Raw genomic sequence first — 57,671 nt, forward strand, 5'->3', positions numbered from 1 at the left:
GCGATAGCTCAATGGTGGAGCACTCGGCTGTTAACCGATAGGTTGGAGGTTCGAGTCCTCTTCGCGGAGCCATATTTATAATAAAAGAATTTTTAGTCGAGAAATCGGCTTTTTTTTATTGTATAAAATAGAGTAAAAACTTATACTATATATGGATGTGAAAGTTATTAATAACTAAATTAGATACTACGGAATAATTAATAATAAAATCTATTGAAATATAAGAGGTATTATAATATGAGCGATGACATTAATAATAGTATGAATTATAGTAATGAAACCAGTAAGGTTACTGAAGCAAAAGAAGCTGGTGAGGCTGATGAATCTGTTGAAAATAGTGAGATAGATGATAATTCTGAAACTAATGATATTAGTGATAATATAAGGCCATTTGAGATCGATGAAGTTGGTGAAGAAGATTTCAAAGGTATAAAAAAAAGAAAATTTGCTATTTTACTTACGATAATAGCTGTAGCTATAATTGTAGGAATCGCTATTACGGTACAAAAATCTGTTATTAATAAGCAAACGGCAGAAGCTCTTAATGCAAATGGAAATCCATATTCTGAAGGAGATAAAAATCAAACAGATAGTAACGTATATAATTCAGTGAGAAGTTCAGAAGTAGAGGATGTTGCTTTTATAGAAAAATATTTAAATCAGCAGATGAAGGGTCAAAGGCCTGATGGAGCTGATGGAAAGAAAGTTGTTTATTTAACATTTGATGATGGTCCGTCAGAAACTGTGACTCCAAAAGTTTTAGATACTCTTAAGGCAGAAAATGTTCATGCTACTTTTTTTCTTGTGGGAAAAGCAATAGATGAAAGTGAAGCTAATAGAAATATAGTTAAAAGAGAACTTGTAGAAGGAAATGCAATAGGTAATCATACTTATTCACATAATTATGGATATTTATATCCAAATGGAAAAATAAATTTGGAAAATTGTATGTCTGATTTTGAAAAAACTAATCAATCTTTAAAAAACATTTTAGGACAGGATTTTTCTACGCGAGCTGTTAGATTCCCAGGAGGTCAAATGACATGGGATAAGAAGGACCCATCGGGGGCTGATGCAATGGATAAGGCTCTTCATGAAAAAGGCTACCATCAAATAGATTGGAATTCATTGTCTCAAGATGCGGAAGGGGCACATAAAAATGCAGAGCAGTTGAAACAGGAAGTTATAAAAACTGTATCAGGAAGAGAAAAAGCAATCATATTAATGCATGATACTTATGGAAAAGAGGAAACTGCAAAAGCGTTGCCAGAAATAATCAAATATCTAAAACAACAAGGATATGAATTTAAAATTATGAAATAGCCTAATATGACTATGTTGATTTTCATTTATCTTAATTTATGTAGCTAAACTGTGGTTACATAAATTGAAATAAATGAAAATGACATAGTTTTTTTATATAATTGGTACAAATATTATTTTTATCAATTAATTGAAATAGAAATAATTAATGATAAACTATTAATATATAATTAGATTTGCATACATGGAAGCACTAAGGTTATAATTTATAACAATAATCTTAATAATAGAATGTATATAATTATAATATTACTGAAAATTATCTTTATATTAGAAATAAGGAGGAATAAGATGTTATCAAAAAATATTGTAGCAGAGGTATTAGCAAAGTGCTTAGTAACTGGTGGCGATTTTGCTGAGATATTTGAAGAAAATTCAATTAATAATTCTATAGCATTAATTGACGGCAAAGTAGATGATGCCATAGGTGGAAGAAGTTATGGTATAGGAATAAGAATATTCAAGGGATTGAACAGTGTATATGCCTATACAAATAATAATAGCTTAAGTGGTCTTTTAGACACTGCCTATAGAGCAGCTTTAGCTTTAGGTGATGTAAATAAAAATGAAATAAATTCAATAGTATTAACTGAGAAGAGTATATCTACAATACATCCAATATTGTATTATCCTAAGGATGTTGCATACGATAGAAAAATAGCAATTTTAAAAAGTGCGTATAATGCAGCAAAGAATTATAACAGTGATATTTCTCAAGTTATTACAAGTTATGCAGATAAAGAGCAAAATATTTTAATTGCAAACACTGAAGGTTTATATGTTCAAGATACAAGAATAAGAACAAGGTTAGGCATAAGTGCAATAGCATCAAAAGGGAGCGAAAACCAAACTGGATTTGAAGGACCTGGAAGACATATGGGAATTGAAATGTTTGATAGTGTTGATCCAGAATATCACGGAAAGGAAGCAGCGAGAATAGCTCATACGATGCTTTATGCAAAGAACTGTCCAGCAGGTAATATGACTGTTGCTATAGATAATGGGTTTGGGGGTGTTATATTCCACGAAGCTTGTGGACACTCTTTAGAAGCTAGTGCTGTAGCTAAAGGAAATTCAGTCTTTGCCAATAAATTAGGTGAGAAAATTGCATCAACAAAGGTAACAGCTATAGATGATGGAACTGTACCTAATGCTTGGGGATCGCTAAATATAGATGATGAGGGTAATAAGACACAAAAAAATATTTTAATTGAAAATGGTGTTCTAAAAGGTTATATGATTGATAAGTTAAATGGAAGACGTATGAATATGGAGGCTACAGGAAGTTCAAGAAGACAAAGTTACAAGTTCCAACCAACTTCAAGAATGACTAATACCTATATAGCAGCTGGAAATGATAATCCGGATGATATAATTAAATCTATAGAAGAAGGATTATATGCAAAGAAGCTAGGAGGCGGATCGGTTAACCCTGTAACTGGTGAGTTTAATTTTGCAGTTCAAGAAGGGTACTTAGTTAAAAATGGTGTGATTCAGGAGCCAGTAAGAGGAGCAAGTCTTATTGGTAAAGGTAGTGAAGTACTTATGGATATAGATATGGTCGGAAATAATTTAGATGTAGCTCAAGGTATGTGTGGCTCATCATCAGGAAGTATTCCTACCAACGTAGGTCAGCCTATGATTAGAGTAAAGAAAATGACTGTTGGAGGTAGATAAATATGGATTTTGAATTATTTAAAGAAGAATTATTTAAAGAAGCTAAGAATTCAGGCTTTGAAGAGTTTGAAATATATTATTCTGATGCTGAAAGTTTAAGTTTAAGTATTTATGAAGGTGAAGTTGAAAAATATAAACTAAATAATGCCTTTGGTCTTTCGTTCAGAGGAAAAATCAATAACAAAATGGGATATTCATATACTGAAATATTAGATGAAGAAGCAATAAAAACTCTTATAAGAAATGCAAAGGAAGCGGCATTTGCTATAGAAAATGATGATGAACAGTTTATATATGAAGGGGATAATGAATATAAAGAATTAGACTGTTACAAAAAAGATTTGGATAATATTAAGCCCGATGAGCTTATAGCTCTTTCTTTAGAAATGGAGAAGGAATGTAAAAAACAATGTGATAAAGTTGTAAGTTTCCAAGGTTGTGGAATTGGATATGGTAAAGCTACCTATGGAATAATAAATTCAAAGGGACTTAATTTGAAAAATGAAAGAAATAATCTAAGTGCATATGTCGTTCCAATAATACAAGATAATAATGAAAAGTATGATGGAACAGGATATGTTATGGCTAAAAAGATAGATGATATAGATCCAAAAAGTTTAGCTAAGCAAGGTCTTGAAGAAGCGCTTTCAAGAATTGGTGGAAAAAGCATTCCATCAGGTAAATATAAGATAATTATAAATAACGAGGCCATGGTATCACTGCTTGGAACTTTTTCAGGAATTTTTAATGCAGAGCAAGCACAAAAGGGGTTATCTTTGCTGAAAGGAAAAGAAGGTGAAATTATAGCATCAGATGTAGTGTCTATAATTGATGATCCTCACTTAAAGGATGGGCTTGGAACAACTTCATTTGATGATGAAGGAGTAGCAACTATCAAAAAAGAGATAATATCTAAAGGAAAATTGAATACATTATTATATAATCTAAAAACTGCGCATAAGGCAGGAATTAAATCCACAGGAAATGGATTCAAAGCTTCGTATGCATCAATAGTAGGTGTTAGTGCTACAAATTTTTATATAAATCCAGGTGATAAATCTTTTGAAGAACTTTGCAATGAAGTTAAAGAAGGTGTGATAATTACAGATTTTGCAGGCCTTCACTCTGGAGCTAGTGCTGTAACTGGAGATTTTTCTTTAGCAGCTAAAGGATTTATGATTGAAAATGGAAAGAAGAGCTTTCCGGTAGAACAAATTACAGTTGCAGGAAATTTCTTTACATTACTGAAAGATATAGAGGAAGTAGGAAGTGACTTAAAGTTCCCGATGAGTAGCATAGGATGTCCGTCAGTTGTTGTGAAAGAACTTTCAATAGCTGGAAAATAATTTTGTTATTAATTTAATAGATATGCTAAGGTAGGTTAAATAGTTATGAATATAATCTATATGTATCTTTTTTCTTTTATAATTTATAGCTTTCTCGGATGGATATGTGAAACTATATATTGCTCTATAATCGATAGGGAGTATGTAAATAGAGGTTTTTTAAAAGGACCATTTTGCCCTATCTATGGATCAGGTGCACTTATAGTAATTATATTGCTAGCTCCATTTTCAGATAATATTGTAATTTTATTCTTGAGTGCAATGATTTTTACAAGCATATTAGAGTATTTAACAGGTTTTTTGCTAGAAACAATATTTAATCTTAAATGGTGGGATTATTCAGGCTATAAATTTAATATAAAGGGCAGAGTATGTCTATTAAATTCAGTGTTATTTGGTCTTTTATCTCTAATCACAATAAAAGTTATTAATCCAATTATAATAGACTTAGTTAGTCACATATCACTAAAGGTTTCTATGTGGATTTGTGATATTTCACTCTTATATTTATTAACAGATGGGATAACTACAACAGTTAAAGTTTTGAAATTAGGTGGAAAACTCAAAGAAATGAGCGCTTTATTTGATGAGATAAGAGAAAAAACTGAAAGTTATAAAGTGGTTCTACAACAAAATTTAAGCAGATTTGATGGCTTGATAGAACAGGAAAGTGAAAAAGTTATTCATGCGAAAGAACAAATTAGCAAGCTAAAATTTAAATTAGAAAATTTGGTTTTAAACAATAAGGCCGTGAATAAACGAATAATTAAAGCATTTCCAAATATAAAGTCTTTGAAGTATCAACATTCACTAGATAGATTAAAAGAAGAGATAAAAAAGATTAAGAAAAAATAAAAGAGATGGTCAAATTTTATTTGACCATCTCTTTACTATAGTTAAAATATCATTATCTAATTAGAATTATGAGCATAATTTGCACGTATCATTTTATCCGAAAGATCTAATGATTTTTTATAAATATCTTTTTCTTTATCTGTTAAGTTTTCCCCGCCTTTAAGTGTTCCATTAGTTATTACGGCAAAAGATTTATTTGTATTTAATAAGTTTCTACCTAAAGTAGTGTTCTCGTACTTATCCTTATCAACTCCAAGTAAATATAAGAGTGTTGGCATTACATCAATCTCGCCATTGTACATTTTATCAAATGTTTTTCCTTCATTTGTAGATGGATTATAGATAATAAATGGAACAGTCGGATTTCCTGTATTTAGATACCAATCTTCTTTATGAGATAGCTGTCCAATGCTATCATCATAATATTTATGAATTCCTGTATGATCACCCATTATTGCTATAATGCTATTTTTAAGTAATCCCTCTTTATCTAATTCATCAATAAAATAACCTATTTGTTTATCTGTATAGTGAAGACTTTCAAAATATCCACCAAGTTTACTTTCATTTAATTCAGGATCAAGTCCAAGCTCTCTATACTTTTCTGGAAGATCAAATGGACCATGGCTTGTCAATGTTACAGTTTCAGCGTAGAATGGCTGCTTTAATTCTTTTAACATAGGAACAACTTGCTCGAAGTATCTTTTGTCACTTATACCAAGGCCAATTTGTTCATCAACATTAAATGAGTAGTAATCAGTAAATTTATCAAAGCCTATTCCAAGCAATCCATTTTTATAATTCCAAAAAGAACCTTTATCAGGATGAATAGCAGAAGTAGCATAGCCTTCACCTTCTAATAAATTTGGTAAGGAATTATAATTAGTATTTGGATATCTAAAGAATGTACTTCCTTGTCTTAAAGGCAACATTGAAGTATTAACCATTAAATCAGCATCGGAGCTTGTCCCTTCGTTTACTTGCTCAAAGGTATTAGGGAAGTACAATGATTTTTGTACTAATTTATTCAAATTAGGTGTTATTTCTTTTCCATTAACTGTTTTTCCGATAACAAAGTTTTCTAAAGACTCAACTTGAATATAAATTAAATTTTTTCCTTTTGCCATGCCAAGGTACTCGTTATCTGGAAGGTTCTCTTTTTTTATTTCAAATAACTCATTTATATCAGCTTTATCTTGATCTGTTAATTTATATGGTTTAGAATCTTTATAAACTGTATAACAATCCATAATATGATATCCAATAGGAGAAAAGTATTTGGCAGTATTTGACTTATCATAATTACTGAATAAGTAAGCATTATGAACATCTGTATTATTGAATACAGTTATACTGATAGGTACATAAATTATAAATAATATTGGCAAAACAAAAGTACAAAAGAATGTTTTAAATGCTCGTTTATGTACTTGAGTAAATGATTTTCTAGTTATGTAAGCATATATACCTAGTATTATAAAATCAAATACAAATATAAAATCTAAATTGCTGGTCATTGATAATATACTTCCAGACATATTATCTAAATTAGCAGTTTGAGTTAATATTAACGCAGATGGAACAGTTAAAAAACCTCTAAAATACCATACATCAATTAATATTAATAGTGTTAAAGAAAAATCGATTACTAGAGTATAGATTATTCTACCTTTACCTTTAAATAATAATGAGAAACTTAAGAATATTAAAGTAAAGGCCACATAATAATTTAAGAAAGAACTAGCAGATTCATAGCCAGTAGAAAAACTAAATGTATATGGATCTTTGCTCGTAACAAATCCTTGAAATATAATCCCTTTTAATACTATAGAGACAAGAGCTATTAGAAAGAAAATTAATCTTATAACCTTATCTTTTTTTATATTATTTTCTAAGCTATTTTTAAAAAAATTAACAACATATGAGTTAGAAGAACTCATGATTTCACCTCAATTCAATATATCACTACATTATAGTATACATAAATTTATGGATTAAACAAATATAAATTAATGATATATTAGTAATTAAAAGGTAAATAATTTGTGAATAAAAAACTATATATAAAAATTAGCATGGTATACTATTAATGTGGGAAAACTTATATAATAGACTTATAATAACTTAATTTAATATATTTTTAAATTAAGTTATATATTAGTTAAGAAATCGATTGAAAAATTTGATATATTAATTATAGATTAAAATAATTATAAAGGGGTCAAACATATGAAAGAAATAGATTGCAGAGGATTATCATATCTACAAATAATAAGAGAAGTTAAGAAGTATTTTAATTCAATTGGAGAAGGGGAAGCTGTTGTAGTAGTAAACAATGAATTAGGGCGGTCAAATGTTATAAGGTATGCAGCGCATAAAGGATATAAAGTAGATATGGAGGATGAAAAAAATAGATTTTTAATAAAGATGGAAAAGAGAGGATGCCTAGAATCAGAAGATGAGGAAGAAATTTTTTCTATATTAATAACAAGAGATAAAATTGGTGAGGGAAATGATGATTTAGGAATAACTTTAATGAGTGAATATTTCGAAGCATTGAATGAGTATGATAAACTTCCAAAAGAAATTTTATTCTTAAATTCAGGGGTTAAGTTGTTTAAAAGGGATTCTAAGGCTATAGAAGATATAAGAATGTTATATAAAAAGGGCGTTAAACTTTTAATAAGTGATACATCCTTGGATTATTATAAATTAACAGAACAAATAACTTTTGGAGAAATAGCAAGCATGTATGATATGGTAGTTGCAATGAAGAAAGCAAAGAAATTAATAAAGCTTTAGGAATTAATGGTGGAGGATATTATAATGCCAGATTATGAATTAATTATTATTGGGGCAGGAATAGCGGGAATGACAGCTGCACTTGGAGCTGCAAGAGAGGGAATAACAAAAATACTAATTATTGAAAAGGAGTCTAACGTTGGGGGAATAATCAATCAATGTGTTCATAATGGTTTTGGAAAAAACTTTCTAGATGAGCCAGTGACCGGCCCAGAGTATATTGATTTTATAGAAAGGCAGTTAGGAGAATTTGAAATAGAAATACTTTTAGATACTACAGTTTTAGAAGTAACTGAAGGAAAAAAAGTTACATATGTAAATTCTAGAGATGGTATTAAAGATTTAACCGCTCAAGCGATAATATTTGCTATGGGAGCAAAAGAAACATATTCAGGAAATGTTATAATTCCTACCAATGGACTTACAGGAATATTCACTGTAGGAGAGGCTCATAAAATAATTAATTTAGATGGATATCTACCAGGAAGAAGGACTGTGATTATAGCGAAAAATAAATGGGGATTCATAGTTGCAAGAAGGCTTATAGTAGAAGGTGGAAATATAGAAGCGGTTGTCATTGAGAATACATTTGAAGAAATGGCTAATTCGGAAATACGAGATATTGTTGATGGCTTTGATATACCAGTAATAGAGAATTCTAGAGTAACAGAAATTGAAGGGAAAACACGAATTGAGAAGCTAAAAATAGTTAATTTAGAGAATGAAGAAATAATAGAAAAGGAATGTGATTCACTTCTATTATCAGTTAATTTCTTGCCAGAAACAACCGTAATTAAAAAAACAAGTTTTGATATAAATTCTAAGACATCTGGATTTGAAGTAGTAGACTTTGCAACATCTTTAGAGGGTTTTTTTGCTTGTGGAAATGTTATATACGGAGAAAATGCGTTTTGGATGGAAGAAACTGATGGTATACAATGTGGAATTATTGCGGCTAGATTTGTAAAGGAAAGCATGTAGAAGTTAGGTAGAGATATATTAGCAGTAATATAATAAAAGCTAAAATTACTGCTAATTAGTTCACAGAATAATATGGTTTAAAAATAATTGAGAGCATTTTCATACATTAGGTGATGGCCAAGTGAATTCATGTGAATTCCATCTAAATAAATATCATCCCTATTAAATGTCAAATCGTAGAAATTGATAAATTGAAGATTGTATTTATTAGATAATTTAATGAGTTCATCCTTTAAATATTGAAGTTCTTTTTCTGCATAAGAATATAGATGCGAAGGAGAAAAAAGCGAATTTGCCATTTGGCCAATAATCTTAGGGGGAATTCCTAAAGTCACTTTTGAGCCTATATTTAGTCCATCATTAATCATTATTTCAATATTACTAATTATAAAAGGAATTTTGCGTCCTAGAAGAAGATCATTGCTACCTCCCATTATAAAAATTTTCGATGGAGAATAAATTAAAACATCATCATTATAGCGAGTAAGCATTGAAGTGGTAGTATCACCATTACAGGCTTTATTTAATGATGAAAGGGAGCGTTCTTGCGTAAGTTTGTAAACCCAAGAATTTTGTTTAGTTACCCCATATCCTAAAGTTAGGCTGTCTCCAAAGAAAATGATATCAAGCTTATTATTCATATATAGACTCCTTTTATGTAATTAGAATAGTTTGTTAAAGCACTTTTTACATATTAATGTTTTTCCTGAATCGGCTTTTACATAATCATCTGAAATAATGGCTTTATTGCAGATGTTACATATAATCATTTCGCTAGACATTAATGAGTTAGACGAGGTTTTTTTTGATTTTTTATCACGTTTATTTTCAGCATTGCAATCAAGTTTATCTTTTTGATAATCAGTTGCAGAACTACTAGTTTTATCAGATAGTATATTTTTTCTTATTGGAGAATATAATTTAGGTTTTAAGGAAGTAGTTCTTTTGACAACTTTATAGCTAAAATCATATTCACTTTCAGCAAAGAGTTCTAGTTCAAATCTTGGATTCTCTTTATCATAATATTCTTCTGTAAAGATTTTGGTTATCTGAGCATCATTTATAATTAATCCACTTTTTTCAATGCCATCAAATATACTTTTTGTAATATTAATGGTATCTGGATGACGCTTTTCACTTTTATAATATACTCTTAGTAAAGCTATTAGACTTTCAGAAAAAACAACATCAGGATTTTGATTTCTTGCAAGAAGTGCTATTTCCTGTTCGTATAGAGCATACCTATCATGATATTTCCCAGAGCTATGTGGTAGGATTGCACGTCCATTTAGATTGTGTAACTTAAAATTGGATTTTGTAATAGGTGATCCTTTAATTATAACTTTAGCATAGTTAGACATTTAAATTCTCCTCGTGAAAGTATATTTGTTATCTCAAATATACATCATATGTACCTTTTATACAACAAGTTAATATTACAATGAAATTGTGAGAATAAGATATATGTTAAGTGCATTTGTATAACTAGAAAAATTGAACTTTGATAATATTGTATAGATAAAGTATAATATTTTAGTAACTAAAATATAGAATAGTTTGCGCATTGAAAAGATATGATTTCATAAATATTAAGAAGATATTAAACAATATATAAATACGAGATTTTATCTTTTTTTTAAGATAAAATAGATTTAGATAAATTAAATAATGTTATAGTAAAGTATTTAATTTATCTAGTTCTTAATTTTAACTAATATATCAAAGTTTTCTCTTGTTAGATTAGTTAAAATTAAGTTATAAATAGGCTTAATCAGCTTATTTAGATAGATCAGAATAAATAATTTTATTTGAATTGTAATAAAAAGAGGTATTAGATATGAATAAAAAAATAATTTTAGCAATAGAATCAAGTTGTGATGAAACTGCTGCTGCAGTAGTTGTGAATGGTAGAGAAGTTTTATCAAATATAATTGCTTCACAAATTGATACTCATAAAAAATTTGGAGGAGTGGTTCCAGAAGTTGCATCGAGAATGCATATTGAGGCAGTAGATAGTGTTGTAAAAGCCGCATTATTAGAAGCAGGAATTTCAATAGACGATGTTGACGCAATAGGAGTTACGTATGGACCAGGACTTGTTGGGGCACTTTTGGTTGGGCTTCAATACGCAAAAGGATTGGCATTAGGTTCTAAAAAGCCTTTAATTGGGGTTAATCATATACAAGGACATATTAGTGCTAATTTTATTGAGCATAAAGATTTAAAGCCACCTTTTGTCTCACTAGTGGTTTCAGGAGGACATACTTTTATTGTGCATGTAAAAGGATATAGGGATTTTGAGGTTATTGGCCAAACAAGAGATGATGCGGCAGGAGAAGCTTATGATAAGGTGGCAAGAGCATTAGAACTTGGATATCCGGGCGGACCCAAAATAGATAAGCTAGCTAAGCAAGGAAATAAGGATGCAATAGAATTTCCAAGAGCTAAGTTTCAGGATGATACATTAGATTTTTCTTTTAGTGGAGTTAAATCAGCTGTGTTGAATTATTTAAATAAGGCAAAAATGAAAGAAGAAGAGATAAATAAAGCTGATATTGCAGCGTCATTTCAAAATGCGATAATAGATGTATTAAAGACCAATCTATTCTTAACCTGTGAAAGAAAAGGAATAAAAAAGATTGCAGTGGCAGGTGGTGTTGCATCGAATTCTTGTTTAAGAGAAACTTTGCTAGAGGAAGGTAGAAAAAAAGGGATTGAAATTCTATTCCCATCACCTATATTGTGTACAGATAATGCAGCAATGATAGGAAGTGCAGCATATTTCAACTATCAAGAGGGAGCAGTATCAGATTTAAATATAAATGCAAAACCTAACTTAAAACTAGGGGAGAGGTAGAGTCTAGGTATGAAGCTGTTATCACATTCTAATGGAGTACATAAGGTTGAGAAAGATAAAACCAGCAAAAGGAGCATTTTAAAAAAATGTGTTATCTTTTTTGTGGGATTATTTATCTTTGGTTTTTTAGTGCAAATTTTAAATGACTTTGTAGATAATACAAGATTAAAATCTAGATTTAAGTATGTCAGAATAGATGGACGTAAAATGGAGTATAAGCTTAAGACTGGTGGAGATTATACTGTAGTATTTGATGGATCAATTGGAACTACAATGTATGAGTGGGATGATGTTTGTAAGTCATTAGAGGAGAAGAAGATATCTACCTTTACATATAATAGAGAAGGATATGGATTTAATGATGGCGGGGATAATAGAACGCCAGAAGAGCAGGCTAAGGAGTTGAAAGCATTGCTTAGAAAAGCTGGAGCACCAGAGCCATACGTTTTAGTTGGAGAGGAGTACGGTAGTCTGGTTCTTAGTAATTTTGCCAATTTATATTCAGATTCAGTAGCAGGAGTTGTGTTAATTAACCCAATATCAGAGGGAAATATTCAAACTAAGGAATTTAAGAATAGTATTAAGTCCAAATATTATAGAAGTATATTTGAGAAAATGGGTACGAATTTTAGTTTGACTGCATTGCTAAATAAAGCAGGGTTAACCATGGAAAATGATACGTTTAAGAAGTATTTAAATCAGAATGAATTAGATGAATTTCAGAGTTTTGAAAATAAGAAAAATTATAAACAGGCAGTTTCAAACGAACTAGAAAATTTATATAAAGGCATTTCGAATAGTCAAACTAATGAACTACTAGGAAATAAGCCATTATATTTAATAACTAATAATGAAGATGATCCTGTTAAAAAGATTGGTAATACAACAGTAACAACTATATATAAAGAGGAAATAGAGGGATCTCCAATGTCTGTATTAGATCCTGACTCAGTAGTTACCGGCGTTAATAGTGTTTTAAAAGATGCTAAGAAGGCAGCTAAAAAATCTTGATGCTAATAAATATGTATATTTTATTAAATATTAAGTATTATTGAATAATTAAGAAATAAAGCTTCTATTGGGCTAAAATTCATAAAAAATTATATCAAATTATATATTCTTGTCATTTGTTTGACACATAATAAATCTATACTAACACTATAAAGATAATACTAGTAGATATTTAAAGTATTCTAATATACTTTATAAGAACGAATTTGTATAGTTTAATTACTAGTCATATAAGTTGAGAATTGATATATAGGAGGAAAAATACATGAATAATAATGATAATAACGAAAAATTTATTGATGTAGAGTCATTACCAGTAGATAAAGGTCAGCAAGTTGCATGGGAAAATTGTTTTCAAAATAGTAATAATTATGTAGATCCGAAGAGAAAGAAAAGAAGAGGTCTGCGCATGCTAGGAAGGATTGCAGGAATTTTAGTTCTTACAATGGTAGGAGGGGCAATTGGAAGTGCTGCTACTTATTCATTCATGAAAACTAATAATGTTGCTGCAACTAAACAAATAACAAGTTATATTCCGCAATCATTCACATCAAGCACTCCTGATGCAATGTCAGCGGCAGATGCATTTAATAAAGTTGCGCCAGCAGTTGTCATTGTTTCGACGAAAGGTTCATCTAACAGTGGATTTATGAACGGCGAAGTTGAGGGGATGGGATCAGGGTTCATTATAAATGAAGAAGGATATATACTAACTAACTATCACGTAATTGCAAATGCTAAAGAAATTACAGTAACTTTAAGTAATAATACTGAAGTAAGTGCAACAGTAGTAAATTATGATCAAGATAGAGATGTTGCAATGCTTAAATTAAAAGATGGAACTAAAGTTCCTGCTGTTGCAGAACTTGGAGACTCTGATGAAGTATATCCAGGAGCTGAGGTTATAGCAATTGGAACACCTCTCTCAAAGAATTTTGCTCAGACACTTACAAAGGGAGTTATAAGTGGAAGCAATAGAACAATAGATGATAGTGGAAAAAGTGTAGATTTCATTCAAACAGATGCAGCTATTAATCCTGGAAATAGTGGAGGTCCATTAGTGAATGCTAAAGGGCAAGTTATAGGAATAAATTCTATGAAGATAGGTTCTGATGCATCGGGATCATCAACACCAGTTGAAGGTATAGGGTTTGCAATACCTATAAATGAAGTTAAGAATAAGATAGATGCTTTATCAAAACCTATATTAAATCTAGGAATTCAGATAAGAGAAATTGACAGCGCTACTGCTAAGAAATACGATTTGGTAGAAGGAATATATGTATCTTCTGTTGAAGAGTATTCACCGGCTGAAAAAGGTGGTCTTAAGATTGGAGATATAATTGTTAAATGCGACGGAAAAGAAGCTAAGACATTCGATGAACTTAAGACAATAAAGGAAAGTAAGAATGCTGGGGATACTATGAAGATAGAAGTAATTAGAGATAAGAAAACTGTTGATTTGTCAGTTGTATTAGAAGAAAAATCTAATTAAAATCCTTCTAAATAGAAATTAAATATATTTGATTGTTAAAACTAGAATTGATAAATTTAATGTTATCAATTCTAGTTTTTATTGCATCAAAATAATATTCTTTAAAACTTTAAGGAAAAGTAGTAAAATTAAAGATTATAAGGGTAAGGTATCTTAATTTAATAGTTTTTTGATATCTAAATGGAGAAGGGGATAATTTATGGAGGAAATAATATTAAATATAATAATGCACAGCGGGGAAGCACGAACTTTTTCTATGGAAGCAATTACTTTAGCTAAACAAGGAAATTTTGATAAAGCAAAAGGGTTAATAATAAAAGCTGATGAGGAATTAGGATATGCACATAATTCTCAAACAAGTTTAATTCAGGGAGAAGCTGTAAATGAGAAAATAGAATTCTCCTTGCTTTTAGTTCACGCTCAAGATCACTTAATGACTACAATGGTTTTGAAGGATTTAGCGGTTGAATTAATAGAAGTGCATGAAAAAATAAGTTCTATTAAATAGAGGTATATAAATATGAAAAATAAAATTAAATATGCTATTGTATTTTCGGTTCTTTTGTTAATTGGAATAGTAAGCATTAATCTATTTCAACCGAATAAAGAGCAACAAGTTAGAGGAAATATAGAGCTCTTAGTAAATGAGAATTCCTATGAGTACTTAGTTGAGTGCGCCAATAATTTTATGAAGGAGAATGATAGGACTTCAATAAGTGTAAAGAAGTTAGAAAATTACAATCAGATAGTTAATAATAATTCAGAAGGAAGTACGAAATCAAAGATTTCTAGTATAGCGCAGATAGATAGGTTTAGTTTTGATAAACTAAAATTAGATAACTATGAGTATTATAACAAGGATGATAAGCTCTTGAGCGAATATGCTAAGAATTTTTCTAAGTATAGGGTGGCTCAGGTTAAATATGGTGATAGTTCCATAGGAATACCTTTAACATCTAGGCCATTAGCTTTCTATGTCAGAGAAGATTTATTAAAAAGTTATGGATATGAAAGAGATAGTCTGAATACATGGGATGATATCATAAGGATTGGAAAAGATATTCATGAAAAAAGTAACGGAAAAATATTTATAATTAATGCAACTGATCAAGATTACGAAGATTTGATGGATCTATTAACCATGGAAACATTAAGTGATGGTGATAAAAGCACAGATGTAGTTAAATCAGAAGTTCAAGCTATGATGAAAAAACTAGAGGATAATAATATTTTAAATTTACAAAATGGAGGAGAATTCTTAGCAAGAATATCGTCTATTAATGCAATGAAAGAAATAGCAGCATTAGATGTTCCTTGTACGTGGAGCGTTAATAACGTGCCTAGCCTTAAACCAGGGGCTAATAAGTTTTTTTCATCAGAAGGAGATAATTTATTAATATTAAATCAAAACAGCGAGAATGATAAGCTAATTGAAAAATTTATAACTTACGTAATAACTAACAACAAGGAAGCTGTTAAATATGTTAAGGAAGGAAAGTTTTTCTCAAGCTATTTATATACTTATAATACTAAAGATATTGAGGAGCCAGTAAAAAATTTTACTGGAAAAAGTCCTCTTGTAGTATTAAGTAATATAGAAGAAAAAACTCCAATCATAAGTAATTACGATGAATATATAAAGATAAAGCAAGAGATTCGAGCAAATACCAATTAATAATGAAAATTTATATAAATAGTTTTAGATTATCAGCATTATAAGGAAAACAGTAAGGTGTTTCTTATAATGCTGAATTTATTTTAATATAGTATTTGAAATATCACTCTGAATTCACATTTGATTTATTACTAAAGATTTAAATAATTATAAAAGTCTAGGATATTAAACTTCTATAGGCATTTAAGGTATTCTTGGCAGTCTTATTCCAAGTAAAGTTAAGGCTTCTTAGATATCCCTTTTCACTAAGCTCAGCTTTTAAAGTTTCATTATTCAAAAGATCAACTAAGGCATTGTCTAATTCTTCTATATTATAAGGATTTATCAAAATAGCACTATCACCAGTTACTTCTGGAATAGAAGTTATAGAAGATGTTATAACTGGTGCCTTACAGCTCATTGCTTCAAGCGGAGGAAGGCCAAAGCCTTCATAGAAGGAAGGGTATACAAATGCATCACACCCGCTATAAAGAACAGGAAGAATATCATCTTCTATATATCCACAAAAAACAACTTTGTCTTGTAAGTTATTTTCTTGAACAAATGAAAGTAACTTTTCACCTTCATCTTTTAAAGGGCCCCCAAGCAATAACTTATAAGGCTTATTCAAGTCTTTATAAACTTTACAAAATGATTTAATTAATCCTAAGGCATTTTTCCTTAAACTAAACCCACCTATATATAATATATAAGGATCATCAACTTTAAATGTGTTTTTTACGTATAGCTTACATTGATTCTTATCCAAAGGTTTAAAATTATTATTAGCGGCAAGTGGAGTTACAAATATTTTTTCTTCAGGATAAAAACTAAAGAATTTCAATATATCTCTTTTAGAGTATTCAGAAACTGTTAGAATGCCGCGTGAATTAGAAATTATATTTGGCATATTATTTAAAAATCGTTCTAGGTATCCTTTGCCAACAGTTTCAGGCATTATATATGGGATTAGATCATGGATTGTAACTATAGTCGGTATTTTTGTATCAAAATCGAGTCCTATTCCGTTTTGAGGAATATGGTATAGGTCAGCATGGACCTTGTTAAGTGCATTAGGTATATAATATTTTTCATAAAAACCGCCATGTCTACCTGAAGAATAAATTATATTAACATTTTCCTTATTGAATTCTTTGTTAAATTTTCCAGAGCAAAATAGAGTGAATTCATCATTCGAATCTAAAGAAAGAATCTCTGATATAAGATTACTAGTATAAGTACCAATTCCAGTTCCTTGATGTAAAGTGGAACTACGAGCATCAATGGCAATTTTCATATGAACACCTCAACAAATTACATATATAATACAGAATATTATTAGTTTTTAATTTTTGTGAATATAAATCACAATAAATTATTTGAGCACATATAATAAAAATAAATAATAGCTGGTAGGAAAAGTTTATGGAGAATAATAAGGAGATACTTAAAATTAAAGGCTATATTGAAGAAAATTATAATTTAGATGTAGAAGATATTGAAAAAGTTAAAAATAGTTATAAAGTTATTACAAAGGATGAGAGATATTGTTTGAAAGTAGTTAAATATGAATTCTCTCATTTTTATTTTATCTTATCTGCAATGAAACATTTACAAAGAAATGGATTTGGGGATATTCCTGAATTTATTATGAATAGAGAAAAAAAAGAATATGGGAACATAAACGGAAAGTATGCGTACTTAACAAAATGGATTCCATCGAGAGTAAGTAATTATGATAATCCAATAGAATTATCAATGGTATCAAATGAGCTTGCAAAATTACATGAATGCAGCAAAGGATTTACATTGAAGAAAGAGATGAAACCAAGGATTGGATGGTTTTCATGGATAGATGTTTTTGAAACAAGGAGAAGAGAAATACTGGATTTTAAAAATAGAATAAGTCAAAAAGCATATAAATCAAATTTTGATTTATTGTATTTGGACAATATGGAAAAAGAATTAAATAGAGCAGAAAAGAGTATAGTAGGTCTTCAAAAAAATAATTATGTAAAGGTTATGGAAAAGGAAGTTCTTTCAAGGGGATTTTGCCACCATGACTATGCTCATCATAATATATTAATAGATAATAAGAAAAATATTAATATTATAGATTTTGATTACTGCATATTAGATTCACATCTCCACGACGTATCTTCTTTATTAATAAGATCAATGAAAGATGGAAAATGGGAAAGCGACAAATGTAATCTAATTTTAAATGCCTATAGTGAGAGAATAGAAATAAGAAAAGAAGAGCTACCTATAATTAGAGAATTTATAAGATTTCCTCAGGCTTTCTGGCAAATAGGGTTGCAGGTTTATTGGGAACAGCAACCATGGGGAGAAGAATTTTTCATCAATAAGTTAGAGAAGTACTTAAATGATTGTGAATTTAGAGAAAAGTTTATTGATAGTTATTTTAGTGGGGGAAATTAATATGGATGAATTATTGATTAATCAGTATTTAAATAAAAAAGGAATAGCTATTATGGGACAAGGTTTTAGTTATGATAAAAATATGCAAAGAAATGATATAGTTTCTCAAGTTGATTTAATTATAGAATTTCATAAATTGCTATTAGGCGGTAATCTAACAGGGCTAAGCAAAATTAAAAGCACAATAGGCAGAGAAGTGGAGTCTTATAAAGTGCAGATAAGAAAACTACAAAAGAATTATTCATATGTATCTAGTAAAACATGTACAAATGAGATAGAGAATATCATATTATCAAACGGAAAAATAATGTTGGAAAAAGCTAATAAGGCTATAAATTATATTTATGAACATGACTACTTTGGAGTTATAAGACGTAGTATGAATAGAGAAGAAATCTGCCTTGGTAAAGTTGATAAAAGTAATTTAAGAAAAAATAATGAAAAAATAGAAGTGTGTACAATAAAAGGTATGACATATAACTTGGTAGAAGAAGACTTATATAATTATATTAAGAAACTACAAAGAAAGGAAATTAATATAGATGAGGAAGAACTAATAAAGTTATTTGTACATGGATCACACCTATCATTTAACAGCTTTGATTATTTAAGAGGGCTTTGCAGTTATCCAAAGGATTTTTTAAAGTTTTGGGAGAGGTATAGAGATAGTAGAAAGGATAATACAAGAGAAATTTATAATATACAAAATGAGGAATGTAAGGGTAGTAGGAAAGCAAGGAATGACGAACAATTATTAAATGGATTGAAGAAAAGTTTAAAGTATGAAAGTAAAAATTTTATCATATAGGTAACCAAAGGTAGTTATTGTTTATACCTAAAGCTTAGTTGTTAGGAGGAAGAATATGAATAGAACTAAGTATTCAGAAAAAAATTATTTATGCGATTATGATTTGAGCCTAAAGTTCTTCGAAGAACTAGGAATAAAAGTAAACGACATTGTTCCACTTAGAAAAGTATTTTTGGTATATACAGATGAAGGAAATAAAATATTGAAAAGAGTAAATTATGATGTAGATAGAGTTAATTTAATAAGTGATTCTTTAGACTATGTAAAAAAGAGTTATGAACATGTAATAACATATAAAAGGTTCAAAGATGATTTATGTTATAAAGAGTGGAATGGACAAATTTATATTGTTATGGATATATTGAATGGAAGAGAAGCATCATTTTCTAATCCAGTAGAAATTGATCTTTGTGCAGAAAATATAGCTTTAATGCATAAAGCTTCAAAAGGATTAAGAGAATATTTGAAGGATAAATACAAAAAAGATTTTTTAGATATATCTTTGAAAGATAAAATTAAAGAAGCATATGATGATTTAATTTGGATGAAGAGCTTAGTAGATACGTACAAATATAAAAATGAATTTGATAAATTATTTGTAAACAATGTAGATAAGTATTTAAATGAAATTAAAGAGGTTCAAAATGACCTTGAAAAAAGCTCATATGATAACCTAAGACAGGATGGAGATACTATTCGTTTGTGTCATAATGATTTAGCTTATCATAATTTCTTAACCAAAAATAATGAAATAAATATAATAGATTTTGATTTTATGACTATAGATTTAAGAGTAATGGATATATGGAATTTTATTTTAAAGTGTATAAAGAATGCCGCATTCGATGTGGATAAGATGTCAACTTGTATTAATGGATATGAGAATGTGTCCATTTTAAAAAAAGAAGAAAAAGAACTCTTGTATATACTTATAAAGTTCCCTAAAGATTTTTATACAATATCAAGAGATTATTATCATAAGAGAAAGAATTGGGAATATGAAGTATATTTAAGCAGATTTGAAGGAAAGTTTAGCAATGAGGATTTTAGATATGAATTTTTAAAGGTTTTAGAAAATAAATTTTTCATAGGTTCTGAAGTAAAGAAGTAATCTAAATATAAGATTAATTTATTTGAATGTAAAGAATAATATAAATCTAACTTATAATTCACCTATTTATAATAATGATTAAGCCAATATTTTGTTTTGCAAATGGAATATTGGTTTTTTATTAGTTAAGAAATATTGAGAATTTATAAAGGCAAGAAAATCTCTTATGATTTTCTTGCCTTTATACAGATATTTAATGTTTAATTGAAACTGTTGTAATATAAATTACTTATAAGGTAGCTAATTACAAAAACTATGAAGGAATTTTACTAGTTATATAAAAAATATAAATTTTATTTTATATAGTTAGTGTATTATTCTATGAATTTATTATAGCTTCATAGGCGGATATTGTATCTAGGGCTGTTTTATTCCAAGAAAAGTTTTTACTTCGTGTTAGGCTTTTTTTGACCATTGTTAACCTTAATAGGCTATTACTTAAAACTCTTTCTATGTCATAAGATAGTGAATCAATATCATTAGGATCTATAAAAAGCGCTGATTCATGACATACTTCAGGTAATGACGTAACATTAGAAGCTATTACAGGAGTACCACATGCCATAGCCTCTATAGGAGGAAGTCCAAATCCTTCATAAAAAGAAGGGTATACAAGGACCTCAGCAGCATTGTAGAATAATGGCATATCCTCAATGGGAATAAAATCAGTAAAAATAACGTTATTAGATATATTTAGATCATCAGCTCTATTTTTGTATTTAGTATAAGAAGGACCCTTACGACCAATTATAACTAGTTTGAAACTTTCTTTTAATTTATTTGGGAGTTTAGAATAAGCTTCTATTAGTCCTATAATATTCTTTCTTGGACTAAATCCTCCAACGTAAAGTACGAAGTCTTCCTTTATCCCATATTTCTCAGTAATAAAGTCTTTAGATCTACATTTACTCATAGGTCTGTAAATATCTTCAGCAGCTAATGGGGTAACATAAATCTTTTCAGCAGGAAAGTTAAATTCCTTAGCAATATCATCCTTAGAGTAATTAGATACAGTAATTATTCCATCACAATTATCTAAAATTTTAGGCAGTTCATTATTAAATATTTTTAAATATCTATCACTAACAGTTTCAGGCATTCTTAAAGGAATTATATCATGTAGAGTAATAACTTTTTTGCATTCAACATTTTCTGATAGACCAACCCCGTTTTGTGGGACATGGTAAAGCTCTATGTCTGCATTATTTAATATATTGGGAACATTTATATCATCCCAAAAACTATTAGAAGGTATTGATTCAATAAGTTCTGTTTTAAAATTATTCTTTAAATCGCTTATAAAGTCACATTGTGGTGTGAAAATTAAATAGTTATTGTTACTATCAACATTGTTGAGGCTAGATATTAACTGATAAGTATAGGTACCTATACCCGTGCCTCGATACCACTTTGCAGCTCTACCATCTATTCCTATTTTCATTATTAAACCCTTTCATAGCATTTGTCTTAATGTATTATATTAAAAGAATATAAAAAATGTTAATAAAAGAAATGATATCCTCATATAAATATACAGGAGGTGAGAAGTATGATGAGGGAATTTGAAATTGAAAGACAATTCAATATAAAGATAGAAAAAATTAAGGCAAATAAAGGCGTATACTATCTTAAAACAGATAAAGGCGAGAGATGTTTGAAAAAAATAAATTATGGACCCCAAAAGTTGTTGTTCGTGTATGGTGCTAAAGAGCACTTAAGAAAAAATGGTTTTAATAATTTAGATAAATACTATTTAAACATAAATGGAGAGCCTTATGCATTGGTTAATGAAGACTTATATACTTTGTCTGAATGGTTAGAAGGAAGGGAATGTGACTTCCATAACATAGATGAAGTAAAAATAGCAGCAAAGACTTTAGCTAATCTCCATGAAGCATCTAAGGGATATGATCCACCTGAGAATTCTAAGCTCAAAAGTGATCTTGGCAGATGGCCTCATTTAATAGAAAAAAGAATTAAATCTTTAGATAAAATGAGAGATATGGTAAGGAAAAAAAGTATAAAAAGTGATTTTGACATGCTTTATTTAAAATCTATGGAGTTTTATAAAGAGATCGGAAAGAAATCATTAGTAACTTTAAATGAGTCAGATTACTATGAGTTATGTGCAATTGCTGAGAATGAAAAAAGTTTTTGCCATCATGATTTTACTTATCATAATATAATTTTAAGCGATAGTATGGATGTACATGTTATAGATTTTGATTACTGTAAAAGAGAAGTTAGAACTTTTGATATAAGCAATTTTATGATAAAGGTGCTAAAGAGAGTTGAGTGGAATTTAGAATTTGCGACAGCTATTATAGAATCCTATGATTCAGTATCAAAATTAAAACCAGAGGAATATAAGGTATTATATGCATATCTTCAATTCCCACAAAGATATTGGAGGCTTGCAAATAGATATTATTATAATGAAGTTAATTGGGGGCAAAATACATTTGCAGGTAAGTTAGAATCAATAATACATGAGCAAGAGAAATACCTAGAATTTTTAGAAAAATTCAAGAATGAATATAAGATATAATAAACATAATAATATGAACTACCGAAATAATTAAAGAATTATTTCGATAGTTCATTTATTTTGTTCTTGCCTAGATAGAATAAAATCATTCTTATATTAATTTAGAAACCTTTAATAATCTTTACCATATTATAATGTGAAAGAATGTATTAGGAGAAAGTAATGGAAATAGGAGATATAGTTGTTAGAAAATCTTATAATAAAGATATTACTTTTAAAATAATTGATATTAAAGATAGTGGCGGAAAGTATAATATAATTCTAAAAGGAATTAATATAAGAATAATAGCAGATGCAAGTTTGGATGATCTTGAAATGGCAGAAGAGGACACTGGATCTCAAGATAAAATATTAAATACAAGAGTTAATGAGGCCATAAAGAAAGCTATGATACTACGAGGTGATCTTAGGGATAAAGTTGAAAAATCTCCTAAGATAAAGACGAAGAATGAATTGATGTTTGGAAGGCCAGGAAAGATTCTCCATGTAGATGGGGATAGTGAGTACATGGAGACTTGTTTAAAGGTATATAAGCAATTATCTTTAGATGCAGTGGGGAGAGCTATAGCGGAAAAAGATCAACCAGAGGTAATAGTAGACTTAGTGAAAGAAATAAAACCGGACATAGTAGTTTTAACTGGACACGATAGTGTTTTACGAGAACCAAGGGATTATTTGAATTTAGATAATTATAGAAATTCAAGATATTATTTAGAATCAGTCAAAAACTTAAGAAATTATAATTCAAGTTATGATGAATTAGTAATATTTGCAGGGGCTTGTCAAAGTTGCTATGAAAGAATATTAGACGTAGGTGCTAATTTTGCCTCGAGTCCAAATCGAGTATTAATACACTGCCTGGACCCTGTTTTTGTATGTGAGAAGATTGCTTATACAAGAATTGATAAGGTAGTCTCAATAACTGATGTTATTGAAAATACGATAACAGGAATAAAGGGAGTTGGAGGATTGCAGACTAGGGGAAAGTATAGAGAAGGATATCCTAAATCTCCTTATATTTAATAAATAATTTAGATAGGAATTGCATAAAATAAATTATTAAAAACTTCAATGCATCTAAACAATTAGTAAGAGTATTGAAGTTTTTAACTATAATTAATAAATATAATATTTCTATTTGACAAAAATAATAATAGAATATATAATAGTTTTAACAAATTTAATTTTATAAAATATAATTTATGAAAACATAAGTTTATTCACTTAAGTTCATATTAAAGATGATAAGGAGAGAAGCAAAATGATATATGATTATTTAGTAAAAGATATAAATGGAAATTCGGTTTCTATGGAGACATATAGGGGAAAGGTATTACTAATTGTTAATACAGCTACAGGATGTGGGTTTACTCCACAATACGAAGGGCTTCAAAAGCTTTATGATAAATATAAAGACAGTGGATTTGAAATATTAGATTTTCCATCAAATCAATTCTTTGAGCAAGCGCCGGGGACTAATGAAGAGATATCAAATTTTTGTAAATTAACATACGGAACAACTTTTAAAACATTTGCAAAGATTGATGTAAATGGAGAGAATAGTGATCCATTATATGTTTTTTTAAAGAAAGAGGCTCCTATTGCAAGCGAAGATGATGCATCAAAGGGATTGTATAATCTTTTATCAGAAAAAGGCTTTAATACAAGTGGAGATGATATTAAGTGGAATTTTACAAAATTCCTTGTATCAAAAGAGGGAAAAGTAATAGCTAGATTTGCACCAACATATGAACCAGAGAAAATTGCTGATCAAATTGAAAAATTAATTAATGAAAAATAGAGAATAAATATAAATACTCCTTTAATGTACGTGTGATTAAAGGAGTATTTTATAGTAAAAAATATTTTTATATGATTAAAAAATGTCATTTGGTATTGTTGAGAATAAATTCTGAACGGGGAGGGAATTCCAGCTTTATATAAAATGTCTACTAAGATTTTCTTAAAAAATATAGTAAGGAATAAAATATTGACCAATATTACTGTAAGTAGTATTGGTCAATATATAACATTGGAAATACTCGAAATTATGTTAATAGGATAAGAGTATAGAATAATTGAAGGGGGAATAGTTTATAGATATAACATTGAGCTAAGAAAGATTTTTAATATAATATCTGATTTTAAATTATATACTTATCTAAGTATGAACATGGAATCAATTTAAAAATAAAATTAAGGTTATTTATAGATTATGAAATGTTATAGAATTAAATTTAATGATAAGGGGAATAATAATTAAGAAAAAGCAGATAATATAATAAAATAGCTTGAAAACATATATAATTGGAAAAATGTTTACATTGACAATATGGTGCTATAAATGATAAAATATTTATTTTACTTGACTAATTTATGATTTTGTTATATAATTAGTATGAAAGAGGGTGTTTACATGGAAAAAGTTAAAACTATTGCTTCCATTAAAAACGATATAGAGAGACACGTCGGTCAGAAAGTGACTCTAAAAGCTAATGGTGGAAGGAAAAAGATTTTAGTTAATGATGGTATAATTGAAAGTGTATACCCAAGTATTTTTGTTATAAGATTAAAAAATGACACCCAAAGGACCGTGACTTATAGTTATTCAGATGTATTAACAAAGACTGTACAATTGGTATTTCCAACTAGAATATAAGCTTCGATTAATTCGGAGTTTTTTCTTTTTGTTTTATTTTTAAGTGAGTTTTTAATATTCATATTTATTTAAAATAATTAATGAATTAGAAATTGTGAGAAGTGTTTTTATACGTAGAAAGCCATAAATAGAATATAATTTTATGATTAAAATGATAATAGGATTTAGATTAACTAAATAATTTTATAAAAAAAGAAAGATGGTGGGTTTCCATCTTTCAACTATGGTATAAAAGGGTATTGAGAATTTATGAGAGGTTATATGGTCAATAACCAATTACTATATTACGACAAAAAATAGTATATGTCAATAAAAAACGCAAAAAAATTTAAAAAAATATTGTTAAGTAAATTAAATAAAAGGTTTACTTAATTTGTTAGAATAAAATAAAAATATATTTATCATAAATTTCTACTCATATGTATATAAATGAATAGTAGGAATTTTATGGAGGTATAAAATATGGCAGATATAGATATTGTAAAAGAAAATGTACAGTTTGAACAATTGCTTAGGGAAAATAATACGAATTCGGTATTAAAAGATGAATACTTAATCCCTGATACCCATCCTGATGTACAAGAGATATTAACTGTTGAAGCTAGACCAATGGTAACTAATAAAGAAATAATTGGAGATAAAGTAGTTATAGAAGGAAAGGTTGAGTACACAGTAATATATTTAGCTAAAGAAGAGGGACTCGCAGTAAATTCGGTGAATTATAATCAGAACTTTACAAATAATATTGACTTGAATCAAGGGGAAAATAGAGTAATTTGCGAGGCAGAGTGTAATATTGAACATATTGAAGCAAACATAATGAATGAGAGGAAAATATCTATTCAGGGTATAGTTACTGTAGATTGGGAACTTTACAAGAGCAATGAATTTGAATTTGTAAAAGATATTGAGGGCAATGATCAAGTAGAAGTATTGAAAAAAACAGAGACAATTAATAAAATCAATGCAACAGAGGATGTTGAATTAGTAGGTAAATCTATGATTAGAGTTGGTATGGATAAACCACAAATCAGCAAAATATTAAAGTGTTCCTTACTACTTCATAAAAAGGAAATAAAAATAACAGAAGATAAAGTTTATCTTGGCTGTTACTGCAAATTAAATATACTATACAAAGGAGAAGATTCTAAGGAAATAATTCCATTAGAAGATGATATTTATTTATCAAAAGAGGAAGAAATTAATGGTATAACATCAGATATGATTCCAACTGTTTCCTATGAAATATCAAATAATGATTTAATGTTGGAAGAAGATGATTTAGGCGAAATAAGAATTATAAACGATGAGCTTGTAGTTAGAGCAAATGTTAAGATATTTTCAAAAGAAAACATAGATACTATTAAAGATGCATATTCTACCAATTGTTTGCTTAGTCTCAAAAAAGATGAACATGAAGTTGGAATTCTTCATGGAATGAATAATTCTGAAGCAATTGTTAAGTATAATATTCAATTGAAAGATAATGATTTGAGACCTGAACATATAATATCTGCTAATGGGGCTATAATATTAACAGATAAACAAGTTGTAAAAGACAGAGTTATTGTAGAGGGAATTATAAAAGCAAGTATATTGTATAAGACAACTGATGAGGAGAAATACCTATCAAGTGTTAAAGCAGAGATACCATTCTCAGCTGCAATTGATATAGCAGGCGCAGATGAAAATATGAAATCTATAATTAAAAGTAATTTAGAAAACATTGAAGCGGCTATAGAAGGAAATAATATAGCGATTAAAGCTACTGTGATACTATCTGGCAGAGTATTGTATGAAATGAATAAAGAATTTGTTTCAGATGTGGTTGAAGAAGAGGGCGATATTCCAGAAAAGAAAGCTAGTATTACTATATATGTAATTGGTAAAGGGGATACTTTCTGGAACTTAGCAAAAAAATATAATACAACAGTTGACGATTTAATTAAAATAAATAAGATTGAAGATCCAGAACATATTGAAGAAGGACAAAAATTGATAATACCAGGAAGGGCAATATTCTAAAATTAATTAAATTCATAAAAAAAGAGATACTTTAAGAATTTCATTAGATGAATTCTGGAGTATCTCTTTTTTTATGAAGCAATATTATTAAGCTTTAAAAATAGCAAGAGCTTAGAAAAAGTTTTTGGATATGAAGAAAAAATATTTACATAATAAAATGAAAAATACACAAACTAAGTTTTGTTTTATAGTTGCTAATTACTTCGAACTTAAGGAAGTAAAAACTAGAGAAATTATTCTTATAGGAAACGTGGTTTGGCATTTGCAGCAGCCAAATTTCTTGAATAATTATTTAATCTGGTGGATAGAATATGTAATGCATGATATGAGGTGAGAAAATTTGAAAAAAGTTTTAAGTGGTAATTTAATAATCATTGGAGGAGCCGAAGATAAAGAAGGCAAAAAAGAAATTTTAAAAAGAGTATGTGATTCAATTGACAAAAGTAAAGATACTTTATTAATTGCAACTATTGCAACTGATTATCCTAAAGAGGCCGCAAATAAATATAAAGAGGTATTTGGAGAACTTGAAGTAAAAAATATAAAGGTATTAGATATAAGTGAGAGAACAGAAGCATCTGATGATATGAATGTAGAGCTAATCAGAGATTCTTCATTAATATTTTTTACCGGTGGAGATCAATTGAAAATAACAAGTTTAATTGGCGGAACTCCGGTTTATGATGCATTAGAAGAAGCTTGGAAGAATGGTGCATTTATAGTAGGTACTTCAGCAGGAGCATCCGTAATGAGTGACACAATGATAGTTCAAGGGGAAGATGATGATGATCCTAGAAAATGCACATTAAAAATGTCTCCAGGTCTTGGGTTGATTAAGGATGTTATAATTGACCAACATTTTGCTCAAAGAGGAAGAATAGGGAGATTATTAACAGGAATTGCACAAAACCCTGAGGTTTTAGGAATAGGAATAGATGAGAATACAGGAATAGTAGTAAACCAATCTGGAATGATAGAGGTAATAGGTGAAGGAGCAGTTTACTTTATTGATGGTAGTGCAATTACATATACTAATGTTTCAGAATTATATGCAGATGATATTTTGAGTATGCATAATGTTAAGTTGCATGTATTAACTGATGGAAATAAATTTGATCTTATAAAAAAGTCACCTTTTGAGGAGGAAAAGTTTAATCATGAAGATAATACAAAAGAGAATATATGAAGGCCAAAATATTTATTCTCATAAAAAGTGTATAAGAATAGATATGGATTTGGAAGGATATTCTGAAATACCAAGTAAGGACATACCGAATTTTAATTTTAATCTTGTAAATATCATTCCTGAATTAAAAAATCATAGATGCGGAATTGATGAAGAAGGTGGTTTTGTTAAAAGACTAAAAGAAGGAACTTACCTAGCGCATATTTGTGAACACACTATGATAGCGATACAAAATAATTTAGGAATAGATGTTGCTTATGGAAAGGCAAGAGAAATTAAAGGCGATATGTATTATATTATCGTACAATATGAATATAAAAATACAATACTTGAGGTGGCTAATTTAGCCATAGATTTAATGAATTCTTTGATAGCGCAAAATCCAATAAATTTCGATGGAAGAATGAAAATTATACAAAATATATTGCAAAATGAGCAAATGGGTGCGACTACAAAAGCAATATGTGATGCGGCAAGGGAATATAAACTTCCTGTTATGCAACTAGGGGACAGCACCATATATCAAATAGGATATGGAAAAGCTGGTAGAATTATAGAAGCTTCTATAGGAAACAAGACTAGTTGTGTAGGAGTTGATATATCTTGCGATAAACTCTTAACAAAACAGTTGCTTCAAACTCAAAATATTCCTGTAGCAGACGGAAGTAAAGTGCTTAATTTAATTGGATTATTACAAGAAGCAGAACGAATTGGATATCCAGTGGTTTTAAAGCCACAATGCGGAAACAAGGGTCAAGGAGTAATACTGAATATAAAAGATCAAAAACAATTGGTTGATGCATATATTAACTTAAGAAAAAATCAAAAGGATATAATTTTGGAAAAATACTTTGAAGGAAGCGACTACAGAGTTTGTGTTGTAAATTACAAGGTGGTAGCTGTATCATTGAGAATTGCTCCATATGTTATTGGAAATGGGAAAGATAGTTTAAGGATGTTAATAGAGGTTCTTAATAAGGATCCATTAAGAGGAGAGGATCATGAAAAAGCATTAACCAAAATAAAAATTGATGCTGAGTTAATATCATGCCTTTCTAAAAGAGGATTGGAACTGAACTATATCCCTGAAGAGGGTGAAAAAATATTATTAAGAGAGAATGCAAATCTTTCTACTGGTGGAATAGCAATAGATTGCACTGATGAAATCTGTGAGGAAAATATAGAAAGTTGCATAAATGCAGCTAAAACTTTAGGGTTAGATATTTGTGGAGTTGATATTTGTGCAAAAGATATTAGTGTTCCGCTTAAGGATAATAATGGAGTAGTTTTAGAGATAAATGCCGCACCAGGTATAAGAATGCACCATTTCCCTTCAAAAGGTAAAAGGCGTAATGTGGGAAAAGCAATACTTGAAACACTTTATGATGAAGAGCCTAAAAATATACCTGTAATATCTATTACAGGCACTAATGGAAAGACAACTACTACAAGGTTAATAAGTCATGTGCTAAGAAAGATGGGAAGCAATGTAGGCATGACATCGACTGATGGTGTATATTTGAATGAAAAGTGTATACATAAGGGAGATGATTCTGGATTTAATAGCGCAAGATCAATACTGATGAATAAAGATGTAGATGTAGCTGTTTTAGAAACTGCTAGAGGAGGATTGGTTAAAAGAGGGCTAGCATATGAGTTGGCAGATGTAGCAATAATCACAAATATAACCAATGATCATCTGGGCTTGGATGGAATTAATTCTATTGAAGAGTTGAGCTTTACAAAAGCTTTAGTAGGAGAAGCAGTAAAAGATGATGGTTTTGTTGTTGTAAATGCTGATGATAAATATAGCAAAACTGTAATAAATAGATTCACAGCAGAAAAAATTTATTTTGCAAAAGATAAAGAAAATCCGTTGATACAAGAAAATATAGATAATGGCAAAATAGCTGTATTTGTTGAAAATGATAAAATTTGCGTAATTAATAATAAGAAGAAGTATGAAATTGTAGCTACTAGAGAGTTACCAATATCATATAATGGAACATTAGAATATAATATAGAAAATGCAATGGCAGCTTGTGCAGGGCTTATAGGCTTAGAAGTTGATTATTGTATGATTTCAAAAGGTTTTATGGACTTTGGGTTAAAGAATGAAGATAATAGCGGAAGATTTAACATGTACAATTACCTTAACAGAAGAGTTATATTAGATTATGCTCATAATATTGAAGGTTATAGAGCGATTATATCTTCATTGAGAAAGATTAAGGGAGATAATGATTTAATTGGGGTAATTGGAATACCAGGAGATAGAAAAGACGATATAGGATACGCAATAGGAGAAATATGTGCTAATAATTTTGATAAAATAGTAATAAAAGAAGATAAGGATAAAAGGGGTAGAAAATCTGGAGAGATTGCAGATATATTAGAAAAGTCAATATTGAAAATTAATAAAAATGCAAATTTGAAGATTTGTCTAGATGAAGTTCAAGCGTTAAAATATGCAATAGATATGAGTAATAAGGGCGATATGATTGTAGTATTCTATGAAAAGTTAGATTCTCTTTTAGAGTTTATAAATGAGGAACCAAACAAACAACTAGATACGTTCGATGAAGAATATAAACAGTACAGTAATACATTATAACTCTTGATAAAAGATTTAAAGTTATCTAAAATTGATCTCATAGTAGAATGTTTAATAGACATTATTAATCCTTTTTTAATTTATTAATTAGACAAGATTTTTTACCTATGATAAAATATTGTCAAAATGTTAAGAAAGGAATAAGATAATGAAGATTAAGGCTTATGCCAAAATAAATATTGCCTTAGATATTGTTGGGAAAAGAGAAGACGGATATCATATATTAAGAATGATAATGCAAACTATAGATTTATATGACATAATAGAAATAGAGAAAACTGAATCTGAGATAAGGTTAAATTGTAATAAACATTATGTTCCTACAGATGAAAGAAATTTAGCTTATAAAGCAGCGAAAATATTTAAGGAAACTTATTCTATTAGTCAGGGAGTAGATATAAAGTTAACTAAGAATATACCTGTTTCAGCTGGATTGGCAGGCGGAAGTACCGATGCAGCAGGAGTTTTAAAGCTTATGAATAAGATGTTTAATGTAAATGCAAGTGATGAAGAATTGAAATCTATAGGGCTAAAACTAGGAGCTGATGTACCATATTGCATAAAAGGTGGAACGGCACTGTGCGAAGGTATAGGAGAAAAAATTACCCAATTAAAATCATTTAAAGATAAAATAATAGTTTTAGTAAAGCCACCTTTTGGTGTATCAACAAAAGAAGTTTATAAATGCTTTGATTTATCAAAAGTTGTATTTCATCCTAAAATAGATAGTTTAATAGAAAATATGAATAATGATGATGTTTATTTTGTAGCAAATAATATGAAAAATTTATTAGAAAATGTTACTTTAAGGAAGCATAGAGTTATTGCTAACATTAAGGAAGAAATGAAATCTATTGGCTCTATAGGTACAATGATGAGTGGTAGTGGACCAACTGTTTTTGCTCTTTTTGATGATATGCTAAAAGCACAGTTATGTTATGATGAAATGAAAAAAAAATATAAAGATGTATTTATAACAAGAACAATTTAATTCAAATTGAATGTATAAAAAACCTCCAAGTGGTAATAATTTTAGCTACAAGGGGGTTTGTTCATGATAAAATATTTGAAATTAAAAAAAATAGTATTGGTAGTTTTAATAACATTAAGTATAAATATATTTTCAGGATGTACAAGCATTGTTAGAGGTAATAGTACAAGTTTGGTAAATAGTTTAATTGCAACAGAAAGTAATAAAAATGATAATAATATGAGGGTTCTCAATTATGACGAGGTTAAAGATTCATTAATAAGATTTCATGTAATCGCTAATAGTGATAATGATGATGATCAACAATTGAAATTAAAAGTTAAGAATAGAGTTATAGATTATCTATATCCTTATTTAAATTCTTCACAATCATTGGATGAATCAAGAAAAATTATAAAAGATAAGATGGAAGATGTTAAAACACTTGCACAACAAGTAATTAAGGATAATAATTATGATTATGATGTAAAAGTTGAATTGTCTAGGGAAAATTTTCCTGATAAGTCTTATGGTAATATCACTTTACCTCAAGGAAATTATGAGGCCTTTAGAATAATTATAGGAAGTGGACAAGGTAGAAACTGGTGGTGTGTAATGTTTCCTCCATTATGTTTTGTAGACGAATCAAAGGCACAAGTGGAATATGATAAAACAGAGAATAAAATAAAGTCAAATGGAAAAAGTTTTGAATTAGAATCTAAAGACGATTCAACTGAAAATGTAGGGGATAAGCAGGCAGATGGAAATAATATAAAGATAAAGTTTAAAATAGTGGAAATATTTCGAGATATATTTAAATAATATTAATAGGATATTTGGAAGTTTTATTCACGAAATTTATATAGTTGTCAAATGAATTTAATAAAGCTAAAGCTTATTTCTGAAAGTCAAAAATAATATTCAAATATAATATATTATAAGTGGAGGAGAATATGAAGAAAAAAGCTATTATAACGGTAGATAGTTATGTATTGGATAATGAAGAGGATCTTGTAGGGGTAGTAACTCCAGGAGATTTTCATGAAATAGAAGATGGATTTAAGGTAGAGTATGAGGAAACAAAGCTTTCAGGGATGGAAGGGACAAAGACTACTATAATAATAAGAAATGATTCTTTTGATTTAATAAGAGAAGGCACTACAGAAACTAAAATGGAATTTAGAAATAATCATAGAACAATATCTCTATATAAAACGCCGTACGGTGTTATGGATCTTCAAATAGATACTAAAAAACTTAATATTGATATTAGTAAAGAGGGCGGAACAATAACCGCAATGTACATACTAGAAATAGGTGGACAGTCTGCATTGAAGACAAACTTAACTATCGGTGTGAAATTAAATTAAGTAGGTTCTATATTTATTTAAATACTCCCTTTGTATAAAGAGATTTAGGAATAAGTTGATTAAATTAGAAAAAAATGGGATATAATTTCAAAGGGAGGAATATATATGCAAAATGGATTGAAATATATAGAGATATTGAATAACATATGCAAATATTACGGAATTGATGAAGAAAATTTTATAGAATTGCTAAAAAATAGAGATAATAAATATATATTATTATTATTATTAAAATATAATCACTGTTTAGATACTGAGAGAGTTAAGGAAGTTTTTAATCTAAAAACTTCTAAGAGTATAAGTAACAATTTGAAACTAGCAGAAGAAAAGTTATTAATAAATAGACTTTTTAGAGAGAAGTACTTTGAATTAGAAGATAATATAGGAAAGAATAGCATGACCAATTTATTATAAAAAAAAGACTAGATATTGGAGTAGATATGTGATATTATAATACCTATGTTATTAAGCAACACAAGTGCCCCATATTATATTATGGGGTGATTTTCATTATAGCATGACTTTTTGAAAAAGTCAATATTAATTTAGAAGAACATTTTAACATAGGGAGGATAAAAATGAGTACTAAATACGTTTTTGTTACAGGCGGAGTTGTATCAGCACTAGGAAAAGGAATAACAGCAGCGTCTCTTGGGAGATTATTGAAGAATAGAGGGGTAAAAATTTCTATTCAAAAATTTGATCCATATCTTAATGTGGATCCGGGAACAATGAGCCCTTATCAGCATGGAGAGGTTTTTGTTACAGATGATGGAGCTGAGACAGATTTAGATTTAGGCCATTATGAAAGATTTATAGATGAAAGTTTAACCCAAAATTCAAATGTTACAACTGGTAAGATATATAGTTCTGTTATAGAAAAAGAAAGAAGGGGAGAATACCTTGGAGGTACGGTTCAGGTAATTCCTCATATAACTAATGCTATAAAAGATAAAGTATACCAAGTAGCAAAAGATAGAGATGTTGATGTGGTAATAACTGAAATTGGTGGGACTGTTGGAGATATAGAATCACAACCATTTTTAGAATCTATTAGACAAATAAAAAGTGAAGTTGGAGCTGAAAATGTTTGTTACATACATGTTACTTTGGTACCATACTTGGGAAAAGCAGGAGAATTAAAGACAAAGCCTACTCAACATTCAGTAAAAGAATTAAGAATGATAGGTATCCAACCAGATATAATAGTATGCAGAACTGAGAAAGAATTATCAGATGATGTTAAGGCTAAAATTGGATTGTTCTGTAATATAGACGGAAGATCAGTAATTCAAAATCTTGATGCGGAAAATTTATATGAAGTTCCATTAATGCTACATTCAGAAGGTTTAGATAATCTTGTATGTGAAAAATTACATTTAGGATGTAAAGATATTGATAATTCCGAATGGATTCAAATGGTACAAAAGATTAAGAACCTTAAAAACAACGTGAAGATAGCATTAGTAGGTAAATACGTTGAGTTACACGATGCATACATATCAGTAGTTGAAGCATTAAGTCATGGTGGATATGCTAATAATACTAATGTTGAAATTAAGTGGATTAATGCCGAAAATATTGAAAACAGTAATGCTCAAGAATTACTTAAAGATGTTGATGGAATATTAGTGCCAGGTGGATTTGGTGATAGAGGAATAGAAGGTAAAATAGCAGCTATAAAATGGGCGAGAGAAAATAAGAAACCTTTCTTAGGAATTTGCTTGGGAATGCAATGTGCCGTAATTGAATATGCAAGAAGTGTATTAGGGTATGAAGATGCGAATAGTTCGGAAATAAACCCAGGTACAAATTATCCAGTAATAGATCTTATGCCAGATCAAAAGGATATAGAAAATCTTGGTGGTACAATGAGATTAGGATTATATCCTTGTAGATTAGCTGAAAATACTAACTCTTATGAAGTATATAAAAATGAAATTATCAATGAAAGACATAGACATAGATATGAATTTAATAATGAATTCAGAAAACAAATAACTGAAGCTGGAATGAAAATTGCAGGAACGAGTCCTGATGAAAGATTAGTTGAGATTGTTGAAGTTGAAGATCATCCATGGTATGTTGCAGTACAATTCCACCCAGAGTTAAAATCAAGACCTAACAAGCCACATAAGTTGTTTATAGGATTTATTAAAGCAGCATTAGAAGAAAATAAATCAAAGTAATTTGTTTTATTATTGAGTTTAATATATAATAAGTATTATAATTTATTATATATTAAACTTATTTTAATAACTTTAGTAGTTTAAATTATTGATCGTGAATTATATAAAATAAAATTTAATATATTGCATTAAATTTGAAATAAATATCTAAACTAATAGAAAATGTATTTTTACAAGTATTATTCTAAAATATTCTCAAATATATATCATTTCTAACTATCTTACTGTTAAATTTTCCAATATAAAATATAACTAAAATTATAAAAGAATTGATTTTATAGATTCATATCTATAAATTGGAGGTGCGAACTTGACAAAAAAAGAATATGAAAGCATGACTTTAACAAAGTTAAAAGATATTGCTAAAGATTTAGGTGTGAAAAATATATCTAAATATAAAAAGAATGAGTTAATAGAAGAAATATTGAAAGTTCCTAGTAACTTTATAGAAAAGAATGGTGTTATATTAAGAGAAAATATAGCACCTAAGAATGTAGAAGAGACTAGAAGTGTTATGCCTAGAAGTAATAATACTGAGTCGAATAAAGAAAGCAATGATTCAGAAGTAAAATCTAGAACAAATGAAATTGGGAATGTGGAAAAGAAAGAAAATTTAAAAGAAATGATAAATGAATCCAACGTTGCAAATGGGATTTTAGAAATACTTGAAAATAATAGTTTTGGTTTCCTAAGATGTAAAAACTATTTAACTAGTAGCGAAGATGTTTATGTATCTCCATCTCAGATTAGAAGATTCAATTTAAGAACAGGAGATGAAGTTGAAGGTAAAGTAAGAGAAGCAAAGGAGACTGAGAAGTTTAAAGCTTTATTATTTGTTCAAAAAGTTAATGGAGAGCATCCGGAAAAAGCTATAGGAAGAAAATCCTTTGAAACATTAACACCAATATATCCAAAAGAAAGATTAAAATTAGAAACCTCTGATAGTAATGATTTATCATCGAGACTCATGGATATAATATGCCCAATAGGAAAAGGACAAAGAGGAATTATAGTTGCTCCACCAAAGGCAGGGAAAACTACGCTATTAAAAAAGATTGCTCAAAATATATCTAAAAATTATCCTGATGTAAAGCTTATTGTTTTGCTTATAGATGAAAGACCAGAAGAAGTTACAGATATGAAGAGGTCTATTAATGGAGATGTAGTTTATTCAACTTTTGATGAGGAACCGCAAAACCATGCAAAGGTAGCCCAAATGGTATTAGAAAGGGCTAAGAGAATGGTTGAGCAAGGAAAAGATGTTGTTATTCTTATGGATAGTATAACTAGATTATCAAGAGCATACAATTTGACAATAACTCCTACAGGAAGGACATTATCAGGTGGGCTTGATCCAGGTGCACTTATAATGCCTAAAAAGTTTTTTGGAGCAGCAAGAAAAATTGAAGAGGGTGGAAGTTTAACAATATTAGCTACCGCACTAATTGAAACAGGGTCAAGAATGGATGATATGATATTCGAAGAATTTAAAGGAACAGGTAATATGGAAGTTCATTTAGATAGACGACTACAAGAGAGAAGGATCTTCCCAGCTATAGATATCTATAAGTCTGGAACAAGAAAAGAAGATTTAATTTTATCTAAAGAAGAATTAGAAGTAGCATTCTCCATAAGGAAAAAGATGTATAGAGATGGAAACTCAGATGATATTACAGAGAATTTAATTAATATGTTATCTAAAACTGGCAACAATAAAGAATTTATAGATGTATTCCAGAAAAAAATTCAATAGATAACAAAAAAAGATGACCATTTTATTCTAGTGGCCATCTTTTATTTTTTTGAAATTAAATCATCTGCTATATCGACTATTTTAGTTAAAGAATAAGTTGATGATAACTCTTTGAGCTTTAGTTTAATTTTAGATAGCTCATTGGGGTTATTTATTAAATGATTTATTTTATCATTTAGCTTGCTTAAGTCTTTTACATATATTGAATAACCTTCGCTAGTCAGAAAATCTATATTTTCATTTTCTTGACCTGGTATGGCAAATGGAATTATTAATGGAATGTTCTTTACTATAGATTCTGTAACAGTTAATCCACCAGGTTTTGATATTAGGATATCACAATAATCCATTAAATAAGAGATATCTTTTGTGAAGCCTAATATATGAAGCTTTTTATTTTCAAATTTATTTTCCTTGCAATAACTAATTAATCTATTTTTTAAGTTATCATTTTTGCCACAAACTACTGTGATTCTTAACTTGTGTGGATTTTTTAACAATTCTTTAAGAACTGTAAAAATAGTAGTTAACCCAAGACTTCCTCCCATCAGCAATAAATTAAAATATTCATCATCTTTTAAATCGTTTGCTGATGTAACTTCAGTATAAAATTTACTACTTATAGGTATGCCTATTGGATAAATTTTATTGGGATTAATGCCTCTATCTACTAGAGATTTTTTTGTATAGTTACTTCCGGTTATATAAGCATCAACGTAAGAATCCACATATAGATAATGAGCCTTAAAATCTGTAACTACTAAAATAAAAGGTATATCTAATCCATTCTTTTTTAGATCTGAAATCACGCTAATATTAATTGAATGGGTAGCTATGATGACATCTGGTTGTATTTTGTTTATAAGTTTCGAAACCTTCTTTCTTGCCATAAAGAAGATGAGTTTTAATAGTTTATTAGTTAGATTTGTGTCAGTTAGTTTGTAAAAGAAACCATAAGTTTTTGGAAACTTCGATGCCGAAAACTCATATCCAATTACAATTATATCGTTAAGAAGCTTGCTATTCTTGGCTAAAAAATCAAGCTTTGTAATCTCATAACCAGAATTATTAAATGATTCCTCTACCGAAGCAGCAGCTTGATTATGTCCCTGTCCTGTAGATGTTGTTAAGATTAAAACTTTTTTCATGAAAGTCACTCATTTCAACATTATTATATTACATAGTTTACCATGTATAGTATATAATTTAAATATTAAATTATATACGCTAATATATTAAAATTTAGTTATTTAAATTTTAAGTATGTATAAGTTTGCAAACAATTGCAGTAAAATATATATTTCTAATATATTAGAAATATGAATAAAAAAGGAAAGACATCGTCTTTCCTCATAAAGTTATTACTTGCTGCCAATGTTGAATCTCTTGTTGAATTTATCAACTCTTCCACCAACGTCAACAATTTTTTGTTTACCAGTGAAGAATGGGTGGCATTTAGAGCATATTTCAACTTTTAGTTCTTCTTTAACAGAACCAGTAGTGAAAGTGTTTCCACATGCACACTTAACCACTGTATTGTGGTGGTATTCTGGATGTATGCCTTCTCTCATTATTTTTCACCTCTTTCAATTATATAAACTATGTTAATTATTCAATAACAACCACCATATTATATCATAGTACAATTTTAGCGTCAATAATAAATCTATGCATGTAAATAATATAAAAATGTCTTTTTATGATCACTATTAAATGATATAATCGATTATGATACCTTAAATAAGGAGAGTATTTTACAGATGAGTAAATTATATTTTAGATATGGGGCCATGAATTCTGGAAAATCAACTCATTTAATGCAAGTTGCTTATAATTATGAAGAACGTGGTATGAAGGTGGTAATTATTAAACCTAGAATTGATAATAAAGGTGGAGACACACTTGTATCTAGGTTAGGAGTAAATAGGCGGGTAGATTTATTAGTTTCAGATCAGGATGATATCTTTCAAATAATCAGTAACTATATAAAAGAAAATAATAAAATAGACTGTATACTAGTAGACGAAGTTCAATTTTTAAGAGAGTCACAAATAGATCAGTTGTTTGAAATTGCTGTAAAGATTAATATACCTATAATATGTTATGGTCTAAGAACTGATTTTAAAAGAAATGGATTTGAAGGTAGTACAAGATTGTTATTGTTGGCTCATAGTATTGAAGAAATGAAAACAATCTGTGCATGCGGTAGGAAAGCTGTGTTTAATGGAAGAAAAATAAATAATAAATTTGTATTTGAGGGAGAACAAATCGCAATTGATGATGAAGATAATGTTGAATATGAGTCATTGTGTGGAGAGTGCTACTATAAATACAAAGAAAATTAATTAGGAGAGTAAGTGATTTTTATAAATGGAAAGACGTGATGTTGGAGGGCAAGCTGTCATAGAAGGTGTTATGATGAGAGGAAGTAAAAATCTTGCGACTGCTGTTAGAACTCCCAAAGGTAATATAGAAATAGATTTTAAAGATAATAGACCAGTGACAAAAAAATATCCGATTTTAAATATACCTTTTCTTAGAGGTTTTTTCGTACTAGTAGAATCAATGAAGGTTGGAATGGAATCATTAAACTACTCAGCATCATTTTTGGAAGAAGATAATGAAGAACCTTCTAAATTTGAAAAATGGTTAGATGACAAACTGGGAGAAAAGGCTAATAGTGTATTAATGGCAATAACTATGTTTATTTCTTTTCTTTTTGCCATAGGACTTTTTGTTGCATTGCCAACAGGCATAGCATCAGTTTTCAAAGGTGCAGGTATTTCAAATGTAATGCTGAACCTGGTCGAAGCTCTTATAAGAATAGTGATTCTCTTGCTTTATATGTTTTCTATAAGCAAACTTAACGATATATATAGAGTGTTTCAATACCACGGAGCTGAACATAAGACTATATTCTGTTATGAAGCTATGGAAGAATTAACTGTAGAGAACGTTAGAAAACAATCAAGATTACATCCAAGATGTGGTACTAACTTTTTGTTTTTGGTAATGTTTGTTAGTATTATAGTGTTTTCTTTCACTGGGTGGGGTGGAATCATAGAAAGGTTAGCTCTTAGAATTATTCTTATACCAGTAGTTACAGGGATTAGTTATGAGATAATAAAATGGCTTGGTAAAAATGACAGTATGCTAGCTCAAATAATAGCGTATCCTGGTCTTAAGTTACAACTGTTAACAACTAAAGAACCAGATGATTCCCAAATTGAAGTGGCTATTGCATCGTTGAAAGCAGCAGAAGGAATAAAAGATCCAAATAAAAATATTGAAGAGCTGATAAAAACAGGTACATTTACATTAAAAGAAAATGGCATAGATACTGCTAGGTTAGATGCAGAGCTATTGTTAGGAAATATTATTGAGAAAGATAGGGTTTACTTAATTACACATAAAGAAGATGAAGTAAGTAAGGAAGATGCTGAAAAATATTTTGATTTGATTGAAAAACGTAGAAATAAAATGCCAGTAAAATATATTCTAAATAAATGTGAATTTATGGGTATCGAATTTTATGTTGAAGAAGGTGTTTTAATACCAAGAGGGGATACAGAGATACTTGTAGATGAAGTTCTTAAAATTATAGAAGAAAATCAAGAAATGCAAATATGCGATTTGTGTTCTGGATCTGGTGCAGTTGGTATATCATTAGCACATTTTAGGCAAAATATAAAAGTTGATTTAATAGACTATTATCCTATTCCGGAAAAAGTATCACTAATTAATATAGAGAAAAATAAGTTAGAAGATAGAGTTTTCTTTATAAAAAGTGATTTGCTAGAAGAGTCGATAAAAAATAATAAAATATATGACATTATAGTATCAAATCCTCCGTATATTGAGGAATGTGAAATTGGGAAATTAATGGAGGATGTAAAGAATTATGAACCGCACACTGCATTAAATGGTGGAAATGACGGATTAGATTTTTATAGAAAAATAATTGACCAAAGCCAATATACATTGAGAGAAAGTGGGATATTAGCATTTGAAATAGGATATAATCAAGGAGAAGCGGTGAAACTATTAATGGAAAATAACGGTTTTACTAATGTGAAAATTGTTAAAGATTTTGCTAGCCTTGATAGGGTGGCAGTTGGAATTAAAATTTAATTGAAACAGATCTTTTAGATATAAGAACGAGTTAAGAAGTCATAGGATGTATAGTTTATAAATGAGGTTAGTTGGTTAAGTAATTAAAATATGATATAATGTAGAAATGTGAAAAAAGAAGTACGGAGTGATCAAATGTTATTAGATAAATTAGAATTTATAGAAAACAAATATGATGAATTATCAGTAAAAATAAGTGATCCATCAATTATGCAGAATCAGAATGAATGGAGAAAACTATGTAAGGAACATGCTGACTTAGAAGTTATAGTTAATAGCTATAGGGAATATAAGAAAGTAGTTGAAGATTTAAAAGCTAACAAAGAAATGTTAAGCGGTGAAAGCGATAAAGAGATGAGAGAAATGTTAAATGAAGAAATAACTGATCTCACAAATAGAGAAGAACAACTAGAAACAGAAATACAAATTTTATTATTACCAAAAGATCCTAATGATGATAAGAACGTATTTGTTGAAATCAGAGGGGGTGCAGGTGGCGAAGAAGCTGCACTATTTGCATACAATTTATTTAGAATGTATACAAGATATGCTGAAACTCAACGATGGGGCGTAGAAATCATGAGTTTGAATGAAACAGATCTTGGTGGTTTTAAAGAAGTTGTTTTTATGATAAAAGGTAATGGAGCTTATTCTAAATTAAAATATGAAAGTGGAGTTCATAGAGTTCAAAGAGTACCAGATACTGAATCAAGTGGAAGGATTCATACGTCAACAGCTACAGTAGCAGTGCTACCAGAAGTTGATGATGTTGAAATAGAAGTTGCAGATAAAGATGTTAGAATAGACGTATTTAGAGCTTCAGGAAATGGAGGACAGTGCGTTAATACTACAGACTCGGCTGTAAGAATTACTCACTTGCCTACAGGGCTTGTAGTTTCATGTCAAGATGAAAAGTCACAATTAAAAAATAAAGAAAAAGCTATGAAAGTTTTAAAATCAAGATTATATGAGCAGGCAGAAAGAGAAAGAGCACAAGGAATAGCAGAAGACAGAAAGAGCCAAGTTGGAACTGGGGATAGAAGTGAAAGAATTAGAACATATAATTATCCTCAAGGAAGAATTACAGACCACAGAATAGGACTAACTTTATATAAGTTAGATACATTTTTGGGTGGAGATATTGATGAAATGATAAATGCGCTTATTACAGCTGACCAAGCTGAAAAGATGAAATTAATGGGAAACACACAAATGTAATAACTATAAAGCAAAGCCTTGCATTTTATATATGTAGGGCTTTAAAAGTACATTGGAGATTGATTATGGATATATATAAGGCTGTAAAAAAAGAGCGATTACATTTAAAAATTTTCTTAATTACCATGGTTATTATTGCGTTTTTTCTTCCAACAGTTCTAATAGTAACCGGATTAACTACTATTTTTTATATTAGTTATGTGATTTTTATAGAATTTTTAATAGTTATAGCTATTATAATTAAGATGAATGCCTATATTGTTGAATATAGGTGCTTAAATAATAGGTTGATTTTCAAGGTCGGTATTTCCATTAAAGAATATTTAATTATATGTGATAAAGTTGTACTGGTACATACAAATAAATCTGACTATGATTTAGAAATAGTTTTAATAACAAATGTTGTTTTTAAAAATAAGGGATTGAGACCTGTTGATGATGGGTTCTTAAGAAGGTATCCACAAATTATCGAAGATTATAATTCTATAAAACAATTAAATTCTCAGAAAGAGTATTATTTTCAAGTAATAAAAAGAGGTGGACTAAAGAAGTATTTATTATTAGATTCAATATATAGAAATTGTGTTAAAGCTATTTACACTGATGAAAGTATACAAAATATAAAAATATCAAGAGGCCAGCTTATAGTTTAATCAGGAATTTTTTATAAACAATAAGTTTAGAATTAGGGGAAGAAGGTAATATGTTTGAAAACTAAAATTAGTATGATCAAAAATGTTAGTGAGGATGAAGAGAAAATCAGGGAAGCTGCTGAATGTATAAAAAATGGCGGTACTGTAGTTTTTCCTACGGAGACAGTTTATGGATTGGGTGCAGATGCACTTAATGAAGAAGCGGTAGAAAAAATATTTAAGGCCAAAGGAAGACCGCAAGATAATCCACTCATAATTCATGTTTCGTCGAAGAAGCTTGATCTATATGCAAAAGAAATACCAAAAGTAGCTGATGAACTTATAAATAGATTTTGGCCAGGACCACTCACAATAATTTTGAGTAAGAAAGATATAATACCTAATGTAACAAGTGCTAATTTAAACTCTATCGGAATAAGAATGCCTGATAATGAAATAGCTAGAAAACTCATTGAATTATCTCAGACAGCTATAGCAGCGCCTTCTGCTAATATAAGTGGGAGACCAAGTCCAACAGATTTTCAGAGGTGCATAGAGGATCTTGATGGGAAGGTTGATTATATTCTTGGAGGAGATCAGAGTGACATAGGTGTTGAATCTACTATAGTGGATTGCACAGTAGTACCACCTATAGTCTTACGACCAGGTGGTATTACATTAGAGATGCTTAGAGAAGTTGACCCAAGAATTGAAATAGATAAAGCTATAATGGAAAAACCAAGTGAAAACTTAAAGCCAAAGGCTCCTGGAATGAAATATAAGCATTATGCACCAAATGCTAAAGTTACAATAATTTCTGGGGAAAGAAAAAAAACTATTGAAAAAATCCGTGAAATGGTACACTATAATATAGAAAAAGGTAAAAAAATATGTATCCTCACTGTTGAAGAAAATGTTGATGAATATACAGAAGGAACTAGTATAGTATTAGGTAGTCTAAGTAATTTATCAACAGTTGCTAGAAGTTTATTTGAAGCATTGAGAAAGTGTGATGACCTAGGAGCGGATTTGGTTTTTGCAGAAGGATATGAAGAAAAAGGTGTAGGGGTAGCTATTATGAATAGATTAAATAAAGCTGCTGGATTTGATATTATAAATGTATAATAATTATACATGTTGAAAAATCACAAAATAAATTAGGAGATGATTTAATTATGAAAATTGCAATTGGATGCGATCATGGTGGATTTGAACTTAAAAATGAAATCATAAAGTTTTTGGAAAGTGAAAAGTATGAGGTTAAGGATTTTGGTACATATTCAACAGGTTCTTGCGATTATCCGGATATTGCATTACCAGTAGCAGAAGCGGTTGCTGCAAAGGAATATGAGTTTGGTATATTAATATGTGGTACAGGAATAGGAATTGGTATTGCGGCCAATAAGGTACCAGGGATTAGAGCAGCACTATGTTCAGATACATTTAGTGCCCATGCAACAAGAGAACACAATAATGCTAATATATTAACTATGGGGCAAAGAGTTGTTGGAGCAGGTCTTGCTTTAGATATAGTAAAAACATTTATATCGGCTAAATTTGAAGGAGATAGGCACCAAAAAAGAATAGATAAGATTTCAGATATTGAAAAAAAGTATACACATTAGAAAAAAGCAGCTATGCTGCAACCAAGATCATTTAAATTAGAAAAAAGCAGCTATGTTGCAACCAAGATCATTTAGATTAGAAAAAAGCAGCTATGCTGCAACAATATTAATTTATATTATTAGAAAGCTAAATGGGGTATATAAATATAAAGGGCTATAAATACTAAAAGCAAACTTGGAGGAATAATAATGAGCAAAGTTATAGAAATAAATCATCCACTAATATTACATAAGTTGGCAATCTTAAGAGATGAAAAAACAGGTTCAAAGGATTTTAGAAAATTAGTAGAAGAAATCTCAATGTTAATGGCGTATGAAGTCACACGAGATTTAAATACGGAAGAAGTAGAAGTGAAAACACCAGTAGCAGTTACTAAATGTAAAATGCTTTCAGGAAAGAAAATGGCTGTAGTTCCTATTTTAAGAGCTGGTCTTGGAATGGTTGATGGAGTACTTAATTTAATACCGGCAGCTAAGGTTGGACATATTGGATTATATAGAGATGAGAAAACACTTCAACCAGTTGAATATTTTTGTAAAATGCCACAAGATATTGCAGAAAGAGATATTATAGTAGTTGATCCAATGCTTGCTACAGGTGGATCTGCAATAGATGCTTTAACTATGTTAAAAAATAGAGGGGCAAAAAATTTAAAATTAATGTGCTTGGTTGGAGCACCAGAAGGTATAGAAGCTATTAAAAAAGCACATGATGATGTTGATATATACTTAGCATCAATTGATGAAAAATTAAATGAACATGGATATATTGTTCCAGGTCTTGGTGATGCTGGAGATAGATTATTTGGTACTAAGTAATTAGTAATTTATTAGAATTAAAAGCTATCTACATAAGTTTCTGAATGACCCAAGATAATTTTACTGGGGGGAATATAGAAAATGGAGAGACGAGATAAGAAAAATTATTACTTGGATATTGCTGAAACAGTTTTAGAGAGAGGAACTTGTCTAAGGAGAAACTATGGTTCTATAATTGTTAAAAATGATGAAATAATTTCTACTGGATACACAGGAGCACCTAGAGGTAGAAAAAATTGCATGGACTTGAATAGTTGCATAAGAGAAAAGTTGAAAGTTCCAAGAGGTACTCATTATGAGTTGTGCAGGAGTGTACATAGTGAAGCTAATGCAATAATAAGCGCTTCTAGAAGAGATATGATTGGAGCTACATTATATTTGGTAGGACGAGATGCAAAAACAAGAGAATATGTAAGGGATGCAAACTCTTGCTCCATGTGTAAGAGATTGATAATTAATGCCGGAATTTCTAATGTTATTATAAGGGATTCAAAGCAGGAGTATAGAGAAATAAGTGTAGATTCATGGATAGAAGACGATGACTCTCTAAGAATAGTAAAAGACGCAGGGTATTAATTTTTTAGAATTTGCATATTTGAATAAATCCAACAAGCATTGCGAGTTGGATTTATTTTTAAAGTATAAACTTTACCAGATAGATAGTATGCGTAATACGCTTTTTTCTTTAATGAGGAGATAACGACTGCACGGCGCTGGATAAGTTTCAACTAAGATTCAGATGGAGACTAAACTACGCCTGAATTAAGTTTAACTTGATTTTAAATATACATAAAGACAGTACTTAGAAATAGAATGAGAAAAATCTATAATTGCTTAAATATAGGAGGAAATAATTTGAGTACAAAGAAAATTATTACGATTTTTGGAACTAGACCTGAGGCTATAAAAATGGCACCTTTAGTAAAGGAATTAGAAAGAAGAGAAGAGATTGAATCGAAAGTTTGCGTGACAGCTCAACACAGAGAAATGTTAGATCAAGTTTTGGAATTATTTGATATAAAACCTGATTTTGATTTAAATATAATGAAGACAAAACAGACTTTAACAGGAATTACGAGTAGAGTTTTAGAAGGGTTAGAGGAAGTTTTTAAAGAAGAAAAGCCAGATATGATATTAGTTCATGGAGATACTACAACTACATTTGCAGGTTCTTTAGCTGCATTCTATCAGCAAATTAAAGTTGGGCATGTTGAAGCAGGTCTAAGGACTTTTAATAAGTATTTTCCTTTTCCAGAGGAAATGAATAGAAAACTTACAGGAAGTCTAGCTGATCTACATTTTGCACCAACTAAAGGTTCGAAGGAAAACTTACTAAGGGAAGGAATAAATGCGAATGATATATATGTTACAGGAAATACTGTAATCGATGCTATGAAACATACAGTTGAAGATGATTACATCTTTGAAAACGAAGAGTTAAATAATATTGATTTTAGTAAGAAAGTAATAATGATCACTGCTCATAGAAGAGAAAACTGGGGAGAAGGAATCCAAAATATATGTATAGCATTAAACAAAATAGTTGAACAGAATGAAGACGTAGAATTAGTGTACTTAGTTCATTTGAATCCTGTAGTTAAAGATGTAGTTTATGAGAGACTTGGAGGAAAAGAAAGAATTCACTTGCTGTCACCATTAGATACTAAGGAAACGCATAATTTGATGAATAAATCGTTTATGGTTATGACAGATTCAGGGGGATTGCAAGAGGAAGCGCCACATTTAGCAAAGCCTGTACTTGTGTTGAGAGACGTTACTGAAAGACCAGAAGCTGTAGAGGCAGGCACCGTTAAGTTGGTTGGAACTAATATAGATCAAATAGTATCAGAGGCAAACGAGTTACTTAGAAACCCTGATGCTTATTGTAAAATGAGTAAATCTATAAATCCTTATGGAGATGGAATTGCATCTAGAAGAATAGCAGATGCTATATTAAAATATTTTGGTTTGACAACAAGAGAAGTAGAAGAATTTAAAAGATAAAGTTTGTTTAAATTTTAACAATTTATGCTTGATAAAAGAAATAATAAAAGGTATAATTTAGTTATGTTAATAATTTAACGAAAGTTAATAAAATAATCTATAAAATTTTAGGAGGTCAAACATGAGAGAGGTAGTTATTGTAAGTGCAGTAAGAACAGCATTAGGTAGTTTTGGTGGAGCATTAAAAGATGTCTCAGCAGTAGATTTAGGAGCTTTAGTAATTAAAGAAGCCGTAAATAGAGCTGGAGTAAAACCTGAATTAATTGAAGAAGTTATTATGGGTAATGTAATTCAAGCTGGTCTTGGTCAAAATACCGCAAGACAATCAACAATAAAAGCTGGATTACCACAAGAAGTTTCAGCTATGACTATTAATAAGGTTTGTGGATCAGGTCTTAGAGCAGTTAGTTTAGCAGCACAAATGATTAAAGCAGGAGATGCTGATGTTGTTGTTGCTGGAGGTATGGAAAATATGTCAGCTGCCCCATATGCATTGGACAAAGCAAGATGGGGACAAAGAATGGGCGATGGTAAATTAGTTGATACAATGATAAAAGACGCATTATGGGATGCTTTTAACAACTACCATATGGGAGTTACAGCTGAAAATATTGCTAAACAATGGGGATTAACTAGAGAAGAGCAAGATGCTTTCTCAGCTGCATCTCAACAAAAAGCTGAAGCAGCAATTAAATCTGGAAGATTTAAAGATGAAATAGTTCCAGTTGTTATTCCACAAAGAAAGGGAGAACCAAAAGTATTTGATACAGATGAATTCCCAAGATTCGGAACAACAGCAGAAGCTTTAGCTAAATTAAAGCCAGCATTTATTAAAGATGGTACTGTTACAGCAGGTAATGCATCAGGTATTAATGATGGAGCAGCAGCTTTTGTTGTTATGAGTGCAGAAAAAGCAGAAGAATTAGGACTTAAGCCAATGGCTAAAATACTTTCTTATGGTTCAAAAGGATTAGATCCAGCTATCATGGGATATGGACCATTCCATGCAACTAAGAAAGCTTTAGAAAAAGCTAACTTAACAGTAGAAGATTTAGATTTAATCGAAGCTAATGAAGCTTTTGCTGCTCAAAGCTTAGCAGTTGCTAAAGATTTAAAATTCGATATGTCAAAAGTTAATGTAAATGGTGGAGCAATTGCTTTAGGTCATCCAGTTGGAGCATCAGGTGCAAGAATATTAGTAACTCTTCTTCATGAAATGGAAAAGAGAGATGCTAAAAAAGGATTAGCTACACTTTGTATAGGTGGCGGAATGGGAACAGCTCTTATCGTTGAAAGAATTTAATATAAATTAAGATTTAAAAAGGTTACTATGATAATTCTCATGGTAACCTTTTTTTATTAAATAAGAGTATAAAATAAAGTTAAAAGAAGAAAATAGAAATGCATGTATTAAATTAGATAGAGCCAGTGGAAAATGAAATTATTATGTATATTCATTATCTGATACAAGGGGTAAAAATATTATCAAAATAATTACTATATATAAACCGGTGGAAAAAATGAAAGAATTTTTAATCATATATTTCATTAAGGTGTTTTACATACTTCATAACATAGTTAATGCGAGGATTTGCTAAAAAATAATACATATAAATTTGGTAATTGTAGATTGAAAAAAAATAAATATTGAATAAGGATTAATTTCTATATTCAATAATATGAAATACATAATAGTAAGTATAGCTTTATAAAACTTAAAAATAGTATAAATTTCACCAAATTTTTGAAAATTGATGACAAAATTTGTAATGAAAATGTTAACAAAAATAATATTTTGTAGATAAATGTTACAGAATATTCAGAAAAGTGAATTGAACAAGTTTTAAAAAATCATTAAATGAGAAAAATAAAGAAATAACCAATATTAGCTGAGCATTTAAGAGTATATGCAGTATAAATTCATTATAAAGTAAAAATAAGCTGATTTTACTTTAAAATAGTGTTTTATTAAAGATAAATATAAAGATATAATTACTGATATTGAGGTTAAGGGGGTTATGTATGAATAAAGAAGTGAATAAACTGCTTCTACAAACGGTAAAATATGATTTGGGGAGCGGATTATTGATATCTTTAGTAATAGTCTTAATTTCCACCTTTATAAATGCAGGAATCTATATGATAGGCATGTGTGTTTCTTTAATAAATTTTCTAGCTAGTGGTTATATTGTTGGAAAGTTTTTGGATAAAGATAGAGCGTGGATTATAATTCCTACGTATTTTATTAGGATGGCATTTATAATTGCTACAGTATTTCCGTTTCTAGGAAATATGAAATACGTAATATATTATATGATAGGCTTTGTTTCACATTATGTACTGCTTATAGTTTTTCGTATTAAAGAAAATAGGAAAGGAAGTGTTTAGAGTGGAGCCCGTGATACCTATATTTTCACCTGAAATTTTTGGCGTTACAGTAGATATTACTGCAGGGATAATAATTGAATGGATTGTTATCGCAATTTTAGGGATAGGTGCTTTTCTATTAACAAAAAACTTGAAGTTAAAACCTGGCAAGACCCAAGCGGCTTCGGAAAAAGTCTATCAAACAATAAGGGACTTTATGGTTGGTACTATGGGTGAAGAATATGAATCATTTCTGCCTTATATAGGAACATTAATGATCTATTTGCTAATACTAAATCTATTTGGATTATTAGGATTTAAGCCACCTACAAGTGATTTGAGTATAACAGCATCCTTCGCAATAACCACATTTTTAGTAGTGAATTTAAATGCTATTAGAAAGAATGGAATACTTGGGTTTGGAAAGGGATTGTTACATCCATTTATCCCTATGCTGCCATTAAACATAATAGAAAGAATTATTTTGCCAATGTCTTTGGCGCTAAGACTTTTTGGTAACATGGTTGCGGCAGTAATATTATTAGAATTGGTGTATCGTGGATTGAGTTCAATATCAATTTTTGCACAGTTTGGTATACCGGTAATATTACACGCATATTTCGATTTATTTGATGGATTAATTCAAATGATAGTATTTACAATGCTAACTATGATTAATATTAAACAAATAGCAGAAGAATAAGTTTAAAAATTATTAAAAAATTAAAATTAATTAATATCTTAGGAGGAATCATAATGAGTTTAGGAGTTCTAGCAGCTGGTATAGCTGTATTATCTGGTATTGGAGCAGGAGTAGGTATTGGAATTGCAGCTGGTAAGGCAGTTGAAGCAGTAGGAAGACAACCAGAAGCATCAGGAAGAGTAATGACATTTTTCATATTAGGTGCAGCACTTTGTGAAACTACAGCAATATATGGATTAGTAATGGCATTTATGTTAATGAACAGATAATAAATTTGTATGAGTTAATTGCATTGACTCCGAAGGGAGGATATAAGTAAAGATGGAAGTAAATGTATCAACGGTTATATTCAATTGGATTAATTTTGGTCTGATAATCTTGATTTTAAAACATTTCTTTTGGGATAAAATCAAAGGAATAATTGAAGAAAGACAAAATCTCGTTAATCAAACGATAAGTAAAGCAGATGAAGATGCTGAAAAAGCTAGAATGTATTTGGTAAAAAATGAACAAATTTTACAATCAGCTAAAGAAGAAGGCAAGAAAATCACTGAAGCTCAAAGAGCAAAAGGTGATAAACTTTACGAGGAAATTGTTCAAAATGCAAAAGTTGAAGCAAATTCAATAAAAGAAAGAGCTAACTTAGAAATTGAAAGAGAAAAAGAAAAAGCAGAATATGAGATTAAAAAACAAGCAGTAGATTTAGCGGTAGAGCTTTCAGTTAAAGCATTAGAGCAGCAAGTAGATGAAGCAACACATAGAAAACTTATTGGCGATTTTATTGCTAAGGTAGGTATGTAAGTATGCAGGAGTATTTAGAGAAAAGATATGCGTTAGCTCTGTATGAAATTGCTGAAAAGAATAATAAAGTGGATGAATATTTACGTGACTTAACAGATATATGTGATATATTTGATGAAAATAAAGAGTTTTATGAAGTAATTAATCATCCTAAAATAAACACAGCAAAAAAGAAACAGTTATTTACTGATTTGTTTAAAGGAAAAATTGATGAAGAGTTACTTGCTTTCATGATGATATTGATTGAAAAGGATAGAATTCTTCAGTTAAGAGAAATACTAGATCAAATGGAAAAGATCGATCTAGAAAGAAGAAATACTATAAGAGGTATAGTTAAAACAGTTGTACCACTTTTAGATGAAGAATTAGAAAAATTAAAATCTATATTTGAGAAAAAGTACGAAAAAAATATTATATTTGATACTAAAATAGACAAAAGTCTTCTAGGCGGAGTTTATGTTAAAGTTGGAAATGATATTATTGATGGAACTATAAAATCAAAGATAGAAGAAATGAAAGAATTAATGCTTAAGAAAGAATAGAGGTGAATCCATGAATATTAAACCAGAAGAAATAACTTCTATTATAAAGAAGGAAATAGAGAAATACGAAAAAGATATTAAAACAGTAGATTCTGGTACTATAATCCAAATTGGAGATGGTGTTTCAAGAGTTTATGGATTAGATAATTGTATGCAAGGGGAATTATTAGAATTTCCTAACAATGTATATGGGATGGTTTTAAATCTTGAACAGGATAATGTTGGTTGTGTTCTTTTAGGAGAAGAAAAAGGAATAAAAGAAGGCGATACAGTTAAAGGAACAGGAAGAGTTGTTGAAGTTCCTGTAGGCGAAGCAATGGTTGGAAGAGTTGTTAATGCATTAGGAGAACCAATCGATGGTAAGGGTCCTATAAGCACAAGCCAAACTAGACCAATCGAAATTCCAGCAGCAGGTATAATTGATAGAAGTTCTGTTAATGAGCCATTACAAACTGGAATTAAAGCTATAGATTCAATGATTCCAATAGGTAGAGGACAAAGAGAACTTATCATTGGAGACAGACAAACAGGTAAAACAGCTATAGCTATAGATACAATATTAAACCAAAAGGGTAAAGATGTTATATGTATATATGTTGCTATCGGTCAAAAGCAATCTACAGTTGCTCATATATTTAATACATTAACTGAAATGGGGGCTATGGATTATAGTATAGTTGTAAGTGCTACAGCTTCAGAATCAGCTCCACTTCAATATATGGCTCCATATTCTGGATGTACTATAGGAGAATATTTTATGCATCAAGGTAAAGATGTATTAATAATATATGATGATCTTTCAAAACATGCAACTGCATATAGAGCAATGTCATTATTACTTAAGAGACCACCAGGAAGAGAAGCTTACCCAGGAGATGTTTTCTATATACATTCAAGATTACTTGAAAGAGCTGCGAAGCTATCTAAAGAATTAGGTGGTGGATCAATTACAGCACTTCCAATTATAGAAACTCAAGCCGGAGATGTTACTGCGTACATACCAACTAATGTTATATCAATCACTGATGGTCAAATATTCTTAGAATCTGATTTATTTAATGCAGGACAAAGACCAGCAGTAAATGCAGGTATATCAGTATCAAGAGTTGGTGGTAGTGCACAAATTAAAGCTATGAAACAGGTAAGTGGTACTTTAAGATTGGAACTAGCACAATATAGAGAGCTAGAAGCCTTTTCACAATTTGGATCTGACTTAGATGCCGATTCTAGTAGAAGACTTGAAAAAGGTAAGAGATTAGTTGAAGTATTAAAACAAGATCAATATAGTCCACTTGAAGTTGGAAAGCAAATCATAATATTATATGCAGCTGTTAATGATTTCTTATCGGACATTAAAGTTAGCGATATAAAGAGATTCGAAAAAGAATTCTTAGAGTATGTTGATACTCATCATAGAGAAATTGAAAAATCAATTATTACAGGAAAAACTTTAACTGATGAAATAAAATCTATGTTAGAGGAAGCAATAGTTGAGTTTAAAAAGATATTTTTACAAGAAGCATAGCTTAAATTCTTAAGCTATGCCCTTCTTAGGAGGTGGAGATAATGGGCGCAGCTGGACTTCTTGAAATTAAAAAGAGAATTAAATCAGTTGAAAATACAAGAAAAATCACTAATGCAATGGGACTTGTTGCCACTTCTAAGTTAAGAAAAACTAAAAATGAGTTAGCAGTAAACAATAAGTTTATTGATATAACTGAACCTGTCGTAAGAAATCTTGCAACTACAGCTGGTGAAGAAGGAAGCAATGTTTATTTTGAAGGGAATGATAGTCAAAATAAACTATATGTAGTAATAACATCAGATTCAGGATTGTGCGGTGGGTTTAACAGTAGTGTAGTATCTCAATTAGTAAGTCAAATTAAAGATAAAAAGGATACTGCAAAGATTGTTTTAGTTGGAAGCAAAGGTCTTGGTTATTTAAAGAGAATTAAGATAGAACCAGTAGGAGAATATGTTGGTATTGAAGATGTGCCAACAGTAAGCGAAGCAAAAGAAATATTTGATAAAGCTCTTGAAATGTATTTAAATGGTGATGTATCAGAGGTTAATATTGTATACTCTGACTTTATATCATCAGTTAAACAAGAAACAAAGTCAGTTAAGATTTTGCCTATAAGTAAATCTGAAGGCACAACAGGATCATTTCTTATTGAGCCGGATTTAGATATAGTATTAGAAGATGCTCTTAATATTTATCTAAAAGGAAAAATCAGAAGCATTTTATTAAGTTCGAAATGTAGTGAACAAAGTACAAGAATGACAGCTATGGACGGAGCAACAAAGAATGCAGATGATCTATTAGACAAATTAAAGCTTAAATTTAATAGAATTAGGCAAGGTGCGATTACGCAAGAAATATCTGAAATTGTTGGAGGAGCAGCAGCTCAAAATTAGTAAGGAGGTATCTTATGCCTGGAAAGATGGGAAAAGTAGTTCAAGTAATTGGACCGGTAATAGATATAAAGTTTGATTCAGATTCTCTCCCAGATTTATATAATGCCATTGTTATTAAGGCGGGAGATTATGAATTAGTAGCAGAAGTTGAACAACACGTTGGAGATGATATAGTTAGAACAATAGCTATGTCAGCTACAGAAGGATTAAAGAGGGGAATGGATGCTGTTGACACAGGAGCACCTATTTCTGTTCCAGTAGGAGAAGAAGTATTAGGAAGATTATTTAATGTTTTAGGAAAGCCTATTGATAAGTGCGGGGATATTGAAGTAAAACAAGAATATCCGATTCATAGACCAGCACCAAGCTTTAAAGATCAATCAGTTGAGCCTGAAATGTTTGAAACAGGAATCAAGGTAGTAGACTTACTTGCACCATATCAAAGAGGTGGTAAGATAGGTTTATTTGGAGGAGCTGGAGTTGGTAAAACAGTTTTAATCCAAGAATTAATAAACAACATAGCTAAACAACATGGTGGTTTATCAGTATTTACTGGAGTTGGTGAAAGATCAAGAGAAGGTAATGACTTATATCATGAAATGAGAGAGTCAGGAGTTATTGATAAGACAGCATTAGTATTTGGACAAATGAATGAGCCACCGGGTGCCAGAATGAGAGTTGCATTAACAGGTCTTACTATGGCAGAGTATTTTAGAGATAAAGGTCAAGATGTGTTACTATTCATAGATAACATATTCAGATATACTCAAGCAGGTTCAGAGGTTTCAGCATTACTTGGAAGAACACCTTCAGCGGTTGGATATCAGCCAACACTTGCAACTGAAATGGGTGCACTTCAGGAAAGAATTACATCAACAGTTAATGGTTCTATTACGTCAGTTCAAGCTGTATATGTTCCAGCCGATGACTTAACAGACCCAGCTCCAGCAACAACATTTGCACATTTAGATGCAACAACAGTTCTATCTAGAGGTATTGCGGAACTTGGTATATATCCAGCTGTTGATCCATTAGAATCAACTTCAAGAATCCTTGATCCAAGAATTGTTGGAGAAGAGCACTATAAAGTAGCAGCTGATGTTAAACACGTTCTTGAAAAATATAAGCAATTACAAGATATCATCGCTATCTTAGGTGTTGACGAATTAGGAGATGAAGATAAGGCTGTCGTGGCTAGAGCAAGAAGAATTCAAAGATTCTTATCTCAACCATTTACAGTTGGTGAACAATTTACAGGATTAAAAGGTAAGTATGTTCCAGTAAAAGAAACAGTAAGAGGATTTAAAGAAATTCTTGAAGGTAAATACGATGAATTGCCAGAATCAGCTTTCTTATTTGCAGGAACTATAGATGATGTTATAGAAAAAGCAAAAAAATTAGGATAAAGGGGATGAGCAATTATGGCTAATACCTTTTTACTAAAAATTATAACACCTGGTCGTGAAGTGTATAATGATCAAGTAGAAAAAGTAACTTTAAAAAGTGCAGATGGAGAATTTCAAGTACTTGCAAATCATCAAAGTCTAATATCTACTACTATACCTTGCATCGCGAAATTCAAAGATGCTAAGGGAAATGATGAAGAGTTATTTATTTCTAAGTCACTTGTTCAGATTAATAATAACGAAATGGTTATAAGTAGTGATGCTGCTGAGTTTGAAGAAGATATTGATGAAGAAAGAGCAGAACGAGCTTTTAGAAGAGCAGAAGATAGATTAAAAAACTCCGAAAACTACAATAGAGGAAGAGCAGAGGCAGCATTCTTTAGGGCAAAGCAAAGATTAGCTCTAAAAAAATCTAATAGATAATGTTACTATAAATTAAAGTGTACCATCTTTTATATAGGAAATATCCGTATAAAGATGCTACACTTTATTTTTTATTATTTTTTATTCTAGATATTGACAATCTATCACAAAATTTTAAGAAATTTATATTATATATTATATAGCTGGATAGAAAAGAGAATAAAAGTTAAAGGAGATGGCCATAATTAAGAAGATAAATTAAGGGGGTCTTAATATGAATATAAAAATGAGTATAGTAATTTTTATATTATTATCTTTTTTTAATATAGGTGCTATTTCCAGCGATATAGTCAGCGCTCAAAATTCATTCAATACTTTAGAAATGAAAGTGAAAGATATAAGTGAGTTTCAAGAAAATGGTGTAAAACTTCAGTATAGGACGAAAAATAATATTGCAAATGAAGCTTATAGAATAAAGGAAAATTTACCTGGAAATATGGCTCTTTCTTATAAAGATGGTGGAAATGATGAGTTTGAAGCGTTTAATAGTGATTTTAATATTGATATAAAAATATGGCGTGAAGATGAATATAGTTATGTTGAAATTATATTAACGAACAAGAATCCTAAATATGGGACAAAGTATTTGAAAAACATACTTAAGAATATTGAAAATTCAAAATTAGAAAATATGCAATATTTTCTTTACTATGAAGGTAAAGAAAAAGGATTAGATAGTGATTATTTTACAAATGGATTAGTCAGTGAATATAGCATAAGGAAGGCACAACTTATGAAAATCAGTAATGGATACTCAGGAACAGGTTATTTGAACGATGGAGAAAAAATTAATTTTGCATTAGTTGATTATGATACTGGTTCACATATAATAATTGGTACGCCAATAATATTTACAACATATTAAGACATATTGAAAAAGCTTTTCAATATAACCTTTATTTTGCT

At 29.6% G+C, this 57,671-nt stretch carries 55 protein-coding genes; 48 read left to right on the forward strand and 7 right to left on the reverse strand.

Annotated elements, in window-relative coordinates; translation table 11 throughout:
* Positions 1 to 237: 237 nt before the first annotated feature.
* The 4 genes from L3B96_RS23430 to L3B96_RS23445 all read left to right on the forward strand — a co-directional run bounded on the left by L3B96_RS23430 (position 238) and on the right by L3B96_RS23445 (position 5,201).
* On the forward strand, positions 238 to 1,323 hold the full coding sequence (locus L3B96_RS23430) for a polysaccharide deacetylase family protein (RefSeq protein ID WP_238948713.1): 1,086 nt from the start codon (positions 238 to 240) through the stop codon (positions 1,321 to 1,323).
* A 291-nt stretch (positions 1,324 to 1,614) separates the two neighbouring features.
* Positions 1,615 to 3,000: a TldD/PmbA family protein gene (locus L3B96_RS23435; RefSeq protein ID WP_011967718.1), complete on the forward strand. Its 1,386-nt coding sequence runs from the start codon at positions 1,615 to 1,617 to the stop codon at positions 2,998 to 3,000.
* Positions 3,001 to 3,002: 2 nt separating this feature from the next.
* Positions 3,003 to 4,346, forward strand: coding sequence for a TldD/PmbA family protein (locus L3B96_RS23440; RefSeq protein ID WP_238948714.1), 1,344 nt, complete (start codon positions 3,003 to 3,005; stop codon positions 4,344 to 4,346).
* A gap of 45 nt (positions 4,347 to 4,391) precedes the next feature.
* Positions 4,392 to 5,201: a putative ABC transporter permease gene (locus L3B96_RS23445; protein ID WP_011967720.1), complete on the forward strand. Its 810-nt coding sequence runs from the start codon at positions 4,392 to 4,394 to the stop codon at positions 5,199 to 5,201.
* Positions 5,202 to 5,257: 56 nt separating this feature from the next.
* Here the strand turns inward: L3B96_RS23445 and L3B96_RS23450 are convergent, their stop codons facing one another.
* Positions 5,258 to 7,141 (reverse strand): LTA synthase family protein, encoded by a 1,884-nt coding sequence (locus L3B96_RS23450; RefSeq protein WP_238899739.1) that lies wholly within the window; start codon positions 7,139 to 7,141, stop codon positions 5,258 to 5,260.
* A 289-nt stretch (positions 7,142 to 7,430) separates the two neighbouring features.
* On the opposite strand from L3B96_RS23450, the gene yedF reads away from it, so the two are divergent.
* Positions 7,431 to 8,003 carry a sulfurtransferase-like selenium metabolism protein YedF gene (yedF, locus tag L3B96_RS23455; RefSeq protein WP_238899738.1) on the forward strand — a complete coding sequence of 191 codons (573 nt, stop codon included), beginning with the start codon at positions 7,431 to 7,433 and terminating at the stop codon, positions 8,001 to 8,003.
* 24 nt (positions 8,004 to 8,027) lie between these two features.
* Entirely contained in the window at positions 8,028 to 8,984 is a 957-nt protein-coding gene (locus L3B96_RS23460; RefSeq protein WP_238899737.1) for an NAD(P)/FAD-dependent oxidoreductase, read from the forward strand.
* 77 nt (positions 8,985 to 9,061) lie between these two features.
* Here the strand turns inward: L3B96_RS23460 and L3B96_RS23465 are convergent, their stop codons facing one another.
* Positions 9,062 to 9,625: a GDSL-type esterase/lipase family protein gene (locus L3B96_RS23465; protein WP_238899736.1), complete on the reverse strand. Its 564-nt coding sequence runs from the start codon at positions 9,623 to 9,625 to the stop codon at positions 9,062 to 9,064.
* Positions 9,626 to 9,646: 21 nt separating this feature from the next.
* Complete coding sequence (locus L3B96_RS23470; protein WP_238948715.1) at positions 9,647 to 10,345, reverse strand: RusA family crossover junction endodeoxyribonuclease; 699 nt, start codon at positions 10,343 to 10,345, stop codon at positions 9,647 to 9,649.
* Positions 10,346 to 10,821: 476 nt separating this feature from the next.
* On the opposite strand from L3B96_RS23470, the gene tsaD reads away from it, so the two are divergent.
* The 5 genes from tsaD (at position 10,822) to L3B96_RS23495 (ending at position 16,022) form a co-directional block, all read left to right on the forward strand.
* Positions 10,822 to 11,841, forward strand: coding sequence for a tRNA (adenosine(37)-N6)-threonylcarbamoyltransferase complex transferase subunit TsaD (gene tsaD / locus L3B96_RS23475; RefSeq protein ID WP_041893764.1), 1,020 nt, complete (start codon positions 10,822 to 10,824; stop codon positions 11,839 to 11,841).
* A 9-nt stretch (positions 11,842 to 11,850) separates the two neighbouring features.
* A complete protein-coding gene (locus tag L3B96_RS23480; RefSeq protein ID WP_238948716.1) occupies positions 11,851 to 12,852 on the forward strand; it encodes an alpha/beta hydrolase in 1,002 nt (333 codons plus the stop codon).
* Positions 12,853 to 13,117: 265 nt separating this feature from the next.
* Complete coding sequence (locus L3B96_RS23485) at positions 13,118 to 14,347, forward strand: trypsin-like peptidase domain-containing protein (RefSeq protein WP_039771779.1); 1,230 nt, start codon at positions 13,118 to 13,120, stop codon at positions 14,345 to 14,347.
* A gap of 199 nt (positions 14,348 to 14,546) precedes the next feature.
* Positions 14,547 to 14,855 carry a PTS lactose/cellobiose transporter subunit IIA gene (locus L3B96_RS23490; RefSeq protein WP_011967729.1) on the forward strand — a complete coding sequence of 103 codons (309 nt, stop codon included), beginning with the start codon at positions 14,547 to 14,549 and terminating at the stop codon, positions 14,853 to 14,855.
* 12 nt (positions 14,856 to 14,867) lie between these two features.
* Complete coding sequence (locus L3B96_RS23495; RefSeq protein ID WP_017210069.1) at positions 14,868 to 16,022, forward strand: ABC transporter substrate-binding protein; 1,155 nt, start codon at positions 14,868 to 14,870, stop codon at positions 16,020 to 16,022.
* Between the two features lie 157 nt (positions 16,023 to 16,179).
* On the opposite strand, the gene L3B96_RS23500 is transcribed toward L3B96_RS23495, so the two are convergent.
* Positions 16,180 to 17,298 carry a glycosyltransferase family 1 protein gene (locus L3B96_RS23500; RefSeq protein ID WP_011967731.1) on the reverse strand — a complete coding sequence of 373 codons (1,119 nt, stop codon included), beginning with the start codon at positions 17,296 to 17,298 and terminating at the stop codon, positions 16,180 to 16,182.
* A 128-nt stretch (positions 17,299 to 17,426) separates the two neighbouring features.
* Here L3B96_RS23500 and L3B96_RS23505 point away from each other — a divergent pair, with 128 nt between their 5' ends.
* Genes L3B96_RS23505 through L3B96_RS23515 form a run of 3 tightly spaced genes read left to right on the forward strand, consistent with a single transcriptional unit; the run spans position 17,427 to position 20,362 of the window.
* Positions 17,427 to 18,443: a CotS family spore coat protein gene (locus L3B96_RS23505; RefSeq protein WP_017210071.1), complete on the forward strand. Its 1,017-nt coding sequence runs from the start codon at positions 17,427 to 17,429 to the stop codon at positions 18,441 to 18,443.
* 1 nt (position 18,444) lies between these two features.
* The gene (locus L3B96_RS23510) at positions 18,445 to 19,251 is read left to right on the forward strand and encodes a spore coat protein (protein ID WP_011967733.1); all 807 of its coding nucleotides are present in this window, start codon (positions 18,445 to 18,447) and stop codon (positions 19,249 to 19,251) included.
* 55 nt (positions 19,252 to 19,306) lie between these two features.
* Positions 19,307 to 20,362: a CotS family spore coat protein gene (locus tag L3B96_RS23515; RefSeq protein ID WP_023974836.1), complete on the forward strand. Its 1,056-nt coding sequence runs from the start codon at positions 19,307 to 19,309 to the stop codon at positions 20,360 to 20,362.
* A gap of 319 nt (positions 20,363 to 20,681) precedes the next feature.
* On the opposite strand, the gene L3B96_RS23520 is transcribed toward L3B96_RS23515, so the two are convergent.
* The gene (locus L3B96_RS23520; RefSeq protein ID WP_238948717.1) at positions 20,682 to 21,803 is read right to left on the reverse strand and encodes a glycosyltransferase family 1 protein; all 1,122 of its coding nucleotides are present in this window, start codon (positions 21,801 to 21,803) and stop codon (positions 20,682 to 20,684) included.
* Positions 21,804 to 21,911: 108 nt separating this feature from the next.
* On the opposite strand from L3B96_RS23520, the gene L3B96_RS23525 reads away from it, so the two are divergent.
* The 14 genes from L3B96_RS23525 to rho all read left to right on the forward strand — a co-directional run bounded on the left by L3B96_RS23525 (position 21,912) and on the right by rho (position 37,676).
* Positions 21,912 to 22,910: a CotS family spore coat protein gene (locus tag L3B96_RS23525; protein ID WP_011967736.1), complete on the forward strand. Its 999-nt coding sequence runs from the start codon at positions 21,912 to 21,914 to the stop codon at positions 22,908 to 22,910.
* Positions 22,911 to 23,072: 162 nt separating this feature from the next.
* On the forward strand, positions 23,073 to 23,933 hold the full coding sequence (gene yabG, locus L3B96_RS23530; RefSeq protein WP_011967737.1) for a sporulation peptidase YabG: 861 nt from the start codon (positions 23,073 to 23,075) through the stop codon (positions 23,931 to 23,933).
* Between the two features lie 238 nt (positions 23,934 to 24,171).
* A complete protein-coding gene (locus L3B96_RS23535; protein ID WP_238948718.1) occupies positions 24,172 to 24,711 on the forward strand; it encodes a glutathione peroxidase in 540 nt (179 codons plus the stop codon).
* Positions 24,712 to 25,326: 615 nt separating this feature from the next.
* Positions 25,327 to 25,569 (forward strand): Veg family protein, encoded by a 243-nt coding sequence (locus L3B96_RS23540; protein ID WP_011967739.1) that lies wholly within the window; start codon positions 25,327 to 25,329, stop codon positions 25,567 to 25,569.
* Positions 25,570 to 26,031: 462 nt separating this feature from the next.
* A complete protein-coding gene (locus tag L3B96_RS23545; RefSeq protein WP_011967740.1) occupies positions 26,032 to 27,594 on the forward strand; it encodes an SPOCS domain-containing protein in 1,563 nt (520 codons plus the stop codon).
* Positions 27,595 to 27,724: 130 nt separating this feature from the next.
* Complete coding sequence (locus L3B96_RS23550) at positions 27,725 to 27,928, forward strand: hypothetical protein (RefSeq protein ID WP_017209901.1); 204 nt, start codon at positions 27,725 to 27,727, stop codon at positions 27,926 to 27,928.
* A gap of 6 nt (positions 27,929 to 27,934) precedes the next feature.
* The gene (locus L3B96_RS23555) at positions 27,935 to 28,780 is read left to right on the forward strand and encodes a cyanophycinase (protein WP_011967741.1); all 846 of its coding nucleotides are present in this window, start codon (positions 27,935 to 27,937) and stop codon (positions 28,778 to 28,780) included.
* A complete protein-coding gene (gene cphA, locus L3B96_RS23560) occupies positions 28,752 to 31,394 on the forward strand; it encodes a cyanophycin synthetase (protein WP_238948719.1) in 2,643 nt (880 codons plus the stop codon). The genes L3B96_RS23555 and cphA overlap by 29 nt, the downstream gene beginning before the upstream one ends.
* Before the next feature lie 148 nt (positions 31,395 to 31,542).
* Complete coding sequence (gene ispE, locus L3B96_RS23565; protein ID WP_023974839.1) at positions 31,543 to 32,385, forward strand: 4-(cytidine 5'-diphospho)-2-C-methyl-D-erythritol kinase; 843 nt, start codon at positions 31,543 to 31,545, stop codon at positions 32,383 to 32,385.
* 63 nt (positions 32,386 to 32,448) lie between these two features.
* Entirely contained in the window at positions 32,449 to 33,186 is a 738-nt protein-coding gene (spoIIR, locus tag L3B96_RS23570; RefSeq protein ID WP_011967744.1) for a stage II sporulation protein R, read from the forward strand.
* Positions 33,187 to 33,317: 131 nt separating this feature from the next.
* Positions 33,318 to 33,734, forward strand: coding sequence for a DUF1934 domain-containing protein (locus L3B96_RS23575; RefSeq protein ID WP_238948720.1), 417 nt, complete (start codon positions 33,318 to 33,320; stop codon positions 33,732 to 33,734).
* Positions 33,735 to 33,839: 105 nt separating this feature from the next.
* The gene (locus tag L3B96_RS23580; protein WP_023974841.1) at positions 33,840 to 34,148 is read left to right on the forward strand and encodes a hypothetical protein; all 309 of its coding nucleotides are present in this window, start codon (positions 33,840 to 33,842) and stop codon (positions 34,146 to 34,148) included.
* A 164-nt stretch (positions 34,149 to 34,312) separates the two neighbouring features.
* A complete protein-coding gene (locus L3B96_RS23585) occupies positions 34,313 to 35,923 on the forward strand; it encodes a CTP synthase (RefSeq protein ID WP_238948721.1) in 1,611 nt (536 codons plus the stop codon).
* Positions 35,924 to 36,233: 310 nt separating this feature from the next.
* Positions 36,234 to 37,676, forward strand: a complete 1,443-nt coding sequence (rho, locus tag L3B96_RS23590) for a transcription termination factor Rho (protein ID WP_017209897.1) — start codon at positions 36,234 to 36,236, stop codon at positions 37,674 to 37,676.
* A gap of 41 nt (positions 37,677 to 37,717) precedes the next feature.
* On the opposite strand, the gene L3B96_RS23595 is transcribed toward rho, so the two are convergent.
* Both L3B96_RS23595 and rpmE read right to left on the reverse strand, forming a co-directional pair.
* Positions 37,718 to 38,824, reverse strand: a complete 1,107-nt coding sequence (locus tag L3B96_RS23595) for a glycosyltransferase (protein WP_236895699.1) — start codon at positions 38,822 to 38,824, stop codon at positions 37,718 to 37,720.
* Between the two features lie 213 nt (positions 38,825 to 39,037).
* Complete coding sequence (rpmE, locus tag L3B96_RS23600) at positions 39,038 to 39,247, reverse strand: 50S ribosomal protein L31 (protein WP_011967750.1); 210 nt, start codon at positions 39,245 to 39,247, stop codon at positions 39,038 to 39,040.
* A 189-nt stretch (positions 39,248 to 39,436) separates the two neighbouring features.
* Between rpmE and L3B96_RS23605 the strand changes: the two genes are divergently transcribed.
* The 20 genes from L3B96_RS23605 to L3B96_RS23700 all read left to right on the forward strand — a co-directional run bounded on the left by L3B96_RS23605 (position 39,437) and on the right by L3B96_RS23700 (position 57,630).
* Positions 39,437 to 40,021, forward strand: coding sequence for a thymidine kinase (locus L3B96_RS23605; protein WP_011967751.1), 585 nt, complete (start codon positions 39,437 to 39,439; stop codon positions 40,019 to 40,021).
* Positions 40,022 to 40,046: 25 nt separating this feature from the next.
* The gene (gene prmC / locus L3B96_RS23610) at positions 40,047 to 41,807 is read left to right on the forward strand and encodes a peptide chain release factor N(5)-glutamine methyltransferase (protein WP_238948722.1); all 1,761 of its coding nucleotides are present in this window, start codon (positions 40,047 to 40,049) and stop codon (positions 41,805 to 41,807) included.
* Between the two features lie 135 nt (positions 41,808 to 41,942).
* Complete coding sequence (gene prfA, locus L3B96_RS23615) at positions 41,943 to 43,025, forward strand: peptide chain release factor 1 (RefSeq protein WP_011967753.1); 1,083 nt, start codon at positions 41,943 to 41,945, stop codon at positions 43,023 to 43,025.
* Between the two features lie 65 nt (positions 43,026 to 43,090).
* Positions 43,091 to 43,678 (forward strand): hypothetical protein, encoded by a 588-nt coding sequence (locus L3B96_RS23620; RefSeq protein WP_238899727.1) that lies wholly within the window; start codon positions 43,091 to 43,093, stop codon positions 43,676 to 43,678.
* Positions 43,679 to 43,732: 54 nt separating this feature from the next.
* Positions 43,733 to 44,782 carry an L-threonylcarbamoyladenylate synthase gene (locus tag L3B96_RS23625; RefSeq protein ID WP_238948723.1) on the forward strand — a complete coding sequence of 350 codons (1,050 nt, stop codon included), beginning with the start codon at positions 43,733 to 43,735 and terminating at the stop codon, positions 44,780 to 44,782.
* A gap of 50 nt (positions 44,783 to 44,832) precedes the next feature.
* Positions 44,833 to 45,282: a ribose 5-phosphate isomerase B gene (rpiB, locus tag L3B96_RS23630; RefSeq protein ID WP_078115791.1), complete on the forward strand. Its 450-nt coding sequence runs from the start codon at positions 44,833 to 44,835 to the stop codon at positions 45,280 to 45,282.
* Between the two features lie 189 nt (positions 45,283 to 45,471).
* Positions 45,472 to 46,101 carry a uracil phosphoribosyltransferase gene (upp, locus tag L3B96_RS23635; RefSeq protein WP_011967757.1) on the forward strand — a complete coding sequence of 210 codons (630 nt, stop codon included), beginning with the start codon at positions 45,472 to 45,474 and terminating at the stop codon, positions 46,099 to 46,101.
* Positions 46,102 to 46,182: 81 nt separating this feature from the next.
* The gene (locus L3B96_RS23640) at positions 46,183 to 46,677 is read left to right on the forward strand and encodes a deaminase (RefSeq protein WP_011967758.1); all 495 of its coding nucleotides are present in this window, start codon (positions 46,183 to 46,185) and stop codon (positions 46,675 to 46,677) included.
* 279 nt (positions 46,678 to 46,956) lie between these two features.
* Entirely contained in the window at positions 46,957 to 48,105 is a 1,149-nt protein-coding gene (gene wecB, locus L3B96_RS23645; RefSeq protein WP_275297341.1) for a UDP-N-acetylglucosamine 2-epimerase (non-hydrolyzing), read from the forward strand.
* A 121-nt stretch (positions 48,106 to 48,226) separates the two neighbouring features.
* Positions 48,227 to 49,408 carry an acetyl-CoA C-acetyltransferase gene (locus L3B96_RS23650; RefSeq protein WP_238899724.1) on the forward strand — a complete coding sequence of 394 codons (1,182 nt, stop codon included), beginning with the start codon at positions 48,227 to 48,229 and terminating at the stop codon, positions 49,406 to 49,408.
* 719 nt (positions 49,409 to 50,127) lie between these two features.
* Positions 50,128 to 50,493: a hypothetical protein gene (locus tag L3B96_RS23655; protein WP_238899723.1), complete on the forward strand. Its 366-nt coding sequence runs from the start codon at positions 50,128 to 50,130 to the stop codon at positions 50,491 to 50,493.
* A gap of 1 nt (position 50,494) precedes the next feature.
* A complete protein-coding gene (locus tag L3B96_RS23660) occupies positions 50,495 to 51,175 on the forward strand; it encodes a F0F1 ATP synthase subunit A (RefSeq protein ID WP_026015709.1) in 681 nt (226 codons plus the stop codon).
* A 53-nt stretch (positions 51,176 to 51,228) separates the two neighbouring features.
* A complete protein-coding gene (gene atpE / locus L3B96_RS23665; RefSeq protein WP_017209887.1) occupies positions 51,229 to 51,444 on the forward strand; it encodes an ATP synthase F0 subunit C in 216 nt (71 codons plus the stop codon).
* Positions 51,445 to 51,496: 52 nt separating this feature from the next.
* Positions 51,497 to 51,976, forward strand: a complete 480-nt coding sequence (locus tag L3B96_RS23670; RefSeq protein ID WP_017209886.1) for a F0F1 ATP synthase subunit B — start codon at positions 51,497 to 51,499, stop codon at positions 51,974 to 51,976.
* A 2-nt stretch (positions 51,977 to 51,978) separates the two neighbouring features.
* Positions 51,979 to 52,518: a F0F1 ATP synthase subunit delta gene (locus tag L3B96_RS23675; protein ID WP_238948724.1), complete on the forward strand. Its 540-nt coding sequence runs from the start codon at positions 51,979 to 51,981 to the stop codon at positions 52,516 to 52,518.
* Positions 52,519 to 52,528: 10 nt separating this feature from the next.
* Complete coding sequence (atpA, locus tag L3B96_RS23680) at positions 52,529 to 54,043, forward strand: F0F1 ATP synthase subunit alpha (RefSeq protein WP_017209884.1); 1,515 nt, start codon at positions 52,529 to 52,531, stop codon at positions 54,041 to 54,043.
* Positions 54,044 to 54,084: 41 nt separating this feature from the next.
* A complete protein-coding gene (atpG, locus tag L3B96_RS23685) occupies positions 54,085 to 54,936 on the forward strand; it encodes an ATP synthase F1 subunit gamma (RefSeq protein WP_011967766.1) in 852 nt (283 codons plus the stop codon).
* A 14-nt stretch (positions 54,937 to 54,950) separates the two neighbouring features.
* Complete coding sequence (gene atpD / locus L3B96_RS23690; RefSeq protein WP_011967767.1) at positions 54,951 to 56,342, forward strand: F0F1 ATP synthase subunit beta; 1,392 nt, start codon at positions 54,951 to 54,953, stop codon at positions 56,340 to 56,342.
* Positions 56,343 to 56,357: 15 nt separating this feature from the next.
* Complete coding sequence (atpC, locus tag L3B96_RS23695; protein ID WP_011967768.1) at positions 56,358 to 56,765, forward strand: ATP synthase F1 subunit epsilon; 408 nt, start codon at positions 56,358 to 56,360, stop codon at positions 56,763 to 56,765.
* A 214-nt stretch (positions 56,766 to 56,979) separates the two neighbouring features.
* On the forward strand, positions 56,980 to 57,630 hold the full coding sequence (locus L3B96_RS23700; RefSeq protein WP_238948725.1) for a hypothetical protein: 651 nt from the start codon (positions 56,980 to 56,982) through the stop codon (positions 57,628 to 57,630).
* Positions 57,631 to 57,671 lie beyond the last annotated feature (41 nt).

The organism is Clostridium sp. YIM B02569 (assembly GCF_022320765.1).
GTDB classification, from domain to species: Bacteria; Bacillota; Clostridia; order Clostridiales; family Clostridiaceae; genus Clostridium; species Clostridium beijerinckii.

Coding starts and splice junctions, on each gene's coding strand:
- L3B96_RS23650 (WP_238899724.1), top strand. CDS start 48,227: ATGAGAGAGGTAGTTATTGTAAGTGCAGTAAGAACAGCATTAGGTAGT.
- L3B96_RS23585 (WP_238948721.1), top strand. CDS start 34,313: ATGAGTACTAAATACGTTTTTGTTACAGGCGGAGTTGTATCAGCACTA.
- L3B96_RS23550 (WP_017209901.1), top strand. CDS start 27,725: ATGAAGAAAAAATATTTACATAATAAAATGAAAAATACACAAACTAAG.
- atpA (WP_017209884.1), top strand. CDS start 52,529: ATGAATATTAAACCAGAAGAAATAACTTCTATTATAAAGAAGGAAATA.
- atpD (WP_011967767.1), top strand. CDS start 54,951: ATGCCTGGAAAGATGGGAAAAGTAGTTCAAGTAATTGGACCGGTAATA.
- L3B96_RS23510 (WP_011967733.1), top strand. CDS start 18,445: ATGGATGAATTATTGATTAATCAGTATTTAAATAAAAAAGGAATAGCT.
- ispE (WP_023974839.1), top strand. CDS start 31,543: ATGAAGATTAAGGCTTATGCCAAAATAAATATTGCCTTAGATATTGTT.
- L3B96_RS23700 (WP_238948725.1), top strand. CDS start 56,980: ATGAATATAAAAATGAGTATAGTAATTTTTATATTATTATCTTTTTTT.
- L3B96_RS23430 (WP_238948713.1), top strand. CDS start 238: ATGAGCGATGACATTAATAATAGTATGAATTATAGTAATGAAACCAGT.
- L3B96_RS23495 (WP_017210069.1), top strand. CDS start 14,868: ATGAAAAATAAAATTAAATATGCTATTGTATTTTCGGTTCTTTTGTTA.
- rpmE (WP_011967750.1), bottom strand. CDS start 39,247: ATGAGAGAAGGCATACATCCAGAATACCACCACAATACAGTGGTTAAG.
- L3B96_RS23540 (WP_011967739.1), top strand. CDS start 25,327: ATGGAAAAAGTTAAAACTATTGCTTCCATTAAAAACGATATAGAGAGA.
- L3B96_RS23505 (WP_017210071.1), top strand. CDS start 17,427: ATGGAGAATAATAAGGAGATACTTAAAATTAAAGGCTATATTGAAGAA.
- upp (WP_011967757.1), top strand. CDS start 45,472: ATGAGCAAAGTTATAGAAATAAATCATCCACTAATATTACATAAGTTG.
- L3B96_RS23440 (WP_238948714.1), top strand. CDS start 3,003: ATGGATTTTGAATTATTTAAAGAAGAATTATTTAAAGAAGCTAAGAAT.
- L3B96_RS23620 (WP_238899727.1), top strand. CDS start 43,091: ATGGATATATATAAGGCTGTAAAAAAAGAGCGATTACATTTAAAAATT.
- atpC (WP_011967768.1), top strand. CDS start 56,358: ATGGCTAATACCTTTTTACTAAAAATTATAACACCTGGTCGTGAAGTG.
- L3B96_RS23460 (WP_238899737.1), top strand. CDS start 8,028: ATGCCAGATTATGAATTAATTATTATTGGGGCAGGAATAGCGGGAATG.
- L3B96_RS23575 (WP_238948720.1), top strand. CDS start 33,318: ATGAAGAAAAAAGCTATTATAACGGTAGATAGTTATGTATTGGATAAT.
- L3B96_RS23515 (WP_023974836.1), top strand. CDS start 19,307: ATGAATAGAACTAAGTATTCAGAAAAAAATTATTTATGCGATTATGAT.
- L3B96_RS23450 (WP_238899739.1), bottom strand. CDS start 7,141: ATGAGTTCTTCTAACTCATATGTTGTTAATTTTTTTAAAAATAGCTTA.
- L3B96_RS23465 (WP_238899736.1), bottom strand. CDS start 9,625: ATGAATAATAAGCTTGATATCATTTTCTTTGGAGACAGCCTAACTTTA.
- yedF (WP_238899738.1), top strand. CDS start 7,431: ATGAAAGAAATAGATTGCAGAGGATTATCATATCTACAAATAATAAGA.
- L3B96_RS23480 (WP_238948716.1), top strand. CDS start 11,851: ATGAAGCTGTTATCACATTCTAATGGAGTACATAAGGTTGAGAAAGAT.
- L3B96_RS23490 (WP_011967729.1), top strand. CDS start 14,547: ATGGAGGAAATAATATTAAATATAATAATGCACAGCGGGGAAGCACGA.
- atpG (WP_011967766.1), top strand. CDS start 54,085: ATGGGCGCAGCTGGACTTCTTGAAATTAAAAAGAGAATTAAATCAGTT.
- L3B96_RS23545 (WP_011967740.1), top strand. CDS start 26,032: ATGGCAGATATAGATATTGTAAAAGAAAATGTACAGTTTGAACAATTG.
- L3B96_RS23595 (WP_236895699.1), bottom strand. CDS start 38,824: ATGAAAAAAGTTTTAATCTTAACAACATCTACAGGACAGGGACATAAT.
- yabG (WP_011967737.1), top strand. CDS start 23,073: ATGGAAATAGGAGATATAGTTGTTAGAAAATCTTATAATAAAGATATT.
- L3B96_RS23640 (WP_011967758.1), top strand. CDS start 46,183: ATGGAGAGACGAGATAAGAAAAATTATTACTTGGATATTGCTGAAACA.
- L3B96_RS23500 (WP_011967731.1), bottom strand. CDS start 17,298: ATGAAAATTGCCATTGATGCTCGTAGTTCCACTTTACATCAAGGAACT.
- L3B96_RS23470 (WP_238948715.1), bottom strand. CDS start 10,345: ATGTCTAACTATGCTAAAGTTATAATTAAAGGATCACCTATTACAAAA.
- tsaD (WP_041893764.1), top strand. CDS start 10,822: ATGAATAAAAAAATAATTTTAGCAATAGAATCAAGTTGTGATGAAACT.
- L3B96_RS23445 (WP_011967720.1), top strand. CDS start 4,392: ATGAATATAATCTATATGTATCTTTTTTCTTTTATAATTTATAGCTTT.
- L3B96_RS23655 (WP_238899723.1), top strand. CDS start 50,128: ATGAATAAAGAAGTGAATAAACTGCTTCTACAAACGGTAAAATATGAT.
- rpiB (WP_078115791.1), top strand. CDS start 44,833: ATGAAAATTGCAATTGGATGCGATCATGGTGGATTTGAACTTAAAAAT.
- L3B96_RS23435 (WP_011967718.1), top strand. CDS start 1,615: ATGTTATCAAAAAATATTGTAGCAGAGGTATTAGCAAAGTGCTTAGTA.
- L3B96_RS23525 (WP_011967736.1), top strand. CDS start 21,912: ATGATGAGGGAATTTGAAATTGAAAGACAATTCAATATAAAGATAGAA.
- spoIIR (WP_011967744.1), top strand. CDS start 32,449: ATGATAAAATATTTGAAATTAAAAAAAATAGTATTGGTAGTTTTAATA.
- L3B96_RS23520 (WP_238948717.1), bottom strand. CDS start 21,803: ATGAAAATAGGAATAGATGGTAGAGCTGCAAAGTGGTATCGAGGCACG.
- L3B96_RS23580 (WP_023974841.1), top strand. CDS start 33,840: ATGCAAAATGGATTGAAATATATAGAGATATTGAATAACATATGCAAA.
- atpE (WP_017209887.1), top strand. CDS start 51,229: ATGAGTTTAGGAGTTCTAGCAGCTGGTATAGCTGTATTATCTGGTATT.
- cphA (WP_238948719.1), top strand. CDS start 28,752: ATGAAGATAATACAAAAGAGAATATATGAAGGCCAAAATATTTATTCT.
- L3B96_RS23675 (WP_238948724.1), top strand. CDS start 51,979: ATGCAGGAGTATTTAGAGAAAAGATATGCGTTAGCTCTGTATGAAATT.
- L3B96_RS23605 (WP_011967751.1), top strand. CDS start 39,437: ATGAGTAAATTATATTTTAGATATGGGGCCATGAATTCTGGAAAATCA.
- prfA (WP_011967753.1), top strand. CDS start 41,943: ATGTTATTAGATAAATTAGAATTTATAGAAAACAAATATGATGAATTA.
- L3B96_RS23535 (WP_238948718.1), top strand. CDS start 24,172: ATGATATATGATTATTTAGTAAAAGATATAAATGGAAATTCGGTTTCT.
- L3B96_RS23485 (WP_039771779.1), top strand. CDS start 13,118: ATGAATAATAATGATAATAACGAAAAATTTATTGATGTAGAGTCATTA.
- L3B96_RS23670 (WP_017209886.1), top strand. CDS start 51,497: ATGGAAGTAAATGTATCAACGGTTATATTCAATTGGATTAATTTTGGT.
- prmC (WP_238948722.1), top strand. CDS start 40,047: ATGGAAAGACGTGATGTTGGAGGGCAAGCTGTCATAGAAGGTGTTATG.